This is a genomic window from Alkalihalobacillus pseudalcaliphilus, assembly GCF_028610675.1.
GTDB lineage: Bacteria > Bacillota > Bacilli > Bacillales > Bacillaceae_D > Alkalihalobacillus > Alkalihalobacillus pseudalcaliphilus.
In genome coordinates this window covers 163,835-221,505 of the sequence record NZ_JAQQWS010000002.1, presented here as the reverse complement: position 1 = coordinate 221,505, position 57,671 = coordinate 163,835, and the positions used below count along the sequence as shown (strand labels likewise).

Annotated in this window: 57 protein-coding genes (2 of these 57 running past the window's edge); 41 read left to right on the top strand and 16 right to left on the bottom strand. The window is 38.2% G+C overall.

Features of this window, described 5'->3' with window-relative positions; translation table 11 throughout:
- The 13 genes from PQ479_RS07750 to PQ479_RS07690 form a co-directional block, all read left to right on the top strand.
- Window positions 1–198: the 3' portion of a MurR/RpiR family transcriptional regulator gene (locus tag PQ479_RS07750; protein WP_047986779.1), read on the top strand. 669 nt of this gene lie to the left of the window's left edge; 198 of the gene's 867 nt are visible here — the last part of the coding sequence; its start codon lies off the left edge, out of view; the stop codon is at window positions 196–198.
- Between the two features lie 11 nt (window positions 199–209).
- A complete protein-coding gene (locus PQ479_RS07745) occupies window positions 210–1,784 on the top strand; it encodes an FAD-dependent oxidoreductase (protein WP_047986780.1) in 1,575 nt (524 codons plus the stop codon).
- A 21-nt stretch (window positions 1,785–1,805) separates the two neighbouring features.
- The gene (locus PQ479_RS07740; protein WP_047986781.1) at window positions 1,806–2,771 is read left to right on the top strand and encodes an ABC transporter permease; all 966 of its coding nucleotides are present in this window, start codon (window positions 1,806–1,808) and stop codon (window positions 2,769–2,771) included.
- A gap of 12 nt (window positions 2,772–2,783) precedes the next feature.
- Complete coding sequence (locus tag PQ479_RS07735; RefSeq protein ID WP_047986782.1) at window positions 2,784–3,659, top strand: carbohydrate ABC transporter permease; 876 nt, start codon at window positions 2,784–2,786, stop codon at window positions 3,657–3,659.
- A gap of 92 nt (window positions 3,660–3,751) precedes the next feature.
- Window positions 3,752–5,263 carry an extracellular solute-binding protein gene (locus PQ479_RS07730; RefSeq protein WP_053070255.1) on the top strand — a complete coding sequence of 504 codons (1,512 nt, stop codon included), beginning with the start codon at window positions 3,752–3,754 and terminating at the stop codon, window positions 5,261–5,263.
- Window positions 5,264–5,382: 119 nt separating this feature from the next.
- Complete coding sequence (locus PQ479_RS07725; protein WP_273716898.1) at window positions 5,383–6,501, top strand: alpha amylase family protein; 1,119 nt, start codon at window positions 5,383–5,385, stop codon at window positions 6,499–6,501.
- A 43-nt stretch (window positions 6,502–6,544) separates the two neighbouring features.
- The gene (locus PQ479_RS07720) at window positions 6,545–8,092 is read left to right on the top strand and encodes a DUF4127 family protein (protein WP_273716933.1); all 1,548 of its coding nucleotides are present in this window, start codon (window positions 6,545–6,547) and stop codon (window positions 8,090–8,092) included.
- Window positions 8,093–8,136: 44 nt separating this feature from the next.
- A complete protein-coding gene (gene nagZ / locus PQ479_RS07715) occupies window positions 8,137–9,690 on the top strand; it encodes a beta-N-acetylhexosaminidase (RefSeq protein WP_053070256.1) in 1,554 nt (517 codons plus the stop codon).
- Between the two features lie 43 nt (window positions 9,691–9,733).
- A complete protein-coding gene (locus PQ479_RS07710) occupies window positions 9,734–10,663 on the top strand; it encodes an ROK family protein (RefSeq protein WP_047986786.1) in 930 nt (309 codons plus the stop codon).
- Between the two features lie 616 nt (window positions 10,664–11,279).
- Window positions 11,280–11,990 (top strand): response regulator transcription factor, encoded by a 711-nt coding sequence (locus PQ479_RS07705; RefSeq protein ID WP_047986787.1) that lies wholly within the window; start codon window positions 11,280–11,282, stop codon window positions 11,988–11,990.
- Window positions 11,987–12,988: a sensor histidine kinase gene (locus PQ479_RS07700; protein WP_047986788.1), complete on the top strand. Its 1,002-nt coding sequence runs from the start codon at window positions 11,987–11,989 to the stop codon at window positions 12,986–12,988. The genes PQ479_RS07705 and PQ479_RS07700 overlap by 4 nt, the downstream gene beginning before the upstream one ends.
- 96 nt (window positions 12,989–13,084) lie before the next feature.
- Window positions 13,085–13,849: an ABC transporter ATP-binding protein gene (locus PQ479_RS07695; RefSeq protein ID WP_047986789.1), complete on the top strand. Its 765-nt coding sequence runs from the start codon at window positions 13,085–13,087 to the stop codon at window positions 13,847–13,849.
- Window positions 13,824–15,737, top strand: coding sequence for an ABC transporter permease (locus tag PQ479_RS07690; RefSeq protein WP_047986790.1), 1,914 nt, complete (start codon window positions 13,824–13,826; stop codon window positions 15,735–15,737). Before PQ479_RS07695 ends, PQ479_RS07690 begins: the two co-directional genes overlap by 26 nt.
- Before the next feature lie 626 nt (window positions 15,738–16,363).
- Here PQ479_RS07690 and PQ479_RS07685 read toward each other — a convergent pair.
- Window positions 16,364–17,266, bottom strand: coding sequence for a helix-turn-helix domain-containing protein (locus PQ479_RS07685; protein WP_047986791.1), 903 nt, complete (start codon window positions 17,264–17,266; stop codon window positions 16,364–16,366).
- A gap of 296 nt (window positions 17,267–17,562) precedes the next feature.
- Here PQ479_RS07685 and PQ479_RS07680 point away from each other — a divergent pair, with 296 nt between their 5' ends.
- Window positions 17,563–18,729, top strand: coding sequence for a TraB/GumN family protein (locus PQ479_RS07680; protein WP_047986792.1), 1,167 nt, complete (start codon window positions 17,563–17,565; stop codon window positions 18,727–18,729).
- Between the two features lie 1,418 nt (window positions 18,730–20,147).
- Window positions 20,148–21,227, top strand: coding sequence for a dual-specificity RNA methyltransferase RlmN (gene rlmN / locus PQ479_RS07675; RefSeq protein WP_047986793.1), 1,080 nt, complete (start codon window positions 20,148–20,150; stop codon window positions 21,225–21,227).
- A gap of 45 nt (window positions 21,228–21,272) precedes the next feature.
- Here the strand turns inward: rlmN and PQ479_RS07670 are convergent, their stop codons facing one another.
- Entirely contained in the window at window positions 21,273–21,749 is a 477-nt protein-coding gene (locus tag PQ479_RS07670) for a GyrI-like domain-containing protein (RefSeq protein WP_047986794.1), read from the bottom strand.
- Between the two features lie 141 nt (window positions 21,750–21,890).
- Here PQ479_RS07670 and proC point away from each other — a divergent pair, with 141 nt between their 5' ends.
- On the top strand, window positions 21,891–22,697 hold the full coding sequence (gene proC, locus PQ479_RS07665; RefSeq protein WP_047986795.1) for a pyrroline-5-carboxylate reductase: 807 nt from the start codon (window positions 21,891–21,893) through the stop codon (window positions 22,695–22,697).
- 256 nt (window positions 22,698–22,953) lie between these two features.
- Here the strand turns inward: proC and PQ479_RS07660 are convergent, their stop codons facing one another.
- The 3 genes from PQ479_RS07660 to modA are packed head-to-tail and all read right to left on the bottom strand — an operon-like array spanning window position 22,954 to window position 24,663.
- Window positions 22,954–23,181, bottom strand: coding sequence for a hypothetical protein (locus tag PQ479_RS07660; protein WP_047986796.1), 228 nt, complete (start codon window positions 23,179–23,181; stop codon window positions 22,954–22,956).
- A gap of 23 nt (window positions 23,182–23,204) precedes the next feature.
- Window positions 23,205–23,864 (bottom strand): molybdate ABC transporter permease subunit, encoded by a 660-nt coding sequence (modB, locus tag PQ479_RS07655; RefSeq protein ID WP_047986797.1) that lies wholly within the window; start codon window positions 23,862–23,864, stop codon window positions 23,205–23,207.
- A 1-nt stretch (window position 23,865) separates the two neighbouring features.
- Window positions 23,866–24,663: a molybdate ABC transporter substrate-binding protein gene (gene modA, locus PQ479_RS07650; RefSeq protein WP_047986798.1), complete on the bottom strand. Its 798-nt coding sequence runs from the start codon at window positions 24,661–24,663 to the stop codon at window positions 23,866–23,868.
- 151 nt (window positions 24,664–24,814) lie between these two features.
- Here modA and PQ479_RS07645 point away from each other — a divergent pair, with 151 nt between their 5' ends.
- The 3 genes from PQ479_RS07645 to PQ479_RS07635 all read left to right on the top strand — a co-directional run bounded on the left by PQ479_RS07645 (window position 24,815) and on the right by PQ479_RS07635 (window position 27,199).
- Window positions 24,815–25,753, top strand: coding sequence for a helix-turn-helix transcriptional regulator (locus PQ479_RS07645; RefSeq protein WP_047986799.1), 939 nt, complete (start codon window positions 24,815–24,817; stop codon window positions 25,751–25,753).
- A gap of 105 nt (window positions 25,754–25,858) precedes the next feature.
- Window positions 25,859–26,944, top strand: coding sequence for an ethanolamine utilization protein EutH (gene eutH, locus PQ479_RS07640; RefSeq protein WP_047986800.1), 1,086 nt, complete (start codon window positions 25,859–25,861; stop codon window positions 26,942–26,944).
- A gap of 75 nt (window positions 26,945–27,019) precedes the next feature.
- Complete coding sequence (locus PQ479_RS07635; RefSeq protein ID WP_083991122.1) at window positions 27,020–27,199, top strand: PspC domain-containing protein; 180 nt, start codon at window positions 27,020–27,022, stop codon at window positions 27,197–27,199.
- 154 nt (window positions 27,200–27,353) lie between these two features.
- Here PQ479_RS07635 and PQ479_RS07630 read toward each other — a convergent pair whose 3' ends face one another.
- On the bottom strand, window positions 27,354–27,965 hold the full coding sequence (locus tag PQ479_RS07630) for a DedA family protein (RefSeq protein WP_047986801.1): 612 nt from the start codon (window positions 27,963–27,965) through the stop codon (window positions 27,354–27,356).
- Window positions 27,966–28,313: 348 nt separating this feature from the next.
- Here PQ479_RS07630 and PQ479_RS07625 point away from each other — a divergent pair, with 348 nt between their 5' ends.
- The 4 genes from PQ479_RS07625 to PQ479_RS07610 are packed head-to-tail and all read left to right on the top strand — an operon-like array spanning window position 28,314 to window position 31,362.
- Complete coding sequence (locus PQ479_RS07625; protein ID WP_053070257.1) at window positions 28,314–29,267, top strand: M23 family metallopeptidase; 954 nt, start codon at window positions 28,314–28,316, stop codon at window positions 29,265–29,267.
- Window positions 29,268–29,285: 18 nt separating this feature from the next.
- Window positions 29,286–29,726, top strand: coding sequence for a hypothetical protein (locus PQ479_RS07620; RefSeq protein ID WP_047986802.1), 441 nt, complete (start codon window positions 29,286–29,288; stop codon window positions 29,724–29,726).
- Window positions 29,719–30,606, top strand: coding sequence for an ABC transporter ATP-binding protein (locus PQ479_RS07615; RefSeq protein ID WP_047986803.1), 888 nt, complete (start codon window positions 29,719–29,721; stop codon window positions 30,604–30,606). Before PQ479_RS07620 ends, PQ479_RS07615 begins: the two co-directional genes overlap by 8 nt.
- A 15-nt stretch (window positions 30,607–30,621) precedes the next feature.
- Entirely contained in the window at window positions 30,622–31,362 is a 741-nt protein-coding gene (locus PQ479_RS07610) for an ABC transporter permease (RefSeq protein WP_047986804.1), read from the top strand.
- Between the two features lie 358 nt (window positions 31,363–31,720).
- On the opposite strand, the gene PQ479_RS07605 is transcribed toward PQ479_RS07610, so the two are convergent.
- Both PQ479_RS07605 and PQ479_RS07600 read right to left on the bottom strand, forming a co-directional pair.
- Window positions 31,721–33,115, bottom strand: coding sequence for an alanine/glycine:cation symporter family protein (locus tag PQ479_RS07605; protein WP_047986805.1), 1,395 nt, complete (start codon window positions 33,113–33,115; stop codon window positions 31,721–31,723).
- A gap of 74 nt (window positions 33,116–33,189) precedes the next feature.
- On the bottom strand, window positions 33,190–34,584 hold the full coding sequence (locus PQ479_RS07600; RefSeq protein WP_047986806.1) for an alanine/glycine:cation symporter family protein: 1,395 nt from the start codon (window positions 34,582–34,584) through the stop codon (window positions 33,190–33,192).
- Window positions 34,585–34,743: 159 nt separating this feature from the next.
- On the opposite strand from PQ479_RS07600, the gene PQ479_RS07595 reads away from it, so the two are divergent.
- The 5 genes from PQ479_RS07595 (at window position 34,744) to PQ479_RS07575 (ending at window position 40,203) form a co-directional block, all read left to right on the top strand.
- Window positions 34,744–35,976, top strand: coding sequence for a PucR family transcriptional regulator (locus PQ479_RS07595; RefSeq protein WP_047986807.1), 1,233 nt, complete (start codon window positions 34,744–34,746; stop codon window positions 35,974–35,976).
- Window positions 35,977–36,100: 124 nt separating this feature from the next.
- A complete protein-coding gene (ald, locus tag PQ479_RS07590) occupies window positions 36,101–37,231 on the top strand; it encodes an alanine dehydrogenase (RefSeq protein ID WP_047986808.1) in 1,131 nt (376 codons plus the stop codon).
- A 406-nt stretch (window positions 37,232–37,637) separates the two neighbouring features.
- Window positions 37,638–38,321, top strand: coding sequence for a response regulator transcription factor (locus PQ479_RS07585; RefSeq protein WP_047986809.1), 684 nt, complete (start codon window positions 37,638–37,640; stop codon window positions 38,319–38,321).
- Window positions 38,318–39,691, top strand: coding sequence for a sensor histidine kinase (locus tag PQ479_RS07580; protein WP_047986810.1), 1,374 nt, complete (start codon window positions 38,318–38,320; stop codon window positions 39,689–39,691). The genes PQ479_RS07585 and PQ479_RS07580 overlap by 4 nt, the downstream gene beginning before the upstream one ends.
- 116 nt (window positions 39,692–39,807) lie before the next feature.
- Complete coding sequence (locus tag PQ479_RS07575) at window positions 39,808–40,203, top strand: hypothetical protein (protein WP_047986811.1); 396 nt, start codon at window positions 39,808–39,810, stop codon at window positions 40,201–40,203.
- Window positions 40,204–40,612: 409 nt separating this feature from the next.
- Here PQ479_RS07575 and PQ479_RS07570 read toward each other — a convergent pair whose 3' ends face one another.
- On the bottom strand, window positions 40,613–41,188 hold the full coding sequence (locus tag PQ479_RS07570) for a TetR/AcrR family transcriptional regulator (protein WP_273716932.1): 576 nt from the start codon (window positions 41,186–41,188) through the stop codon (window positions 40,613–40,615).
- A 112-nt stretch (window positions 41,189–41,300) separates the two neighbouring features.
- Here PQ479_RS07570 and PQ479_RS07565 point away from each other — a divergent pair, with 112 nt between their 5' ends.
- Both PQ479_RS07565 and PQ479_RS07560 read left to right on the top strand, forming a co-directional pair.
- Window positions 41,301–42,518, top strand: a complete 1,218-nt coding sequence (locus PQ479_RS07565; RefSeq protein ID WP_047986812.1) for an MFS transporter — start codon at window positions 41,301–41,303, stop codon at window positions 42,516–42,518.
- Window positions 42,519–43,349: 831 nt separating this feature from the next.
- Complete coding sequence (locus PQ479_RS07560; RefSeq protein WP_053070259.1) at window positions 43,350–43,805, top strand: SRPBCC family protein; 456 nt, start codon at window positions 43,350–43,352, stop codon at window positions 43,803–43,805.
- Window positions 43,806–43,825: 20 nt separating this feature from the next.
- On the opposite strand, the gene PQ479_RS07555 is transcribed toward PQ479_RS07560, so the two are convergent.
- Window positions 43,826–44,374 carry a GNAT family N-acetyltransferase gene (locus tag PQ479_RS07555; RefSeq protein ID WP_047986814.1) on the bottom strand — a complete coding sequence of 183 codons (549 nt, stop codon included), beginning with the start codon at window positions 44,372–44,374 and terminating at the stop codon, window positions 43,826–43,828.
- 181 nt (window positions 44,375–44,555) lie between these two features.
- On the opposite strand from PQ479_RS07555, the gene PQ479_RS07550 reads away from it, so the two are divergent.
- The gene (locus PQ479_RS07550) at window positions 44,556–45,584 is read left to right on the top strand and encodes an LLM class flavin-dependent oxidoreductase (RefSeq protein ID WP_053070260.1); all 1,029 of its coding nucleotides are present in this window, start codon (window positions 44,556–44,558) and stop codon (window positions 45,582–45,584) included.
- 15 nt (window positions 45,585–45,599) lie between these two features.
- Complete coding sequence (locus tag PQ479_RS07545) at window positions 45,600–45,884, top strand: DUF3219 family protein (RefSeq protein ID WP_047986815.1); 285 nt, start codon at window positions 45,600–45,602, stop codon at window positions 45,882–45,884.
- A 57-nt stretch (window positions 45,885–45,941) separates the two neighbouring features.
- Here the strand turns inward: PQ479_RS07545 and PQ479_RS07540 are convergent, their stop codons facing one another.
- From PQ479_RS07540 to PQ479_RS07525, 4 genes are all read right to left on the bottom strand, one after another.
- On the bottom strand, window positions 45,942–46,268 hold the full coding sequence (locus tag PQ479_RS07540) for an AzlD domain-containing protein (protein WP_047986816.1): 327 nt from the start codon (window positions 46,266–46,268) through the stop codon (window positions 45,942–45,944).
- Window positions 46,265–46,993, bottom strand: a complete 729-nt coding sequence (locus PQ479_RS07535) for an AzlC family ABC transporter permease (protein WP_047987045.1) — start codon at window positions 46,991–46,993, stop codon at window positions 46,265–46,267. Before PQ479_RS07535 ends, PQ479_RS07540 begins: the two co-directional genes overlap by 4 nt.
- Before the next feature lie 123 nt (window positions 46,994–47,116).
- Complete coding sequence (locus PQ479_RS07530; RefSeq protein ID WP_047986817.1) at window positions 47,117–47,926, bottom strand: TrmB family transcriptional regulator; 810 nt, start codon at window positions 47,924–47,926, stop codon at window positions 47,117–47,119.
- Between the two features lie 289 nt (window positions 47,927–48,215).
- Window positions 48,216–50,258: a HelD family protein gene (locus tag PQ479_RS07525; protein WP_047986818.1), complete on the bottom strand. Its 2,043-nt coding sequence runs from the start codon at window positions 50,256–50,258 to the stop codon at window positions 48,216–48,218.
- Window positions 50,259–50,508: 250 nt separating this feature from the next.
- Here PQ479_RS07525 and PQ479_RS07520 point away from each other — a divergent pair, with 250 nt between their 5' ends.
- The 9 genes from PQ479_RS07520 (at window position 50,509) to PQ479_RS07480 (ending at window position 55,890) form a co-directional block, all read left to right on the top strand.
- Window positions 50,509–50,784 carry a hypothetical protein gene (locus PQ479_RS07520; protein ID WP_053070261.1) on the top strand — a complete coding sequence of 92 codons (276 nt, stop codon included), beginning with the start codon at window positions 50,509–50,511 and terminating at the stop codon, window positions 50,782–50,784.
- A 111-nt stretch (window positions 50,785–50,895) separates the two neighbouring features.
- Entirely contained in the window at window positions 50,896–51,060 is a 165-nt protein-coding gene (locus PQ479_RS07515) for a hypothetical protein (RefSeq protein ID WP_273716895.1), read from the top strand.
- A 288-nt stretch (window positions 51,061–51,348) separates the two neighbouring features.
- Entirely contained in the window at window positions 51,349–51,825 is a 477-nt protein-coding gene (locus PQ479_RS07510) for a GNAT family N-acetyltransferase (RefSeq protein ID WP_047986819.1), read from the top strand.
- 18 nt (window positions 51,826–51,843) lie between these two features.
- Complete coding sequence (locus tag PQ479_RS07505; protein ID WP_047986820.1) at window positions 51,844–52,407, top strand: maltose acetyltransferase domain-containing protein; 564 nt, start codon at window positions 51,844–51,846, stop codon at window positions 52,405–52,407.
- Between the two features lie 71 nt (window positions 52,408–52,478).
- The gene (locus PQ479_RS07500) at window positions 52,479–52,928 is read left to right on the top strand and encodes a DinB family protein (RefSeq protein WP_047986821.1); all 450 of its coding nucleotides are present in this window, start codon (window positions 52,479–52,481) and stop codon (window positions 52,926–52,928) included.
- A gap of 255 nt (window positions 52,929–53,183) precedes the next feature.
- A complete protein-coding gene (locus PQ479_RS07495; protein ID WP_047986822.1) occupies window positions 53,184–53,780 on the top strand; it encodes an undecaprenyl-diphosphatase in 597 nt (198 codons plus the stop codon).
- 129 nt (window positions 53,781–53,909) lie between these two features.
- Entirely contained in the window at window positions 53,910–54,611 is a 702-nt protein-coding gene (locus PQ479_RS07490) for an alpha/beta fold hydrolase (RefSeq protein ID WP_047986823.1), read from the top strand.
- Window positions 54,612–54,625: 14 nt separating this feature from the next.
- Window positions 54,626–55,255, top strand: coding sequence for a lysoplasmalogenase (locus PQ479_RS07485; RefSeq protein ID WP_053070262.1), 630 nt, complete (start codon window positions 54,626–54,628; stop codon window positions 55,253–55,255).
- A 17-nt stretch (window positions 55,256–55,272) separates the two neighbouring features.
- The gene (locus PQ479_RS07480; protein ID WP_047986824.1) at window positions 55,273–55,890 is read left to right on the top strand and encodes an NUDIX hydrolase; all 618 of its coding nucleotides are present in this window, start codon (window positions 55,273–55,275) and stop codon (window positions 55,888–55,890) included.
- Window positions 55,891–56,108: 218 nt separating this feature from the next.
- On the opposite strand, the gene PQ479_RS07475 is transcribed toward PQ479_RS07480, so the two are convergent.
- Both PQ479_RS07475 and PQ479_RS07470 read right to left on the bottom strand, forming a co-directional pair.
- Window positions 56,109–57,227, bottom strand: a complete 1,119-nt coding sequence (locus PQ479_RS07475; RefSeq protein WP_047986825.1) for an NADH-dependent flavin oxidoreductase — start codon at window positions 57,225–57,227, stop codon at window positions 56,109–56,111.
- Window positions 57,228–57,297: 70 nt separating this feature from the next.
- On the bottom strand, window positions 57,298–57,671 hold the final stretch of the coding sequence (locus PQ479_RS07470) for a Cof-type HAD-IIB family hydrolase (protein ID WP_053070263.1). The gene runs 481 nt beyond the window's last position; 374 of the gene's 855 nt are visible here — the last part of the coding sequence; its start codon lies beyond the right edge, outside the window; its stop codon occupies window positions 57,298–57,300.

Sequence of the window (57,671 nt, the reverse complement as noted above, 5' to 3'; positions counted from 1 at the left end):
CCGATTACGAAGTATAGCGATGTTGTTTTATTAACATCTTCTAAAGAGAGTCCGTTACACGGTGGTGCTTTATCATCGCTAATTTCACAGATGCATGTTTTAGATATTTTAACAAGGTATATTGAATTCCAAGACAAAGATCGTTCACAGAAGGCTTTGAAAAATACCGCCAAATCTGTTTCCGACAAGTTATACTAGGGGGTTTGACGATGGATGTAGAATTGAAAGCGGATATTGTTATCATCGGTGGAAGTACAGGAGGGTGTGCAGCTGCATTAGCAGCTGCACGGTCTGGAGCGAAAGTTATTATGACAGAGGAAACGAAGTGGATTGGTGGTCAGTTGACAAGTCAAGCGGTGCCACCAGATGAGCATCGTTGGATTGAAAGCTTTGGCTGTACAAGGAGCTACCGTCATTTTAGGAATAGATTAAGAAGTTATTATCAGGACCATTTTCCACTTACTTCAAAAGCTAGAGAACAAGCACAATTTAATCCAGGAAATGCAATTGTAAGCCGTATTGCATGTGAGCCAAGAACGGCATTAGCTGTATTTGATGAAATGTTAGCTCCATTTATTCACTCGGGTCGAATTACTCTTTTACTCGAATCTAAAGTACATCATGTAGAAACTGACGAAGATGATGTGCGAATGGTTGAGGTTGAACATGTTGTGACGAAAGAAAAGAAGCAACTACTAGCACCCTATTTTATAGATGCAACAGATTGTGGAGATGTACTTCCACTAGCAGGGGCGGAATATGTAACGGGATCAGAGTCACAAAGTGATACAGGGGAGCCGCATGCACTTAGTGGAGAAGCAGACCCCATGGATATGCAAGCATTTACTCAATGCTTTGGCTTAGATTATGTAGAAGGGGAAGATTTTACAATTGAAAAACCTAAAGATTATTCATTTTGGTCTTCCTACCAAGCGGATTTTTGGCCGAACAAGCTTTTAGATTGGACGGCCGTCAATCCGGTTACTTTAGAGGCAAACACGTATGGATTCTTCAAAGGTGAGGCAGCCTTTCCATTATGGGAGTATCGTCGAGTCATTGATAAAGAGAATTTCAGGGCTGGCTTTTTTGAAGGTGATATTTCTTTAATTAATTGGCCACAAAATGATTATTGGTTAGGGCCGATTATTGATGTTGAAGAGGAAGAAAGAGTGAAGCATCTGAATCAAGCTAAGCAGCTCTCACTATCGCTCTTATATTGGTTACAGACAGAAGCACCTAGACCAGATGGCAAGTTTGGTTATCGTGGCTTAAGACTGCGTAAAGATGTGGTTGGTACGGAAGATGGAATGGCTATGTATCCCTACATTCGTGAATCACGAAGAATGAAAACTGAATTTACCGTTTTAGAACAACATATTAGTGCGGATGTTCGTGGTGATTTAGGGGCTGAAAATTTTGAAGATTCTGTCGGCATTGGCAGTTATCGTATTGATCTGCACCCAAGCACAGGGCAGCGCTCATTTATTGATATTTCAAGCTTGCCTTTTCAGGTTCCACTTGGGAGCTTGATTCATGTAAGAATGAATAACCTCTTACCGGCTTCTAAGAATTTAGGGGTAACCCATATCACTAACGGGTGTTACCGCTTACATCCTGTCGAGTGGAATATTGGTGAGGTGAGTGGCTTACTTGCTGCTTACTGTATAAGGAATCAAACAAGCCCAAGGCAGGTTAGAAACACTGCAGCACTTTTACAAGATTTCCAGCAACTCTTACAAGCAGAGGGGATTGAACTAAAATGGCCGACTGTACATGCCGTTTAATTGGCCGAGAAGGAGGGGGAAATGGCAGAACCATCCGTATTAGATGCAAACAAGCCACATAACGCATTACCCAAAAAAGTAACACCAAAGAAAAAGAATGTCTTAATCAAACATTGGGATTTGTATTTAATTATGGTTCCGGGCATTCTATTTTTCCTCATATATAGGTATGTCCCGATGTGGGGAGTGGTCATTGCTTTTCAAGATTATAGTGTATTTGCAGGAATCAGCGGAAGTGAATGGGTAGGCTGGAAACACTTTGAGCGTATGTTTGAAACGGAGGAATTTTATCGAATTTTCTCTAACACATTACTTATTAGCTTATATAAATTATTTTGGGGTTTCCCAGCTCCTATTATTGTTGCTCTTATGTTAAATGAGCTTAGGAACATGTTATATAAACGTACGATTCAAACCGTCATTTATATGCCACATTTCCTATCTTGGGTTATTGTTGGCGGTATTATGATTAACATTCTTGAACCATCTACGGGTATTATTAATCAATTTATTTCGTTCTTAGGGTTTGAACCGATATATTTTATTGCTGATGATAGCTGGTTTAGAACGGTTTTAGTGACGAGTGATCTTTGGAAAAGTGTTGGTTGGGGTACAATTCTCTATTTAGCGGCGTTAGCGGGTATTAACCCTCAATTGTATGAAGCCGCACGAGTAGATGGAGCAAATAAATGGCAACAAACATGGCACATTACATTACCTAGCTTATTACCAACGATTGTTATTCTGTTTATCTTACAAATGGGAAATATATTAGAAGTTGGCTTTGAACAAGTGTTTATCCTGCTAAACCCGCTTGTATATAATGTCGGTGATGTCTTTGAAACCTATGTATACCGAGTCGGGATTACACAAGGACAGTTTAGCTATACAACAGCAGTAGGGCTGTTTAAATCAGTCATTGCCTTAATCCTCGTAGTTGGGGCAAATAAGATAGCGAAAAAGTTAGGCCAAAACGGATTATGGTAAGGAGGGAAAAGCATGTCAGTCCATCAAACAACAGGTGAAAAAGCATTTTCAGTGTTTAACATCATCTTTTTAGGTGCCTTTGCCCTAATTTGCCTTTTCCCTTTTATCCATGTCATTGCACAATCATTGAGTAGCCATCGGGCGATCGTATCTGGTGAAGTTATTTTCTTCCCGATAGATATTACCTTTCATGCTTATAAAGAAGTATTTATGGATGCTCATTTCATTAATTCATTTGTTATGAGTATTCTTAGAACCGTAGTGGGTACGTTTTTTAACGTATTTTTTACATGCTTGATGGCTTACCCGCTCTCGAAAACGTATATCAAAGGTAGGGGACTCATACTATTTCTAGTCGTTTTCACGATGTTATTTAATGGAGGAATGATTCCAACCTATCTCGTCGTGCGAGAAACAGGTTTATTAAACTCATTTTGGGTTTACATTATCCCCTCTTTAATTAGTGCGTTTAATTTAATCATTGTTAAAAATTTCTTTCAAAGTGTACCGCAGGAGTTGGAGGAGTCAGCGAGAATTGATGGTGCCTCTAATATTCGGATATTATTTAGGATCGTCATTCCTCTTTCCATGCCGGTTATTGCAACGATAGGTCTGTTTCATGCTGTATTCCATTGGAATTCATTTTTTGATGCGGTTATCTATATTAGTGATCGAAATCTGTATCCTTTACAAGTTTACTTGAGAGAGTTAATTCAATTTGATCAATCAGAAATCAGTTTAAGAGATAATTTTGAACAGCAGTTGATTGCAACTGAATCATTAAAAGCAGCGGCATTAATTGCGAGTACCGTACCGATCCTTATTGTTTATCCGTTTTTACAGAAGTATTTTGTGAAGGGTGTCATGCTTGGTTCTGTTAAAGGTTAAAACCTAGGAGGTGATGGTCATGGGGGTTAATACATCATAATCATTCTTGATTCATAGCCCAAAAACAATCGAAAAATAAGGGGGAATTAAAGGTGAGAAGAAAAGTGTTTTTTGCCATCTTTGTCTTAATTTCATTACTTGTTATTGCAGCTTGTTCACCAAGTGGTAGTGACGAAACTGGTGGAGATGACCCATCAGATGCAGATAATGAAGATGCGGAAGACGAAGTAGTTCAAGAGTTACGTTCCATTGAAATTGTCGTTAATAACTATGGTCGAAGTTTCCCTAGTGGATTAGACGAGGAAAACAATCCATATTTAGACTTTATTGAAGAGCACACTAACTTAGATATTTCCGTACAAATCCCTCCTGCAGAAGGCTATATGGAGAGATTGAATGTATTAATGGCAGGGAATGATTTACCAGACTTAATTTATAGCCCTGATGCGACATGGTTTGTGAATTATGTGAATCAAAATGCGTTAACAGATTTAACGGAAATCGTTGAGCAACATGGTCAAAACCTGTTAGAGCTTATTCCTGAAGAGGCATGGGAAGCCGTGACGATTGATGGAAGTATTTATGCGATTCCGCATATTCTGCAAGAGCAAGGAACAGAGATTATGTATATTAGGCAGGATTGGTTAAATGAACTAGAGCTTGAGCAACCTGAAACTCTAGATGAATATGTAGATGTCTTACATCAATTTAAAGAACACTATAATAATGTTGGTTATATTATGACGGACCAATTAGGAAGAATTGCACCTATCCTTGGGGCTTTTGGTGTCCAACGGAGTCAATGGGTAGAGCGTGATGGTGAGTTAGTTTATTCCAGTACGACACCTGAAATGAAGGAAGCATTAGCTTTCCTATCTGAGATGTATGCTGACGGTATTTTAGATCGTGAATTCCCTTCCAATAATTTAACGGTCTTAGGTGAAAAAGTATCCAACGATCGTGCTGGGGTATTCTCAGCAGCTTGGTGGGATACGCGTGGACCTATTTTAACGAATACACAAAATAATGAAGAAGCAGAATGGGTTTCAATTCCATACCCAGTTGGTCCAAATGGAGATTCCGGAACGGCGGGTAGCCCTCTAGTGCGTGGTTATAATGCTGTACCAGTAACGAGTGACGAGGCTGAGGCTGTAGTGAGAATGCTAGATTTTATTGTAGCAGACGGATTTAGAGAAATTTTCTTAGGTTTTGAAGGAGATGTTTGGGAGATTACTGACGGAGTGGCAACAACAGACTTTGAAAAGCATAACGAACATTTATATCGCCAAATGTATACAACGGTTGAGCCTTTAGATCCTGAAACAACTAAAATCCGTTTAGATTCATTAGGTTTAGAGTTTAATTTGTTTGATAACGTAACGAAAATTGGTGAGAATGCCATTTTCTCTGAATATAATGGACCGCCGACACGTGCAAGTGGATTATATGGTGGTCAACTAAAAGCCATTGAGGACGAAGTATTTGCTAATATCATCGCAGGTAACAGCTCCATTGATGCATTTGATGATTTTGTTGAGCGTTGGAATCGCGATGGTGGTCAAGAATGGACGGATGAAGTAAACGAATGGTATAGCAACCGTTAATTGAATGATGAGATGGTACCTAGTGAACTTTTGTTAGGTACCATTTCTTCTTAGTGACTTAAAGGCAGGGGATATGAGTGATAGAAGGAGACCAACACAAAGTACTATGGATAGATTTTATGGCAAACAGTACACGACTTATATCTAAGCAGGGTAGAGAGGATTATTTTCAGAGCGCGAAAAAGCAAGGATTTACCCATGTCATTGTCGACGCTAAAATCCCTTATGGTTTTGTGACATATCCGAGTATGCATGCACCACATGTAAGTGAGTGGTCCCGTTTTTCGGCGTGGAAAGGCTTAGATTTTGTTGAGATGATGACATCCTTTGCCCGTAAATATGAGTTGGAAATTGTGATGAAATGTGATGTGTTTACAGCGGGACATATCGATTTTCCTGAAATTCAAATGGAAATAAGTGAGTCTTGTCAGGTTGAGTATTATCATTGGCAAAATAGGCGATCTTCCTTAACAAGGGCCAAAGATTATACAGAGAAGGCAATATTTTTGAATCCAGTACTTCATGAAGTGCAGAACTATCAGTTACGTATTATACAAGAGTTAGTGGAGCGTTATGAAATGGCTGCCTTTATTTTGGACCGATGTCGTTACCCTAATATTTACGCGGATTTTAGTGAAAGGAGTTTGCATGAATTTGAGAAAGCCAGAGGGATTCTTATTAAGAATTGGGAGCAGGATATCTTGGTACCTACTGAAAATGGTTTTACAAAGGGGGAATTATTCCACGAATGGATTAATTGGCGTACTAATGTGATCAAAAGCTTCATCATGAAGGCCCATCATATCATTAAAGAAGTTGCTCCGCATGCTGCTTTTGGTTTATACGTCGGTTCTTGGTATCCCGAGTATTATCATGAAGGTGTTAATTGGGGGAGTCGTTCCTATAAACCTCAACTCGACTGGACGGATGAACATTATCCAGAGTCAGCTTTAGCAGAAGAGCTAGATTTCCTTATGATTGGTTGTTATTATTCAGACATTTATGAAGGCGAAGCAAAATTACATCAGAACGAAGCGTGGAGAAGTATTGAAGGGGCCATCCAACTTGCTCGTAAAGTCACTAACAATAAGGTTCTTATCATTCCTAGTTTATACCTTTTTGACTATTACCAACAGAAAGAACGTTATTTAGAGGCGGTAACATTCGTAAAAGAAAGAAATCAAATGTCATTGATGATATTTGACGCCAGTTATTTAGAATCATATCAATGGTGGTAAATCATGACGATTAATAATGGGAGAGGTGAGTCGATTGTCAAAAGTGCTCTATATACCATTAGATGAAAGACCATGTAACTTGTTGTATCCTCAAGCTTTAGCAAAAATGACGGATGTAACGATGCTTGTACCTGGTCGAGATATTCTTGGTGATATGAAAGCACCAGCTCAGGTTGATCAAGTTATCAATTGGTTAAAGCAGAATGTGGCAGATGCCGATTATGCGATTATTTCTTTAGACATGCTCTTATATGGGGGAATCGTTCCTTCTAGATTACATACAGATTCACAGGAAGATGGTTTAAATCGATTACTTGTTTTAAAAGAATTAAAGAAAAAGAACCCGACTTTAAAATTATTGGTTTATGACTTAATCATGCGTGTACCTGCTTATAGTAGCAGTGAAGAAGAACCTGATTATTATGAAGAGTATGGTGCTCAAATCCATCGGATAGGCTGGTTAACCGATAAACAAGGGCAAAAGCTGAGCTCTGATGAGGAATTGAGAGAACTTCAACATTTACAAAAAGAAATTCCAGAGAGTATTTGGAGTGATTATACGAAACGAAGAAAACAAAATGCATGGATCACAAAGCAAGCACTCCAGTTAGTTGAAGAAGCTTGTATTGATTATATGATTATTCCCTTAGATGATAATGCTGAATATGGGTTTTCCGCTATGGAACAACGTCAACTAGCCTATGAAATTGAAGATAGAAATCTGATGGATCAAGTTGCAGTATACCCTGGGGCAGATGAGATTGCTTGTACGTTATTTGCTCGAGCTTTTTGTGACATAAAAGATTATGTGCCAGAAATTAGCTTACGTTATTCATCGATACACGGTCCGTTTGTGATTCCAAGATATGAGGATCGTAGTTTAGGAGAAAGTATAAAAGCACATATTACCGCAGCCGGAGGGGTCATTGTAGCAGATGAAATGAAGAATGACTTTTTATTAATGGTTCATGCACCAGCTCGTGGTCCGAAAGAAATGGCAGAATCTAGTTTCCCCTATAAGGAACGGAATCGCTCTTATATATCAGAGGTCAACCATCGGGAATTGGTGCAAGCGATGAAGTTTTTTACATCAAAAGGAGTTAAGGTTGCTTTAGCAGATGTTGCGATTTGTAATGGTGCCGATCACTCATTATTAAAGCAACTTCATAAGGTAAATTTGCTTGAAACACTCATTGCTTATGCTGGCTGGAATACGAGTGGTAATACTTTAGGTACTGTTATTTCTCATAGTATCATTCATGCCTATTATCAACGAAATCTGATTGAACAAGTGAAGGGTTTTGAAGAAGAGGAAAGGAAGTTCTATTATTCAAGATTAATAGAAGACTGGGGTTATCAAGCGATCGTGAGAAAGTTTATTTCTTATGAATTTCTGCCGACAATAGGGTTAACAGCACGGAATTTAGGGGGCCAAGTTGAGGAAGTAACAGAACTCATAAAAGAGAAATTAGAAGAGTTTGTCGCAACTTATCTAGAAGACTTACGATATGGGCGTGTGGAACTTGAGCATGTATATTTGCCATGGAGAAGGATGTTTGAGGTAGGGTTGTCAGTTAATTATGAAAAATAACGGTTCATAGATTGGGATTAGCTATCAAGGGAGGAGCCGAAGTCATGGAAAAATGGACGTTAAAAGAGAAGATTGGCCAAATGTTTGTTATTGCTTTTGCTGGAGAAGAGGTAACACCTGAATTACATGAAGCTATTGTGGAATGGAATATCGGTGGTGTTATTTTATTTCAAAGGAATTTGCGAGATGTGAAGAAAGTGATTCGACTAAATCGCGACATACAGGAAGTAGCCAAAAAGCATGGAAGGCCACCGTTATGGATTTCCATTGATCAAGAAGGTGGCGGAATTTCTTATTTGTGGGATGGCATGGTATTGTCACCAGGCAATATGTTAATTGGAGCAACGGGAAATAAAGCGTATGCATATGAAGCAGCAAAGAGTATGGGGGAACAGTTAAGAAACTTGGGGTTTAACATGAATTATGCACCTAATATTGATGTGAATAACAATCCAAACAATCCGGTAATTGGTGCAAGAGCATTTGGTGACCAAGCTGATAAGGTCAGTGCTTTTGGTATAGAAGCAGTCAAAGGTTATCATGAAGCTGGCATACTTGCTGTTGCCAAACATTTCCCAGGACATGGTGATACGGAGGTCGATTCCCATTTAGGGCTACCTATTGTTGATAAATCAATCGAAGAGCTTGAAATAAATGAATTACTTCCTTTTAAAGAAAATATCGACAGTGGATTAGAGGCGATTATGACAGCACATATCGTTTTTCCACAAATTGATCCGGAATACCCGGCTACTCTCAGTAAGCGAATTTTGCATGAGTTACTTAGGGAGAAGTATCAGTTTGATGGATTGATTATAACGGATTCTATGGAAATGCATGCCATATCAAAGTATGTGGGAAGAGAGCTAGGTGCTGTGAAAGCAATTGAGGCAGGGGCAGACATTATTTTAGCGTGTGGTAAAGATTTAGCATCGCAGGTGGCTATGATTGAGAGAGTTATCGATGCCATTGAAGCGGAGGAATTGGAACTATTAATTGTAAATCAAGCATTACAGAGAATTCATTATAGTAAAGAGAAATGGTTATCCAACATATTAGAGCCATCTTTAGAAAAAGTTACATTAAAGCAAACCAACTATCAAGAAACGATGAAAAGGATTGCCGCAGAGGGAATTACTTTACAAAGAAATCCACAGAATTTGATTCCATTTAGTTATAACCAACAAATTAAGATTTTGAGTCAAAGCACGTATAATGATGAGAATTATATGGGTGATAGAAAGAGTCTAGTAAAGGAAATCTTTGCTGGACCACAATATGAGGTGTTTTATCTAGAAGAGGCAAACCCAAGTCAAGTCGAGGTCAAACATTTCTTAAATTCTATTAGTGCTAGTGATGTAGTGGTTCTTTTGATTAACGAAAGAAGGAAGCTCGACCGAGCGTGGATAGAAGCGTATCAATCGATTAAACATGTAACCGCTCAAGTAGTCGTTGTGTCCTTGTGGAATCCATTTATCGACCAAACGTATCGTGATATCATTTTTGACCATTACCTGACGACATATAGTCAAACACCAGAAGTGATGATGACCTTAAAAGAGTTACTAGAAGGGAAGCATGTTTTTGCAGGAAAATAGTCAACCGTTTTAAAGCCTTTAGCTTGTAAGGGGTGTATCAAATATGAATGATTATGCGATAGGAATTGATATCGGTGGGACTAAAATTGCTGCTGGTATTATTGGCAAGGATGGTACTGTGGTTGCGAAAGAGAGAATTCCGACTTCTCAATTGGGATCGTCTCAATTGATTGAGCATGTATTGACGCTAATTCGGTTGTTAAAAGCAAAAGCAGCCGAATTGAATTGTCCTATAAAAGGGATTGGCTTAGGCAGTGCGGGTCAAGTTCATGTGAGAAGAGGTGAAATTCTCTCAGCGACTTCGAATATTAGCGGTTGGTCGGGCGTGACACTAAAAAAGGTCATCGAGGAACATTATCGATTACCTGTCTTTATAGATAACGATGTCCAAGTCATGGCATTGGCCGAGAAGAGATTAGGAGCAGCTGTTGCTTATCAACATTTTATTTGCTTGGCGCTTGGAACAGGTGTAGGTGGAGGGATCTACATGGATAATAAGCGTCTGCAAGGTACTTGGGGAGGAGCGGCAGAGCTAGGTCATACCTCAATTGATTATCAAGGTGACTTATGTAATTGTGGATTAAGAGGTTGTTTAGAAACTTTTGCTTCAGGTACATGGATAGCGAAAAAAATGAATGACCTGCAAAAGCCAGTAGCAGAAAAGCGACCATTAACAAGTGAGCAAGTATTTGACCTCTACCATGAGGGCAACAAAGATGCCAAGCAAGTGGTTAATAGAATGGTTACGGGTCTGTCTTACGGAATCATTAACTTGGTCCATACGTTTAATCCAGAAGCCATTATTTTAGGAGGCGGTGTGATGGATCATAATGACTGGATCGTTTCACTTGTCCAAAAATTTATCTCAGGAAAAGGCCTCATTCGCTTAATGGAGTCAGTGGAAATAAAAAAAGCAGAACTAGGCAGTGAGGCAGGATTAATTGGTGCTGGTTTGCAAGTCTTTTATCCGTAAATATACGAATTCTTTCATAACTAACCTCTCGATTTTAGGGAGGTTTTTTGTATATGAAAGTTACATGGGTGGTGCACATTTCTCGAGATAACTTGACCTTTTTGGTCTTTGTTTTTGGTCCGTTTTTGAAAATCGAAATGACCTCACAGACGAATGAATTTGTCTGAAGGTTCATTTCTATTTTCAAAACTTCACACAGTCGCGTGAAGTAGCCAAGCAAGCCGGCTAACGGTCCAAAAACACTTCGATTTTAGATGCTAATCCTGTTGAGTTACTACTGTCTCTTTTTTGTTTTTGGTGGCTGTTTGTGCGGTGCGTTCAATCTTTTTGGGCAAGCCCTTGCGGGCAACTCCCAAAAAGAGGTGGGGTTACGGCAAAATGTGAGAATTCTCAAAACCGTTATTAAATGAAAAGCCACCAGTAAAGAGAAAACCGCACTTGCATGTTTGTTGGTGGTGAAGTGAATCGGGCTTCGTCATGTGGTTTTTGTATGAACTGATGTATGTAATTAGTCATGAGCTGGATAGCTGAGATTAATCTACATCGTCAACATCTACCCTGCTCTTTGGTTTCTATTCCTAAAATATGCCATAATAAATAGAGGAGGGTGAGGGAGATGGAGCAAAAAATTATGATTGTTGAAGATGACCCTAAGATAGCGGAACATTTGAAACAGGCACTTGAAAAGTATGGATTTGAGGTATCGGTTGTCCTTCAATTTCATAATGTCTTACAAGAGTTTCAAATCATGAATCCGCAGTTAGTGCTATTAGATATTAATTTGCCAAGTTATGATGGGTTTTATTGGTGTAGACAAATTCGTAAGGAATCGGTATGTCCGGTAATTTTTATATCAGCTAGAACAGGGGAAATGGATCAGGTCATGGCTTTGGAGAACGGTGGGGATGATTTTGTAACCAAACCTTTTTCTACAGAAGTTGTTATTGCCAAAGTGAAAAGTCAGTTAAGAAGAGCATACGGTGAATATGCCGCTGTACAATCAGAGAATATTCTAGAGGAGAATGGGTTGAAGCTTTTTCCGGAACGGTTGACGATGCAGTTTGCCACAGAAGAAGTTCAACTCACAAAAAAAGAGACAGATATTTTAGCGTATCTTATGGAGCGCTATCCGAAAGTAGCAGGGCGTGAAGGGTTATTACACAAACTCTGGGATGATGAGGCATTTGTTGATGAGAATACATTAAATGTTAATATTACACGTGTAAGAAAAAAGCTCCAAATTTTTGGCATTGAAGACGCCATTGAAACGGTTCGAGGTGTTGGTTACTTGCTTAAGGTTACATGGGACTCCGGTGATGGACGATGATGTTGTTTCTAAGGGAATATAAGTCATTATTGTTGATGCAGCTCCTTCAATATACGGTTATTTTCTCGATATTTTGGTTGGCGGGTTATCGGGATTGGCTCTTATTATTTTATTCACTATTTCTAGGGTTCGTTATTTTGATCGTCTATATCTTTTATTATTATTTTACGAGAAAGAGCTATTACAAACGCTTACAGACTCCATTCCAATCACTAGATGAATCGTATGCTCACACTAACACAACACCGATTTCGAACGCTTTTGACGAACGCGTCAAGGAGCAATATCAATTTTATCGTGAGAAATTGAAAGAGCTAGAAGGACAGCAAGAGGAACAATTGAAATTTATGAATCAGTGGGTTCATCAAATGAAAACCCCCTTATCTGTCGTTCAGCTTATGTCGGAGGAGATGGATGAGCCTTATGCATCTGATCTACGTGCTGAGACGGATCGAATAAAACAAGGGCTGGATACAGTCTTATATATGTCACGACTAAGTACGATTGAGCAGGATTTCCACGTGGAGGAGATAAAATTAACGTCACTAATCCGAGAAGTAATGAATGAGCATCGACGTTATTTCATTAGGCACCAAGTCTATCCAAAACTACATACTACGAAAGAGCCGATTATCGTTAAAAGTGATGAGAAGTGGTTGTATTTTATTCTCGTTCAGGTCATTTTAAATGCTGTTAAATACTCGGCTGAACAATCATCCAAGCTCGACTTAGCACTTTATGATCGTGATGCTGATTTAGTTTTGGAAGTCTGCGACTATGGAATTGGAATCCCAGCAAGCGATAGAGAAAGAATTTTTGACCCGTTTTTTACAGGGGAAAACGGTCGTAAGTTTCGGGAATCTACAGGAATGGGCTTGTATTTGGTAAAGGAAGTCACAAGTTTTTTAGGCCATCGCCTAGAGGTTGAGACTGAGGTAGGGAAGGGTACAAGCTTTCGCATTATTTTCTCCGAGACTCAATACCTTACATTAATGTAAGGAAACTGAAAGAACAATCGATAGGAGTATTCCCTTTGTATTAAGTACACTATGGATAAAGAAACGACTTATCTATGAAGGGAAAGGGTGGATAATATGCTAACTGTAAAAAATGTCAGCAAAATATATGAAGGTAAAGTGACGTACCAGGCCTTGAATGATATTAATTTGACGGTGAAATCAGGGGAATTTGTCGGCATAATGGGGCCATCAGGTAGTGGAAAGACAACCTTATTAAACTTAATTGCCACGATTGATAAACCGACAACCGGTCAAATCCTCATTAATAACGGGCAGCCACATCTACTTAAACGTAATGACTTAGCCAAATTTCGCCGTAACGAATTAGGGTTTGTTTTTCAGGACTTTAATTTATTACACACCTTAACAGTGGAAGAAAATATCGTTCTACCATTAACGCTTGAAAAGGCGAAGGTGAAGGTAATGAAACAGAAGGCGGCCGATATTGCAGAGAAGCTTGGTATTACATCTATTATGAAAAAGAGAACATATGAAATTTCGGGTGGTCAAGCTCAACGTGTTGCTGTGGCTAGAGCGATGATTCATGAGCCTAAACTTTTACTTGCAGATGAACCGACAGGAAACTTGGATTCAAAATCCTCTAAAGATGTGATGGAGCTATTACAAAGCATTAATCAAAATGAAGAAGCAACTATGATGCTCGTTACCCATGATCCTTTAGCGGCAAGCTATTGTGACCGCGTCATTTTTATCCGGGATGGGAAGCTGTATTCTGAAATGTATCGTGGTGAGAATCGTCAAGCCTTCTTCCAAAAGATTATTGATACACTGTCATTATTAGGAGGGAACGCACATGACCTTTCGTCAGTTCGCCTTTAATAATGTAACAAGAAATAAACGTCTCTATATTGCTTATTTCTTGAGTAGTATGTTTATGGTGATGGTATTTTTTACATTTGCGATTTTTGCCTATCATCCTATGCTTAATTCCCCTGATATGCTAGATGGATTAAATGAACAAGCAAGAGTGGGGATGAATGTCGCACAAGTAATCATTTATTTGTTCTCTATCTTTTTTGTGCTTTATTCTATGAGTTCTTTTTTAAAGTCAAGGAAAAAAGAATTTGGGCTTTTGATCATGCAAGGGATGAGTCCAAGGCAAATGCGTTCTTTAGTTTTTATGGAGAATATGATTATTGGCTTTTTTGCAACGATTGGTGGGGTAGCACTAGGCCTTATTTTCGCTAAGGCGATCATGCTTATTGCTGAAAATGTCCTTGTGCTTCGAGAGAGCTTAGTTTTTTATTTACCTACTCAAGCGATTGTCACAACGGTCATTGCTTTCATTCTATTATTTGTGCTCATCTCTTTCTTTGTTTCTTTTGTACTTAGAAAAGATCCGCTCGTTGATTTAATAAAGGGTGATAAGAAAACGAGGGGCGAACCGAAAGCTTCATTCCTGCTAAGTATTTTAACTTTGTTGTTATTAGGTGTCGGTTACTATCTTGCCATTACCGCACATGGGTCTACGGTCATTTTCGTTATGGTACCCGTTATTATTCTAGTTATTATCGGTACGTACTTTTTATTTACGCAATTAAGTGTTTTTTTGATTAAGTTCTTAAAGAAAAGACCGAACTTTTATTGGAAAGAAACGAATATGTTGTTGTTTTCAGACTTAACCTATCGAATGAAAGATAATGCGAGGACTTTTTTTATGGTCGCGATTATTTCAACGGTGGCATTTAGTGCGATTGGAACGTTGTATGGTGTTCAAACGATGATTACTAGTCAGTTTTATTCTGTTAATCCTACTTTAAGCTATACGGCCAGTTTGGATGATGAACAAGAGGTTGAGGCCATTTCAGGAGATATAGGTGCTATTAATGAGGTTTTCCAAAAATATGACGTAGAAACAGAAAACATCGAAATGATTCGTTCGTTCTATGAAGTCGAAAGTACAATGAATAATCATTTAATGATCGTTACACAAACCGAGTTTAATGATATGGCTCATTTATTAGGTCAAGAAAAGGTTGAACTTGGTGAAGAGGAAATTGTGGTAGCTGCTTTAGCGGATGGGTATATGGGAACAATGGTTGAGGAGCAATTAGAGGTGCCGTTGTCATTCACCGAAGTGGGTGCTATTTTACCAAAGCAAGAGATTTTTTATAATGAAGTATTAGGGAATTTTGTCTACTATATTATTCCTGATGAGCTTCGTGATCAGATTGCACATCAGAAGACGAGTGAGAGTCTATACTATGTATGGCAAGCCGACGATTTAGTGGATAAAGATACGCTTTACCAAATTGGGGATGATGTAGACAATTTGGTTCCTTCTTATAAAACATTTGCGACTGAATACACAACGGTATTATTTAAGCAGAGTTTTGGGCAGTTATTATTTATCGGGTTATTTATAGGGATTGTCTTCTTTGTTTGCTCGGGTAGCTTCTTATATTTCCGTTTATACAGTGATCTTGATGATGATAAGGAAAAATTCAAATCGATTGCTAAAATGGGGTTAACGGATAAAGAGTTGAAGAAAGTGCTGAATAAGCAAATTACTTTATTATTTTTTGCACCTATTATTGTGGCCCTTATTCATGGGTTTGTTGCCCTGAATGCATTGTCTAATGCTTTCCAATACAATTTATTTGCTGAAATTGCGCTTATTCTAGCGGCATTTGCTTTGATTCAAATCGTTTATTATTTTATTGTTCGTTATTTTTACTCTAAACAAATTCGTGAAGCTATTTCGTGAGTTTTGTATGAAAGTGTACTAAAGCTCATGTGCTCTTCTTCGAAGATCGCTGCGGGAATGGGGGCACGCTTTCCGCAGGCGGGCGCTGAGCTAACTTGCTATCGCAAGTGGATCTCAGCCTGCCCTCTCCTCCTGCAGGAGTCGGCCTCCCCATTCCCTCCGCTCGGGTTGGTGCAGGCTTCTTGGTTCATTCACTTCTCATACAAATCAATTGAATAAAAAGTAATAAAAGCTAATAAACCAAGAAGCAAAGGATAATGAACAAAATGCCACCTGTTGAAGGTAAACGCCACTCTCATCTTTGTTGGTGGCGAAGTGCATTGGGCTTAGCCATATCGGTTTTGTATGAAAGTGTACTTAGGGATGATAGTTTGTGCCTTGAAGTTAGCTGGTCATCCATCTTGCGATAAATGACCTTCGCAGGGCACTGCTCCCTTTTTGGTCGTGCAGACTCCTGATGGTGATGGAGTTGTATGGAGTGCCAACTGTTTAAGCTGTCGCCACTACTTTGTTTTTTTGTTGGTGGCTGTTTAGTAAGTTTTTTGTGGTAATGTAAGATTTTAGAGGGAATTTATATAAAAAATGGCACCTATCTTTAGGAGTAGGTGCCATTTTTTGGTTGCAGTTTAAGAAGGTTGGAATTTAGCTTGGAACTTTTTAAGTTGATTTATGCTTGTATCTTTATTAGAAAAGTCATCAATGCAATCAAATAGATTGATGGCTTTTTGGTAGTATTTTTTGATTTCGTCTGTTTTGTTTGGTCCGATTGTCGAGAGGATTTCTGCTTTTAAATAGAAGAGATAGCCTAATAAATAGGAGCTATTTGCACGTAAACAAGATTGAATACCTTCCTCACATAATGACAAAGCCTGGTGAGGATATTCTAAGAGGTTGGCAACCCTCGCCCCATTATAATAAATATTGATGACAGTTGTGGATTTATTTGGTTGTGCAGGTAGTTTTTTCGTGTATTCGATTAGTCGATTGTATAGTTGGTAAGATTCTTGGAGTAGTTCTAACTCACTTAAAATAATCGCCTTACTTGTCAAAATATCGAGGTCGATTAACGAATAATTTTTGTCACTTGTATCGGATAACTTCATAGCTTCGTCCAATAATTCCAATGCCTCTGTTTTGTTATTAAATAAATAATTAATACAGATAGCTTCTCGCCACAAGAGGAGTTGTTTAAGGTCTTGGCGATTTTTAAAATCAGGATTTTTTTTCTCAAACTGTATCATTTCATAAGCTTTTTCATATTTCTTTTCTTGGATTAACTCTGTTAGTTGGTCACAAACTTCTTGAACATAACTTTTATTATAAAGTTCTTCGTCTGAGAAAAAATATTCAATAGATACACCTAGTCTTTTGCTAAGTAGGTACAGAAGATGAGCGGATGGGTAAATCTCCGTATCTTTTTCAATTAAACTAATCATTGATTGTGTACAAATGCCTTTAGCCAAATCTTGCTGTGTCATGTGTAAATAGTTTCTTATGTTTTTCAATTTTTTCCCTATGTGTATCTCCATCTCTCATTGAACCTCCTTATTATAAATATACTTGTACAATAGTAAGAATAATAAAATAAAATGCTTATATTCGTTAGTTAAATAAAGTATACAGCGAAATGGGAACAATGCAAAGGTTTAAATAATTTAATTTACTAGGGGTCAGATGATAAAAGTCGACGGGGAGGCTTCGTTCTCATAAATGTGTGAAATATAGGAATTCAGCTTATCTTCTCTTGATTCGTAGGTTGAGAAGATACAATGGAAATGAAAAGATGTATAATAGAAAGAAATACTCGGAGAAGGCAGGAGAACTAATGTCAGAAGAGAATATAACGAGGCTTGAGGTTGACGGAAAAGAAATTATTTTAATTGGAACAGCTCATGTCTCAAAACGTAGTGCAGTGCAAGTGAAGGAAATCATAGAAGCTGAGCAACCGGATTCAGTTTGTATTGAATTAGATGAACAGCGATATCAGTCCATCCGCGACGGTAATAGGTGGAAGGATATGGACATTTTTAAGGTAATTAAAGAAAAAAAAGCAACTTTATTATTAATGAACCTAGCGATCTCCTCTTTCCAAAATAGAATGGCCGAACAGTTTGGTGTAAAGCCTGGTCAAGAGATGATTCAAGGGATTGAGTCAGCTAAAGAGGTGGGAGCAGATCTAGTTCTGGCAGACCGTAATATTCAAGTTACTTTTGCACGAATTTGGCATCAAATTGGGTTTAGGGGTAAAGCTGATTTACTTTATCAAATTATGGGGTCTATTTTTAGTAAGGAAACGTTGACTGAGGAAGAAATGGAAAAGATGAAGTCTCAAGATATGTTAAATGCGATGCTCCAAGATTTAACAGAAAGTTTTCCTCGTTTAAAAAAGCCATTAATTGATGAACGTGATCAATATTTAGCCGAGCACATCAAGACAGCACCAGGTGAGAAGGTCGTTGCAGTGTTAGGAGCAGCTCATGTGCCTGGGATTACAGAGGAAATACATAAAAAGCAGAACATGAAGGAGCTTAATGAAAGACCTCCGAAGGCAAAATGGCCAAAGGTGGTTGGGTGGCTTATTCCTATTTTAATTATTGGAATCATTGCTTTTACTTTCTTCTCCAATCCGGCTGCTGGTATGCAACAAACGCTAAGCTGGATATTGTGGAATGGCTCGTTTGCAGCGATTGGAACGGCTATAGCATTTGGACACCCGTTAGCTATTTTATCTGCATTTATCGTGGCACCTTTTAGTTCCTTAAATCCATTTATTTCAGCTGGTTTAGTTGCTGGTTTAGTTCAAGCCTATTTTAAACGTCCGAGTGTTAGGGATTTTGAGAACCTTTCAAAAGATGTCCATTCTGCTAAAGGTTTTTGGCGCAATAACGTAACGAGGATCTTGTTAATTGTTGTGTTAGCGAATATTGGTAGTGCTTTAGGTACTTTTGTCGGCGGAGCAGATGTTGTGAGGTTGTTCTTCGATAATCTATAGAAAATAATAAAGCAGCCTTTAGTTTCAGGGGCTGTTTTTTTGTATGAAAGTTCAGTGAGTCATGCTCATTTTCGAGATAACATGACATTTTGCTCTTTGTTTTTGGTCCGTTTTTGAAAATAGAAAGCACCATTCAGATGAATTCATTCATCTGAATGGTGCTTTCTATTTTCAAAACTTCACACAGTGGCGTGAAGTAGCCAAGCGAGCTTGGCTAACGGTCCAAAAACACTTGGATTTTAGATACTAATCCTGATGATGGGTTACTATTTTCTCTTTTTTGTTGGTGGTGGCTGTTTATGCGGTGCGCTGAATCTTTTTGGGTAAGCTCTTGCGAGCAATATCCAAAAAGCGGCGGAGTTACGGAAAAGTGTGAAAATTCTCAAAAACGCTATTGAATGAAGAGCCACCAGTCAAAAAGCAAAGATAGATTAAATGAATAAAGGGAAAAGCAAATTGAACGAAAAATCACTAGTAAGTGCAATCTCACTTTTATCTTTGTTTTTGGTCCCTTGATTGTTGGGGGTTTTGTTTAATTTGCCTATGTTTCTTGCTTTGTTGCCTATTCGTTTACTCTGTTTTTTGTTCTTATCAATCTATTAAATGTTGTAAATCTGTTATTTGTACTTGAGAATGAGCAGTACCTAAGCGGAGCATGATTTTCGGTAGCGGCAAGTAGAATACCGCATTCCAGCGTTAGCAACTTTCATACAAAAAGCCCATGGCGAAGCTTGTTCACTTCGCCATCAACTAACATGAAAGTGGCGTTCGTCTTTAACTGGTGGCATTTTGTTCATATGCCTTTGCTTCTTGGTTAGCTTTTCTTACATTTCATTCAATTGTTTTGTATGAGAAGTGTACGAATAAAGAAGCCTGCACCAACCCGAGCGGAGGGAATGGGGGGCCGACTCCTGCAGGAGGAAAGGGCAGGCTGAGATCCACTTGAGAAAGCAAGTTAGCTCAGCGCCCGCCTGCGGAAAGCGTGCCCCCCATTCCCGTAGCGATATCCGAAGGGATAAACTATCATCGTTAGCGAACTTTCATACATAACACTCCTTTTATCTGCAAGTTGATATGAGCAAGCGAATTTTTGGGGGAACTTTCGAAGTGCTGACACAGTTAAAGGTACGGTTTTACTTTCAATCAATCTGAATTCGAAACACATGGTTGACTTACGTTATTATCGTGATAATATGTATGAGGTAGTAAAAGATCAAGAGATGTATGGATGTTTTGTTCTTATACAATCATGCCAATTTCCTAACGATTTGTTATAACAAGCGTTGGGGCAACTAAATTTGACCATTTATCGAAATGTAGAAAAGTAAATCCTTTGTTCTAGGTTTGAAAGGTTAGATGATTGGCGAGCCTATGACTAGAATGAGGTCCATTTTGAGGTGGTAGCGGAGGGTTTTATTATGGTAAAAGAGTCCATTTATGGATTGACGATTGAACAGTTAACTGAATGGTTATTAGAGCGTGGGCATAAGAAGTTTAGAGCTCAACAAGTGTGGGACTGGCTGTATCGTAAGCGTGTTAGTGATTTTTCGCAAATGACGAATGTGAATAAAGACTGTCTGGATCTTCTAGAAGAGAACTTCTCTTTTGAAACGATGCATGTCCATTTAAAGCAAGAATCGAAGGATGGCACAATAAAATTCCTTTTAAAGCTTGCAGACGGTAACTTAATTGAGACGGTATTAATGAAGCATAAATATGGTTTGTCTGTTTGTGTGACAACACAAGTCGGCTGTAATATCGGTTGCAGCTTCTGTGCGAGTGGTTTGTTGCGCAAAAGTCGCGACTTGTCGAGTGGAGAAGTTGTTGAGCAAATTATGAAGGTTCAATTCCATTTAGATGAACGTGGCCAAGATGAGCGTGTTAGTCACATTGTTGTAATGGGAATTGGGGAGCCATTTGATAACTTTAAAAACATGGTTGACTTCCTCGAGATTGTGAAGGATCAAAAAGGTTTGGCAATTGGTGCGCGCCATATCACAGTTTCTACGAGTGGTATTGTACCAAAGATTTACGAATTTGCTGATTTAAAACTACAGGTAAACTTAGCCATTTCCTTACATGCACCAAACAATGATTTAAGAACACAAATTATGAAGGTAAATAAGGCCTTCCCGTTAGCTAAATTAATGGATGCGGTTGATTATTATTTAGAAAAATCGAATCGCCGTATTACATTCGAATATATTCTATTACAAGGTGTGAACGACCAAAAGGAGCATGCGTTAGAGCTTGCTGAATTGATTGGTAGTTCGCGTCGTAAGTTAACATATGTCAACTTAATTCCTTATAACCCGGTTGACGAACATGGTCAGTATCAACGTAGTACGAATGATGATATTCGTGTATTTTTTGATACGTTGAAGAAAAAAGGGATTAACTGTGGTGTTCGTTTAGAGCATGGTACAGACATTGATGCCGCATGTGGTCAGCTGCGCAGTAAGCAAATTAAAAAGGACAAGCAAAAAGTGAATGCTTAATAAAGAAAAGATGCCAAGGCTTATACCTTGGTATCTTTTCTTTCATTAATCAACAATAGGAATTAAGATTTCTACCATAAATTCCTCTGAATTATCATCTAGATAGTAAAGTTCTACTGGCATTGAGTAGAAAAAGTATTTTTGCTTCATTTCTTTTTCTTCCATCCATTTAAAGATAGTATCATAGCCTTCATCTATGGTTAGGTTTGAGCAACTTACTTTCGCATAACGGGTTTCAGGTAATTCAAAATGAACCATATCCGCAGGAACATCGCTAGCTTCTACGACCTCTAAACAAGCAAAATAGGTGGCGATAATTTCATTACACATATGCGGACTGCATAAAACGTTTCGGTTAATTGGCTTTGAAATTTCATGCATACGCTTTTCAAATTGCTGATGTAGATTAATCGCAGCATCAGGGAACTTACTAGGAAACGGTGCTGTTACATTCATACCAACAAAGTTAAAAGATTTAGATATCACTTCACATTGAAAAGTAGATAAGGACTGTTGCTTCATAATAATGACCCCCTAATCAAATATAGTATATAGTTAATTCTACAGAGTAGACTTAATACCTCCACTTTCTTTAAAGTTAATTGAGCTCTTTAAAGGGGTATATTACAATGAATAGACTGGAACGAAGAAAGGAATGTTAGGATGAATCGTAGAATTGGATTTTTAGGCTGTGGAAAGATGGCAAAGGCAATGATTGGTGGGATGGTAGAATCAAAATTAATTAGTCCTTCCAAAATTTACGCTTCTAATCGTACGATTACAAAGCTTGTTGACGTACACGAAAAGTATGGGATACATATTGCAGAAACGAACATAGAGCTCGTGCAACATTCAGATATCGTCTTTTTAGCGGTTACCCCTGATCAATATCCGCATGTCATAGAGGAAATAAAGGATGAGCTTAATACTGAAACGATCGTTGTGTTAATTGCAGGAGGACAGTCTCTTACTGAAAATATGGAGCGTTTTGGGTATGAAGTGAAAATGGTGAAAGCTATGCCTAATACACCTGTACTTGTCAGAGAAGGAATGTCGACCATCAGTTTTAATTCATATTTAACGGAAGAGGATAAGCGGGATATTATCGCTATTTTTGAAAGCTTTGGCAAAGCAGAAGTCATTGATGAGAGAATCATGGATACAGCAAGTGCAGTAGCAGGCTCTTCACCAGCTTTCGTATATATGTATATTGAAGCCTTAGCAGATGCGGCAGTCATGTACGGAATGACACGTGAAAAGGCATATGCTGTGACGGCGCAGGCCGTATTAGGTGCTGCCAAAATGGTAGTTGAAACAGGAGAGCATCCAGGGAAGTTAAAAGATGATGTATGTTCCCCAGGAGGTACCACGATTCAATCAGTAGGTGCCTTAGAAGAACATGGATTCCGCAACGCTGTTATGCAAGCAGTCCATGCGAATATCAGTAAGCTTCGTGAAGGCAAAAACTAAGCAACAAGATAGCAACTCATCCCAATAAGCATGAAAGAATAATTTTGCCTTTTGATTGGTGGCTCTTCAATCAATGTGGATGTTGTAAGAGTGTTTTAGAGCTTGAGAATGAAGCCGGTAACCAGCGAAGTATGTTTTTCGGTAGCGGTGGATCCGCCCATGAGGTTTAGATAACTTTCATACAAAAACCAACCCCTCTCAATATCTAAAAGGGGTTGGTTCAATTAACCACAGAGTTCTATTAACCTTTAGTTTCTCAAGTCATCCAAATCCTTGCAATATGTAAAGGATTAATTATAGACTTTAATTGTCCATCTGGGTGATATGTCTTGATAGCACTCAATTTCTTAAAATCATAATCAACAGATTCTAAGTCTTCTATTAAGGCCCGAGTCTCACTTTCCGTTAATTTAAAAGAAAGAGACTGTCCAGCTAACAAAATTTCAGCGATTCCATTTACAGTATTGCCTTTCTTTTGAAACATCAACAATTATCTCCTTTTTCTAATTAATATCGTCTCCTCAATAAATTCACCATCATCAACATGCCAAAGGATATCAATAATATGACGATCACCCATTGCCAGGCAAGAGTCATATTGCCGCTGTCCATCGCTACATAAATAGCAGTTGGAATCGTTTGGGTACGTCCAGGAAGATTACCAGCAAACATTAACGTAGCTCCAAACTCACCAAGAGCACGTGCAAAACTTAAGATACCACCAGAAATAATCGCTTTAGCCGCTAATGGCAACGTAATAAACGAAAACACTTTAAATTCATTCGCACCATCGACACGAGCAGCGTTTTCAATATCACGATTAATCGTCTCAAAGCCAGCTACCGCGGATTGATACATGAGTGGAAAAGCAACCACTGTAGCGGCAATAATAGCGGCTGTAGTTGTAAATATGATTGGCTGCCCGCTTATCGTTTCAATCAATTGTCCAACGAATGAATGTCGACCGAACACGATAATGAGCAAGAAGCCAACCACTGAAGGCGGTAATACTAATGGTAGTAAAAGCAATGTGTCAATCAGTGATTTACCTTTAAATGAACGATGAGCCATCCATTTTGCAACCAAAGTACCAACAATAAGGACGATTATGAGAGCTAAGGAGGCAACAGTTAAAGAAAGCTGAACAGGTGTCCAAAAATCCGTCATATTAATTCAGCAGATTCGAAAATCCGTAGCTTTCTAAAATTTCTAGAGCTGCGTCCGTTTGTAAATACTCATAGAAAATAAATGCCTCATCTGAGTTTGTACTTGTATTAATAACCCCTACAGGGTAAATGACGGGTGCATGTGTATCGGAATCAGCTAGCTCTACAATATTTACTTTATCAGAAATAAGAGCATCGGTATGATACACAATCCCAGCCTCTACATTGCCTGTTTCTACATATGTTAACACCTGTCTCACGTCCTTAGCGAAAACGACCTTATCTTTTATAGTAGACCAAATATTGAGATTTTCAAGTGATTCCTTTGCATATTTCCCAGCTGGAACAGACTCTGGTGTACCAATTGAAATGCTTTCCGCTTTTGTTAAATCAGAAAATCCCTCCATTTTATTTGGATATTCAGTCGGTGTGACTAAAACGATGGAATTGCCAACAAGATCAATCCCATTCTCTTCATTAATTAAACCTTCTTCAATTAAATCATGGAATTTATCCTCTGCTGCAGAAAAGAATAAGTCTGCTGGTGCACCTTGTGAGATTTGCTGTTGCAAAGTCCCTGAGCTCCCAAAATTAAATAGTAACTGTATATGTGGATATTCTTCCTCAAAACTCGCTTGAATCTCAGTCAGAGCATCGCTTAAGCTTGCTGCTGCGGAGATTGTTAATTCAACGCCGCTTGAATCAGCGTCTTCTTGTTCAGACGATGTATCTGGTTCTTCTGTTGAACAAGCAAATAGTAATAATGTACATAAATAGATAATAGATAATAACTTTTTCATTTCTTCCTCCTAAATCGAACCACTTATAACTGGATATAACTAATCATAATCTATTATAACTAATTATAATGAAAAAGCTAGAAGCAGTTTAAAATCATAGTTTGCTCTTCTGTCTTTTATGATTAAAATATAGAGAGGAGGATGATTGAAGATGGAACAAGATATTTCTTATACAGTAGAAGAAGTTGCAAATCTTTTAAAGGTATCAAAACTAACGGTATATGACTTACTAAAAAAAGGAACGTTACCATCCTTTAAGGTGGGTAGGCAGATGCGTATCCAAGCAAAAGACTTACAGCTATTTATAAATGGAAAACAGTCGAATAATCATCTACCTCAAAAAGAATCAAATCAACAAATGCATGTACAAAACCAAACTCAAACAAAACGAAGAGTTGTCATCAGTGGACAAGATCTCGTTTTAGATATGTTAGGTAAACAACTCGATAAGCTCGGCTCCTTCGTCTCGTTACGATCAAATGAAGGTAGTCTAAATGGGTTAATTAGTATGTATAAAGATGAATGTGACATCGTTAGCTTACATATGTTTGACGCCGAGACAGGAACGTATAACCTACCTTATGTGAATCGAATTTTAGTAGGGCACTCTTATATGGTGCTCAACCTTTTATCTAGAAATGCAGGTTTGATGGTAAGTAAAAGCAATCCTTTACACCTTCAAAACTGGACAGATTTACAGGGGAATAACATTAGATTTATTAATCGGGAAGTGGGCTCAGGGGCAAGAATTTTACTAGAGGAACAGCTGAAGCTTTATCACATCCAACCTAGTCAAGTACATGGTTACCATCATGTTGAATCTAGTCATTTAGCGGTTGCTTCCGCTATTGCAGCCGGTAAAGCAGATGTTGGGGTCGGCATTGAAAAAGTGGCTAAGCTTGTGGATCTTGAATTTATTCCTTTAATCAAAGAGAGATATGATATCGTCATTAGAAAAACGTTGGAAAATGAAGTACTTCTCCAACAAATTCAGAAAATCGTTACGAACCCCGATTTTATTAAAGAAATTCAATCGTTAGGCAATTATGATACGAGTTTAACGGGCGAAGTGATCTTTGAAACAGAGTAATTCAAGGCAGGGAGTTATAAAAATTAACAAACGTGTTAGTCGATAATTCTGATACAGGAACATCATAACGTATATTTATTTTAGAAAGTTTTTGAGGAATTAATGATGAGTATAAATGAAATGATCATATATGTATTAGCTTTTTTTCTTGTTATAGGTGCTTTGGACCATATTTTGGGTAATAAGTTCGGTTTAGGGGAGAGATTTAGAGATGGATTTGTGGCGATGGGGCCACTAGCGTTAGTGATTGTAGGTATTGTCTCATTAGCCCCTGTCATAGCTAACTTTTTAGTTCCAATTGTAAGTCCATTGTATGTATTTATTGGGGCTGACCCCGCGACTTTTGCCAATACGATATTAGCTCTTGATATGGGGGGATATGCATTAGCTGAGGAGATGGCCAAATCAGAGGATGCCGGATTATTTGCTTGGGTATTTCTTGGCACAATGCTTGGACCTACCATTGCTTTTTCGATTCCGGTAGCATTAGGAATGATCGAGAAGCAAGATTACCAATTTTTTGCAAAGGGAATTCTGATTGGTCTCTGCACAATTCCAATTGGTTCATTTATTGGAGGGATAGTAGCCGGATTTGATTGGAGTATGATGGCAAGAAACTTAGTTATCCCTGTTCTCATTTCGCTGTTCATTATGGCGGGCTTACTCTTTTTTATGAAGCATATGATCAAGCTGTTTCATTATTTTGGCACTGCGATTAAAGTTGTGGCTATTATTGGTTTAGTCGCGATATCTTTTGAAACACTAACTGGATTTGTGATGATTCCCGGTCTAGCACCATTAGAGGCTGGAATTCAAACGGTTGGATTGATTGCTATTGTCTTAGCGGGTGCATTTCCGTTCGTTGCTGTTTTAACAAAAGTATTGGCGAAACCACTCAAGGGAATGGGAGCGATTATTCACTTAAATGATAAATCTACGGCTGGATTAATTGCTTCCTTGGCTCATATCATTCCTATGCTCGTTTTATTAAAAGAAATGGATGAACGAGGTAAGGTTGTGAACATCGCGTTTGCTGTGAGTGGAGCTTTTGTATTTGGTGGTCACTTAGGATTTGTAGCCAGTGTCAATCAGGAAATGGTTATGGCAATGATTATTGGTAAATTAACTGCTGGAGTTTGTGCGGTTTTACTCGCTTTACTTTTCACTAGGAACCGCAATGTTTTAACGTGAAAGTTAAGAAGAACGAGGGTTTTGCTTTTTTAATATTGAATAAAGATTTATGAAAATGAAAGTTAGGGTTATGAATTGGCTAAGAAATTAATAAGGTCTTCTACAGATAGAACGATTGCAGGGGTTTGCGGAGGAATTGCTGAGTTTTTAGGGATATCTTCATTAGGAGTTCGATTGATTTTTATCATTTTGCCAATGAATCTCCTTATCTATGTTATTTTAATCAATACGATACCTGATAGTCTGCCTCTTTAAGTGTGAAGTGAGCAGTAGTGTTCGTAACAACAATAAACTAGCCATCAATAGGCTAGTTTATTATTTTTATTGGTGTGGTGCACAGTTCTTTAGAAAATGATCTATCTTCATAAAAAGCCACAATTAAAGAGTGAAGCTGTACGTTCATTTTAGCTTACTTTCTTCTAAAACGTTTTAAGATAAAGAGAATCACGACAAATATAATAAGCGAGGCAAGCACGATATAAATGACTTTGGCATAGGCATCAAAATAAATGAGGGCAGAGTCCCATGATTCCCCTACCTTGGCCCCGACCATAACAATCAATGTGTTCCAAAGTAATGAACCTACGGTCGATAACACGATGAAAAGTAAAAGGTTCATTTTAGCCATTCCTGCTGGTATCGATATGATACTACGGAGTAAAGGGACTAGTCGACAGAAGAAAACAGCCCAAGGTCCAAAGCGTGTGAACCAATCATTGGCACGATATAAGTCGTTTCTCTTTAAACGAATGAAGTGTCCGTAACGGTCGATGAGTTTTTCTAGTCGTTCCACCCCTAAAAAAGAACCAATCCAGTATAAAATCACGGCGCCAATCAATGAGCCTATTGTGGCAAAAGTGATAACGCCTGTTAGGGTCATGTCTGATTGGGTAGTCATAAAACCACCGAATGATAAGATAATTTCAGACGGTATAGGTGGAAATAGATTTTCGACAGCAATTAAAATGAGAATGCCGATATATCCGAGATCTTCCATGAGTTGAATCATCCAGGTTTCCATTTATGTTCTCCTTTGAACGGATAGTTACTGCTCATACTTACGTTTGGATCATAGATTGTCGCTGCCGAAATCATGAATCGAGTTAATCGCGAAGTGTTAGGTCGATTGGGTTTGGTCTGCCCTGCTATATTGTGTATCTTCGTTCCGAGTTAAGCCCTTCGGATATTCCATTAATGGTTGTCCTTTTCCCTTATGTAAATAGTATACGATGCTTGTAACGTAATCATGAATAATTTGTTAAAAGTGAGTAAATTAAATGTGTAAAAGGTTATGAAATATCCGATTATTGAAACCTCTTTTAAGATAATTCGTACAGTAGTGTAATGCTTAATCGAGAGGAATGATCAGATGAGATGGATAAAGTGGTTCATTGTGTTAGGATTTGTTTTAGTTGCAACAGCGTGTACCGAAAAAACAGATGAAGAAAAGGGGAATGATGAGATGAGTTTTGAAAGTGAGCAGTTTGGTGAACTTTTTTTAAAAGGTGATTTTGAGCGTATTTATGGACAGACGAGTGGAGCGTTCCAAGAAGCTGTTAGCTTTGGAGAATTTGAATCTTTAGGCATTCAATGGAATGAAGGAGTCAATGAATATGAGCAAATTAAGTCTTTATCGTTTCAAGGTTTAGATGAATCATTATGGCTAAGTGATACAAAGGATAAAGGAATTCGTGTTTATTTTGACGAAGAAAGTACGATTCAGGGGCTACAAGTATTACCGATTACAAACGAGATTAGTGATGCAGAGTTTGCGACTAAAAATACATATCAGTATCCAATCAATGAGGAGATGTTTGTATTCTGGGGTGGTCACAACGAGCTGGTTAATTATCATTATGCGTTAGAATCACAGCGTTATGCCTATGATCTTGTCCAAGTGGAGGACCGTTTTACTTACGAGGGATCTGGAACTGAGAATGAGAATTATTTTGTATTTGGAAAGGAAGTTCTGGCTCCTTTAGAAGGAATTGTTGTTTCGATCGAGAATTCCATATATGATAACCAGCCAAATATCGAAATGAATGCAGAACAACCATTAGGTAATTATGTCATCATTAAACACCAACATGATGAATATAGTGTACTTGCTCATTTTAAAGAAGGAAGTATTGTTGTTCAAGAAGGAGATGAGGTTGAGTCAGGACAACTGCTAGGCTTAGTTGGCAACTCCGGCAATTCTAGTGAACCACATATTCATTATCATGTGTCCAATGATGAAAGTGGTCTGGCAGGACAGTCATTAAATATTCAGTTTGTTGCTGAACAACAAGTGGAGCGTGGTGATCAAATAACAGGTTTTTAGATAGAAAGGGGTGATTCATTGACTTTTAAAGCGAACTATCATGGCTGGCCCATATATGTGTTAATCTTTCTTGTTGCTATACAGCTGTTATTGCAAGTCATATCTTTACGGAATGAGTACCCAATGGGTCACCCTATTTTTATTTGGATGTACAGCCTTTTACTCCTTGCCCTCATTAGCTTTTTCTTTGTGAAATTTCAGTTCAATGTGCTAGATAAGAGGCTTGTATTTTTAATTATTTTATGTGGGATGCCCATTTATCATCAAAGGGCTAATCGGCAGGACATCACAGAAATCGACTTCCTTAAAAAAGGCTCAATTCTTATTAAACGTAAAAAAGGGCTTAATTGGAGATTAATGAGGTTATATCCGAATGGTATTCAGAATAATTTGTTAAATTGGGCGATGAGAAATCGAGTAACAGTCAGACATGTAGAGGGGGAGGTACGTAGTGATTGAGATTCAAGGATTGAGTAAATCTTATGGAACGAAAAAAGCATTGGAACAGGTCAGTATAACGATTAAACCAGGTACTTGTTTTGGTTTAGTTGGTCCAAATGGTGCTGGGAAATCTACTTTGATGAAGATATTATCCGGTATTCTTAAAGAGTATGATGGGAAGGTTAGTATGTTTGAGCATGGAGAACCTTCTTTAGGTTATGTGCCACAAGATATTTGCTTAGAGGAAACCGTCTCAGCCCAGTCTAATCTAAGCTTTTTTGGAGAAGTCTATGGGCTAAAAGGCAAAGAATTAGCTGAGAGAATCGATGTCATTCTTGAAGACATTGGCTTGTTAGAAAGAAAAAAGGATAAAGTTCATACGTTTTCTGGAGGAATGAAAAGGAGATTAAACATCGGATGTGCTTTGCTCCATTCACCTGAGGTTATCATCTTAGATGAACCAACAGTTGGCGTTGATCCGCAGTCAAGAAGGCATATCTTTGAATTGATTCATAAGTTGAAAAATGAGGGGAAAACCATTATTTATGCAAGTCATTACATGGAAGAGATTGAGAGTTTATGCGACCAGGTAGCTTTTATTGATCAAGGAAGAGTGGTTGAGCATGGGACGGTCATTGATTTATTAAAAAAATATGCGAAACATGGTGTTTATATAAAAGCAGAATTACCAGAAGGTAGTTTGCCATATGAAAATATGTACAAAAAAGACGGAGGTACTGTCATTCTCACAGAGCAACCGTTAGAAGAGCTAAAGAAAATAGCGGAAAAGTGTCAGGCAATGGAGGTCGTTCCTAGTCACTTATCACTTATGCAACCGCGACTAGAGGATGTCTTTTTTACGTTAACTGGAACGGAACTACGAGATAAATCCGCATAGAACGGAGGGGTTAAGATGTGGGCAGTTGCCAAAATGGAAGCTAAAAAGCAGCTCCAAGATCGATCTTTAATTTTTTGGACTGTGATTTTACCGATTGTGTTTATCGTAGGTTTTATGTTTATCTTTGGTAATGATGTTCCTGATAAGCAAGTGGTTGTTAATCAAATTATTACGGGGTTTAGTGTGTTCTTTTCCGTATTTATTATCATTTCAATTGTGATAAGTTTTGTGAAAGATCGAGAAAAAGGTCTCATTGCAAGGCTCGCCAGTACACCACTATCAATTACACGTTTTTTCTTAGGGAAATTAATGCCCTTTACCGTCATTGTTTTTGTTCAAGTGATTATTCTTACGGTGTTCGGCATATTTGTTTATGGCCTGGAACTCTTGAATCCATTATTATATTTTGGTTTAGCACTATGCTTAGCCATTATGGTGACCAGTTGGGGTGTTGCAATTTCCGTATTTTCTCAGACAGAAAATACAGGTCTCGTTTTTACACAAATTATTGCTTTTGCGGGTGCTATTTTAGGTGGACTTTGGATGCCATTTGAATTTTTACCTGAAGCTGTGCAAAGTGTTGGAAAGTTTTTGCCTCATTATTGGACCCATCAATCTCTTATCTCGGCTGTGTCTGAAGGAGGAAGTGATGTGTCGCTTGGAATGACCTTTATGCTCTTAGGCATTTACACAGCTGTTGGCTTATTATTTGCCTTCATGGGATATCAAAGGTTTCTACGTCAAGCGAAAAGCTAACATGGTATAATTAGCATAAAATAAAGAAGGCTAGGTCCTTCTTTTCAAAAGGAAAGATGTGAGAAATGATGAGGGGAATATTACACAATAAATTTGTAAGTATGACGTTTTATACGTGTGCAACCGTTCTGATTGTCTTTAACTTATTATTTTGGGCCTTTGTTGTGGGGTTGTCTACGCTTTAATACCATAGTCAAAGATTGATCCCTCCTTAAGTTTATCATTCTAACTGGAAATAAGGTAAATCACCATGGATGATTTACCTTATTCTAGTAGGTGAATGCTGTTTTTCTAAAGATAGGATCTAAGCAGAATTTCCCTGACTGAATAGGCTATGTTCTGCCGTACATCCATTGATTTATTTTTTTGCTAGCTTGTAGTGATTCGTAAAGAAATCAATGGTTTCAGAACGAATGACCTTCCAGAGTAACAGAAGTCCTATTAAGTTTGGAATCATCATTAATGCGTTGGCGGCATCTGCAAATGCCCATACAGTACCTAAATTAGCGACAGTTCCAATACCGCAGGCAGCAATATAAATAATTCGATATACGGCAATTCCTCTTGTGCTCACTAAGTATTCAAAACATTTTTCACCGTATACATACCAGCCCACAATCGTGGTTGCACCAAAAAGTATGATGGAAATTGAAACGATATATTCACCAAGTACTCCAAGTACGGAACCGAAAGCAGCCGCTGTTAGAGCCCCGGCCTCAAGGGCAGGATCGTGAGCGACACCAGAAAGAATACCACCTGTTTGATCCCAGTAGCCGGTAATGAGGAGAACAAGTCCGGTAATCGTACAGACAATGATGGTGACAATAAACGTTCCAGTCATGGCTACTAATGCTTGTTTGACTGGATGATCGGCCTTCGCTGCACCTGCAATGAGTGCCGCTGTTCCTAGACCGGCTTCATTTGAGAAAATACCACGTGCGACACCATTCGTGATCGCTTGGGCGACGGTAATACCGGCAAAGCCCCCAACAGCAGCAATAGGAGTAAAAGCATACTCAAATATAAGACCAAAAGACGGTAGTATTAAGGAATAGTTCATAACGATAATAATCAATGCCCCAAACATATAAAATAAAGCCATCATCGGAACAAAGATACTAGAAACTGTGCTGATTCGTTGGATCCCCCCATAGATAATGACACTTACAAAAACAACTAAAACAATGCCTGTTACCCAGTGTGGGACATTGAAGCTTTTAAAAGCCACATCTGCAACTGAATTGGATTGAACACTATTTCCAATTCCTAAAGCGGCAAAAGCTCCAAAAATAGCAAAAGCAACGGCTAACCACTTCCACTTTTGTCCAATCCCTCTTTCAATATAATACATCGGGCCACTTGAAAACTCACCATTACTATTTTTAACTCGATATTTCATGGCAAGTAACGCTTCTGCATACTTAGTGGCCATTCCTAGTAAACCGACAAGCCACATCCAAAATATCGCACCGGGTCCACCGACCGTTACTCCTGTTGCAACACCAGCGATATTCCCAATTCCAATCGTGGCAGTTAGTGTCGTCATTAGTGTTTTGAAGTTACTAATATCGCCCTCACCCGAGTTGGCGTTATTACCTTCTTTACTAAAAGCGAGCTTAAAGGCATAAATAAGGTGGCGAAATTGAAGACCTTTTAATATAAAAGTTAAGAATATGCCTGTACCAAAAAGTAAGATTAAACTAGGTGGTCCCCATAATACAGCATTAACTTGATTTAATATATCTAAAAGCAAAAAAGTCACTCCTCTAACACAATTTTTTCTAGTTTGTGTAGAGGAGTGAAGATTATTCAGTGATATAAAATCGGTTATTTTGCTGCTTTATAATGATTTTGGAAGAAGTCACTTGTTTCCGAACGAATGACTTTCCATAAGAGAAGGATACCGATTAAGTTTGGAATCATCATTAATGCATTAGCCATGTCAGCAAATGCCCAAACCGTTTGTAAGCTTACGACTGTTCCTAGGAAACAAGCAAGAATATAAATAATTCGATAAACGGCAATCCCTTTATTGCCCGTTAAATATTCAATACACTTTTCACCGTAAACATACCATCCGATAATCGTTGTGGAACCGAAAAGAATGATAGAGATCGATACAATGTATTCACCAATAATACCTAGCTGAGAGCCAAAAGCGGCAGCTGTTAGAGCACCAGCTTCTAAGGATGGGTCATGAGTAATCCCAGAAATTAGGCCACCTGTTTGATCCCAAAATCCTGTAATAATTAAGGTTAAACCTGTGAATGTACAAACGACAATAGTTACAATGAAAGTACCTGTCATGGCAACTAGTGCTTGTTTAACAGGGTGGTCAGCCTTAGCATTACCTGCAATTAAAGCAGCTGTACCAAGACCTGCCTCATTGGAGAAGATACCACGAGCAACACCATTACGAATGGCCTCAGCGACAATAATACCCGCAAAACCACCCGTAGCCGCAACAGGGTTAAAAGCATGATAGAAAATCAGCTGAAAAGCCGGAATAATTAAATCATAATTAATAACAATAATGATAAAAGCACCAAACATATAAAAGATAGCCATCATTGGAATGACGACACTAGATACAGAGCTGATTCTTTGAATTCCTCCGTAAATAAGGAAAGTAACAAAAACAACTAAAACCACACCAGTCACCCAAGCTGGCACGCCAAAACTCGCACTTGCAACATCGGCAACTGAATTAGATTGTACACTATTACCAATACCTAAAGCGGCAAACGCACCAAAAAATGCAAAGGCAACAGCTAGCCACTTAAATTTACTTCCAAGGCCACGCTCTATGTAATACATCGGACCAGATGAAAATTCACCATTGCTATTTTTTACGCGGTATTTCATCGCCAATAAGGCTTCGGCATACTTAGTAGCCATACCTAACAAACCAACTACCCACATCCAGAAAATAGCTCCTGGACCACCTAATGTAACAGCGGTTGCAACACCAGCAATGTTTCCGATACCAATTGTACCTGCAAGCGTTGTCATTAGGGCTTTAAAATTACTAATGTCACCATCACCGGAATCGGCACTATTTCCTTCTCTAGAAAACGCCAATTTAAAGGCATATTTTAATCGTCTGAATTGAACTCCTTTTAGAAGGAAGGTTAAGAATAGACCTGTCCCAAATAATAATATAAGGCTAGGAGGTCCCCATAAGACTGCATTAATTGAGTCTAGAATATCTAAGATGTTCATGCAATTTACACTCCTTAATTTCTAAAGCTGTCATTAAAAATTTTAACTGTGCTATAATAACATGCAATATAAGCGTAAATTAATTATCAGAAAAGAATTATTTTGTTCACAATTACAATTTTTTCAAAATAGAGATTTAGGATAAAAGGAGAATAAGAGATGGCCAAATCGAATCAACATACATTTAATCGGCCTTTTGATTCTTTGGAGGATTTTGTTGATGCAGTGAGTGATAGATTTCAATGTCCGGTCACATTAGAGGATTCGAATCACCATTTGCTTGCCTATAGTTCACATGATGATAGAACAGATGAAGCAAGAATTGCCACCATTATTGGAAGAAGAGTTCCAGAGCGTGTCATTAATAAATTTTGGAAGGAAGGCGTTATTCCGAAGTTAAATACGAGTAATGAACCATTAGTTATTCCACAGATTAATGAGATTGGATTAGGTAATCGCATTGCTGTATCGATTCGAAAGGATCAAGAAGTATTAGGATATATATGGATATTAGAATTAGAAAAAAAGTTGAACGAAAATGACTTGGCAGACTTAAAGCTCGCTGCGAGTAAAGCCAAAAATCAGCTTCTGCAACTTAATATACAAAAGAAGCGCAAAGAGAAAAACCATCAAGAGTTATTATGGCAATTAATAACAGGAGAAGCTTTTGAACACAACCAAATAGCGAAACAGCTCATGCCAACCGGGTTTCAATCAACAGGACCTTTAGCCGTTGTTGTCTTTTCATTTCGTGAAATTAACCAAGACCTCTCTAAGAAGTTAGTGTATGTGGCTAAAACAACCCAGAAGATCAATATATTAATTCAAACGATTGATGAGAATCAGTTGATTTTATTAATTTCACCTTCTAATCAAGAGGACCTGGATGATGCGAAAGAGTTTATCGAGACGTTTAAAGTTCAAGTAAAAGAACGGTTTGGGCTAGACGATATTATTTCTGGTTGTGGATATGCCTATCAACAATATGAGTATGTGAAAGCAAGTTATGAAGAAGCGTTAAAGGTCGTTGAACTTAAGCAAGTGTATCAAGATGAATTAGAGGATATGGACTTTTATCATGAGTTAGGTATTTTTAAATATATAGATGTCCTCAAACAACAAAAACATATTAAACGAATGCAATTAAATCCGGTAATCGAGCGATTGCAGCTTTATGATAAAGCCAATAAGACTAATTTACTGGAGTCATTAGAAGTGACGTTAGATAAGGATAGTAATGTCAATGATGCTGCGAAGGAATTACACTGTCACGTTAATACATTAAATTATAGGTTGAAGCGAATACAGGAAATAACGTCAATTAATTTAAAGGACCCTGTACAAAAGCTAGGGCTTTATTTGGATTTAAAATTAAAAAGACAGCAAAAATAATGCTTTTGTGAAATTTCACAAATAAACGCTTACAATTTTAAACGTAATCACAATGCGGAAATGAGATCGGCCATCTTATACTAGGTGTATAGATTAATTATTACCTTTTAGGAGGATGGCATATATGATTATTGGTATTCCAAAGGAAATTAAAAATAATGAAAACCGTGTGGCAATTACGCCAGCAGGTGTTGTTTCATTAAAGAATTCAGGACATGAAGTACTTGTTGAGCAAAACGCTGGTTTAGGAAGTGGCTTTGAGGATGTGGCATACGCTGAAGCTGGTGCGACAATTATCCCTGCAGCAGCAGATGTTTGGGCAAAGTCTGACATGATTATGAAAGTAAAAGAGCCATTAAGCTCAGAGTATGGTTATTTCCGTAAAGGATTAATTTTATTCACTTACTTACACTTAGCTGCTGAGCCTGAGCTTGCAAAAGCTTTAGTTGAGAGCGGTGTTATTGCGATTGCTTATGAAACTGTAGAAGTGAATCGTACACTTCCATTATTAACGCCAATGAGTGAGGTTGCAGGTCGTATGGCATCTCAAGTTGGTGCTCAATTCCTAGAGAAACCAAAAGGCGGAAAAGGAATCCTTCTTTCTGGTATCCCGGGAGTAAAGCGTGGTAAAGTAACGATTATCGGTGGTGGAGTAGTTGGAACAAACGCAGCGAAAATTGCTGTAGGTCTTGGTGCGGACGTAACGATGATCGACTTAAGTGCAGATCGTCTTCGTCAATTAGACGACATCTTTGGAAATAGCATTACGACGTTAATGTCTAACCCAATGAATATTGCTCAAGCAGTTCAAGAGTCTGATTTAGTTATCGGTGCTGTATTAATCCCAGGAGCAAAAGCACCTAAGCTTGTTACAGAAGAAATGATTAAATCAATGGCACCTGGTTCTGTCGTTGTTGACGTTGCTGTTGACCAAGGTGGTATCATTGAAACGGCTGATGCGATTACTACTCATGATAACCCAACATATGTGAAGCACGGTGTTGTTCACTATGCGGTTGCGAATATGCCTGGTGCGGTAGCGCGTACTTCTACATTAGGTTTAACAAATGTAACAATTCCTTATGCTCTTCAGATTGCTAATAAAGGTGTGGAGAAAGCAGTAACTGAAAATGCGGCATTAGCATTAGGTCTTAATGTTGCGAATGGTGCTGTGACATATCCAGCCGTTGCCCGTGACTTAGGTTATGAGTTAGTAACAGTTGAAGAAGCTTTAAACAAAGTAGCAGTCATTTAATAGTGACTATATTAAGGAAAGAACTCTCTTTAATTAGAGGGTTCTTTTTTGCGTGGAAGTCTGGTGGGTGTGAGCTAGTGCGGGGATTGACTTGCTGGTATTGAAGTGAGAGCTTTGCGTTTAACTCGATAGAGTCGTGATTTTTTGGCTAGATTTTTCTGTAAGTGCGGTTTTATCGGGAATTACTGCCGCATGGGGGCTGAGTAACTGACATGAAAGAGCGTTTTCGTGTAGATACTACGGTGCTATGGGTGAGTAAGTGACATGAAAGAGGTTTATCGTGTAGTTACTGCCTCACAATGGTTGAGTAACTGTCAGGTTTCTCGTGTATGGGGTTTTAAGGGTTTGTTTCTCTTTAGAAGCTCGGCTACAATGAGTTTATGGATTTTGTGTAGGGGGGATGTTCATGCAGTCAATTTTAGTTGTGGATGATGATCAACATTTGCGAGAGTTAGTGACTCGTTTTTTGGCCGAACATCATTATCAAGTTTATCAAGCTCATCATGGAGCTGATGCGATTACGCAGCTAGAGAAATATGACGTTCAAGCGATTATTATTGATATCATGATGCCTGAGCTGGATGGATATCAGTTGATACGCGAAATACGTGAGCAACAGAAACGCGACGTGCCTGTGATTATGTTGACGGCGAAAGGACAGCTTGAGGATAAAGAAAAAGGCTTTGCATTAGGAGCGGACGATTATATGGTCAAGCCGTTTGAGTTAAAGGAGCTACTTTTTCGATTAAAAGCTTTATTACGACGTGCTGGTTCCTACTCAGAGCGTATCATTGAGCTTGGCCCGCTGCAAATTAATAAAGAGAGCTATGAAGTAAAAGTCGGTAATAAAATACTTATGCTGCCATTAAAGGAATTTGAGTTACTGTATGTGTTAGCTGCTAATTATGAAAAGGTTTTAACGAGGGATCAGCTTATTGAAAAAGTTTGGGGCATAGAGTACAACGGCAATGAAAGGACGATTGATGTACATATTAAAAGGCTCAGAGAAAGGTTTTCAAAAATAACCGATCAGTTTCGTCTGAAAACGATTAGAGGTGTGGGTTACTCGCTTGAGGTGAAGCAAAAATGAAATCTTTATATGCTTCATTTGTTGTCTTCACCCTTAGCATTATGGTGATAAGTGGTTTATTAGCTTTTTTCTTATCCAATGTGTACTATCAACATTTTTTAAAAGAGGAAAATAACAATAAATATACAGAGATTGCAAGAGGTGTTGCAAAACATGTGAGTCAACAAGAGGACCTTCAACAGTCATTATCTTATTTAGCGCAGACAGGATACCAACTTAGGTTAGTAGCAGAAAATGGTGATAGTTGGCATTTTGGCGAAGCATTTCGTGATGATGCGATCGAGCGTTCCACCATACAATATGTGCTAGACGGTCATGTTTTTCATGGAATGGCGGAGTTTCCGAGCGAAACGTTTGTTACTGGTTTTTTTGCTAATGAATTAATAAATAGTATTGGGGTTCCTATTCAACATAATGGGATGACCTATGCGTTTTTCTTGCGGCCAGATATCAAGCTTCATTTTAATGAGATGCATTATTTATTTGCCTGGTTACTTGGATTTACGATTGTGTTTAGTTTGATCCTTGAGCTTATTTTGGCTCGTTACTTAATTCGACCTCTTTCTAGCTTAAATGATGCAACCAAACGAATTCAGAGAGGACATTTTGATGTAGAACTTGATTGGAAAAGAAATGATGAAATCGGTGAGCTTGCGACAAGCTTTGAAACGATGACCCAAAAACTCAGTCAAGCGGAGACGATGCGCAATGAGTTTATTTCTTCGATTTCTCATGATATTCAGTCACCACTTTCGAATATGAAGGGGTATTTAACTTTACTTGAAAACGACAACCTTGCCCATGAGGAAAAACAACACTATATGGAAGTCATCAAACAAGAAACGGAGCGCCTTTCTAGTATGTCTTCACAGCTGCTTGTGTTAAGTACGCTGCATGATTTGGATAAACCGCGTTCGCGTGAGGAGTTTTCATTAAAAGAACAAATATTAGTCGTGTTAAAAGGTTATCAATGGAAGCTTTCGGAAAGAGGTATTTTTGCACATTATGAAATAGAAGATATTGATTATGTTGGCGATAGGCCAATGCTTATGAGTGTTTGGGATAACTTGGTTTCCAATGCAATTAAATATAATCAAGATGCAGGAGAGGTGGTTATTTCACTTACACAAAAAGAAGATTGGGTTGTTTTTGAAATATTTGATACAGGTATTGGTTTAACAGAAATAGAAAAAGCACGCATGTTTGAACGCTTTTATCGAGCTGATCCGTCTAGAACGAAGGAAATAGAAGGATCTGGATTAGGTTTAGCGATTGTAAAAAAGGTAGTGGGTTTACATGAAGGTTCTTTGGAGGTCATTTCGGAAAAAGGGGTAGGTACAACCATCCGCGTTTTACTACCCATGACTTAATGCCCTCAAAATATTGTCACCCTTTGTTCATGCTCCGTTCATAAACAGTGTGTAAACTGGCTTTGAATAGGGATGATGACACATTATAAAAAATTTTTTAATAGGAGGAAATAGATATGAATCATGCAAAAATATTACTCATCTTTTCGGCGATATTTGGAATTATTGGTGTTGGTTTAGGGGCACATATGTCAGGGGCAGGCTCTTACGCCTTTCGACCAATTCATGCTCATGTTTCGTTAGTAGGTTGGTTAACCTTGTTTGCGTGGAGTATGTATTATAAAGTGTATCAGCCTAAAAGAAAGACTTTATCGAACTGGCAAACGATTACGGGTGTAGTGGGTGCGATTGGTTTGACGATGGGTATGTGGTTCTATAATATGAACCCGTTTGGATTACCTGATGGTGTTACGTTGGCGTTTTATATTGCTGGTGGGATGGCATTAGTTGTAGCCTTTTTATTATTCCTTTTACTAGTTATTCTAGAGGATGGGAAAAAGTCGAAAGCTTAAATAGGGTATGGTAGAGTCGGAAAGTATTTACTTTTTCGGTTATAGGAGTCGGTGACGCTGAACTTGAGTTGAGTGTTGCTGGCTTTTGTTGTTTGAAGGTGGACTGATTGCGACTCCTGATGGTGATGGGGTTGTACACGTACCAGATGTTTAATAAGTAGCCACTACTTTTATCTTTGTTGGTGGCAAAGTGAATCAGGATTCACCATGTTCGTTTGGTATGAAATTTGAAGCTAATGCTCACAAAAGTTGACTCCTTGGCTTTTGTTTTTGTACCTTTAGCCAAGCGATCTTGGCTAAGGTACAAGAACACTTGGATTTTGGATACTAATGTAGATGAGTAATGACTCTCTCTTTTTTGTTCGTACTGGCTGTTTGTACGGTGTGCTGAATCTTTTTGGAATGGATCTTACTTGTCTAGGGTATTGCAGCCTTTGATAAATAGATGAATATAACGCTCCAACAAAAATTTCCGTTTTTGTTGATCGGTGTGGTGTCCAAATATATCGAGCCCAAGAAAGGTAGCTGAGGCAATTTCACTGATGGTTTCGATATCTTCGATTAACCATTCTTGTTCCTCGTTACCTGCTTGTAAGATTTCTTTATACGTTTTGACATAACGTAAATCGATTTCCCTCATTTTTGCATTGATTAACTCGGTTTCGTGCTCAATTAAATAAAACTCTGATACTGCTAAACGCAGAGGGTATGGAAATTCGTCGAGTGATGCCAATTCAGCAAATCTTTGAAATCTCTCGTAGTTAGTCGTGCATTTTTCCCGCTCTTTTTCCCAAAAGGAAAATAACTGATTTTCTTCTTCGTTTAAAATCTCTAAGAATAGAGCCTCTTTATTCGTGAAATGATAATAAAGTGTTCCTTTACTACTATTTGATTGTTTGACTACTTCTCCCATAGATGTAGCATTATAACCTTTTTGAATAAATAAATCTCTTGCTACTTCCATAATAATGTCCTTCATCATCATATCTTTCAATGCTTTTCACCCTTTCGGAAGCTTTCCATTGACATGATTATAATACATATTATAAAGTATACAATAGACTGACGGGTCGGTCTATAAAAAAGAGGTGATAAAAATGAATAATCAACCATCATATAAATTAAGAAAGAGTCGTATTTTTATTTTGCTACTAGTGGCGGGTATTTTTGCTGTTGTTGGATTTAGTATGTTCTTAACAACCGTTTCTTGGTATGCCATTAGTGAGATTGGTTCACCGAGTGCGGTGGGAATTATATTAATGACAGCGACCATTCCAAGACTTTTAGCGATGGTATTTGGTGGTATAGTTGCTGATAAATATAAGAAAACAACGATCATGTTTGTCACAAACTTTGTCCAAGGGTTATTATTGTTAGTCTTATTTTTACTTGTCTTTAACAACCAGTTGGAATTTTATATGTTACTTATTATTGCTGGCTTATTCGGTGTACTAGATGCATTTTTTGGTCCGACAAGCTCTGCTTTGATTCCTAAAATTGTTCCAAAAGAGTTCTTACAAAAAGCAAATGCGATTTTCCAAGGTGCTGATCAGATATCTTTTGTAATTGGACCCATCTTAGCTGGCTTAATGATGGAGTTCTTTTCTATAGCGGGAAGCTTTTTGGTAGCGACGATTTTAGTGTTCATATCGGCTATCTTTGTTTTCCCGCCATTTATTAAGGAAGAGGATGACGAAGAGAAAATGAAGCAGACTCCGTGGACAGATCTAAAAGAGGGGATTGCTTATGTCAAGAATTCGAGATTTCTTTTAGTAGGAATTTTAGTATTAATTACATTAAACTTTTTCGTTTTTGGTGCATTGCATATCGCCATTCCACTATTAGTGGATGTTTTTGGGGGCACACCATTAAACCTCAGTTATATGGAAGCGAGTTTAGGAATTGGTATGCTTTCGGGTAGTTTATTACTTAGTGTGTATACATTAAAGTCTCACCGCGGTAGAACGGCTTTATATGGATTGTTCGCTGCTTTACTTTTGTTCCTATTATTTAGTGTGACAGGGCATTTGGGTTGGCTAACAGTCTTACTCTTCTTTATTGGTTTTTCAATGGTGTTTGTATATGTTCCGTTTTTTACGGTTGCTCAAGAACAAACAGAAGCCCGTATAATGGGGCGTGTAATGAGTTTAATTTTCCTAGCGATGAATGGCTTTGACCCGATGTCATATGGGATAGTCACTGGATTAGTCTCATTTGGTATTAGTATTCAACACGTGTTATTCAGTTTCGGGCTCGTCGGTTTTATGCTTGCCATGGTGATTTACTGGAGGTCCAAGGAATTTAAAGCTGTTTAGGAATGGATTAAGGGAATAGTTTTTGTATGAAAGTTGGCTAAAGCTCAAGTGCTCTCCTTCGAAAATCGCTCCGGGAATGGGGGGCACGCTTTCCGCAGGCGGGCGCTGAGCTAACTTGCTATCGCAAGTGGATCTCAGCCTGCCCTCTCCTCCTGCAGGAGTCGGCCTCCCCATTCCCTCCGCTCGGGTTTGTTCAGGCTTCTTGGTTCGTGAGTTTCTCATACAAAATAATTGAATGAAAAGTAACAAAAGCCAAGTGAATAAAATTCCACCAGTCAAAGAACTAACACTACTTTCATCTTTGTTGGTGGTGGCTGTTTGTGTGGTGCGCTGAATCTTTTTGGGAAATCCCGTGTGGGCAACACCCAAAAAGTGGCAGGGCTACGGAAAAGTGTGAGAATCGTCAAACGGTTATTGAATGAAAAGCCACCAATTAAAGGGAAAAAACCAACTTCCATGATGAGTTGCTGCGGCAAGTCATCATGGAAGTTTTGTATTAAAGTTACTCTAAGGTGTACGTTCTTTCTTTCGAAGATCGCTCTTAGAATGGTGGGCGTTAAGCTAACCGGATTCGCCGGAGGAGCACAGCCACCCTTTCTTCTTCTGTTCGCTTTGGTTCTTGCATACTTCTTGATCATGCACTTCTAATACAGTATCGAATTTGATTGAAGTGCCATTACAATTATATAAAAAAGTACCTATCAGCTCATAAACTCTACAAATTGTATCCGAAAAAGCAACGACATGAGAATCCTCTACAGTAGTTACTAGAAAATTCTGTCACTATTCGTTATGATAGAAGAAAATAGTCATGATGAGAGGGGTAAATGTATGAAAGTTGTGAAAGAATCAGCACATGTGCAAAATTCGTTAGAAGGTGCTTGGAAAGTGATTTCTGATAGTCGTAACTGGGCAGAGGCAATGCCTGGTTTTATAGCATTTGAGCAAGTAGATGAACTCGTATCGTTATGGACGATTAAGGTAGAGGCAGGAATGTTTTCAAGAGAGGTTGAATTTGAGGTTACTCAAACTGAATGCATCGAGCCTTCAGCGATGCATTTCTCCTTAAAAGCTAAAAAGGAAGGAATAGTTGGAAATGCGACTTATCATGGAACACAGGTAAATGAGGAGCAGGGAGAGCTTAACTTCCAACTAGAAATGATGGGTAAAGGGATGATGGCTGGTATGATAGATAGCCTTCTTGAGAAAACATTACCTGAACAATGTCAGATTTTAAAAGAAAATTTAGTGAAGCAGTTAGAGGCAAGTGATGAAGTGAAAAATTAGTCAAAAAACGGTCGTGGCAATTAGTCCATGACCGTTTTATGTGCGTGTTGCTTAAGAAACTGTTCTGTACTATCCCATCCGTAGAAGATATCTTCATACGTCACACCGTTAATGTCAAATGTACTTCTTTTAATCTCATGACCACCTAAATAGTCATAAAAGCTTTGGGCAGGCTTATTATCCTTTATAAATAATAGAGAAAAAGACTGATAGCCGTAATCTTTTAATTGTTGGACACCCGTCATAAAAAGACTCTTTCCAATGCCTTTACCCTGATATTCTTCTAATAAATATAAAGCATAAATTTCTCCAGAAAAATCAACATCGTATCTTTGTGGACCTATAATAACAAAACCGATCATCGCCTTTGTTTCCTTTTCTGCTACAAATATATCAACGTTGTCTTCTTCTAATTTCTGTATGAACCTAGCTTTAGCAGAATCATAGGTAAGAATATGAGCAAATTGCTGATCGGTTAGTCCTGTATATGTACTGTGCCAACTCTTGACATGAACGTCAGCTAATTGCTCGATGTCAGCCATAGTTGCTAAACGAATTATCATGTTCATTTTCTCATTCCTTCTAATCGTAAATGTATAGAGCTATTCCACTAGTATACATAATTATTAGAATATTGAACATGTCGCATATACATGAGCACCTGCTTTGCTTTTTGTTGATAAGAATCGATAAAATGAACGTATAACATTGAAAACGTTTTATCTGATTATGTGAGAAAGGAAGAGAAGTGTGAATAAGGAACCAATGAAGCTTTCTATATTAGATTTAGTCACGATGTATAACGGTGAAACACCGGCACAAGCTTTACAACATTCAACAGAGCTTGTACAATTAGCCGATCGTTTAGGGTATGAGCGGTACTGGTTTGCGGAGCATCATAATACAAAATACCAAATGAGTACATCGCCAGAATTGTTAAGTGCGCATGCTGCAGCATTGACTAGTAGAATTAACATAGGTTCAGGAGGAGTGATGTTACCTAATCATAGTCCATTAAAAGTGGCCGAGCATTTTTCGATATTAGAGGGGTTACATCCGGGGAGAATTGATTTAGGGATTGGTCGTGCACCAGGTACTGATGGATTAACTGCATTAGCTTTAAGACGTTCACGTGAAGCTGTAACGACTTATGATTTCCCTGAAAACCTTGATGAGTTATTAAATTATTTCAGTGGTGATTTTTCAGAACAAAATCCCTTCAAAGATATTACAGCATCACCTGATCGTTCTTTTTCTCCAACTATCTATATGCTTGGTTCAAGTAATGGAGGGTTGCAGTTTGCTGCTGAAAAAGGGCTCGGTTTTGCTTTTGCTGCCCACATCTCTTCCCATTTGGCTGTCCCAATGTTACGCATGTACAGAGAAACATTCCAACCTTCGAGCTTTATGAAGGAACCAAAAAGTATCTTAGCGTTAATGGTAATTACGGCTGATACAGATGAAGAGGCCCAATATCTAGCGGCACCTGCTGAATTACAATGGGTCCGTTGGGGAACGGGGCAATTTGTATTACCACCACCATCTTTAGAGGAAGCCAATGCCCATGTTTATTCAGACGTAGAGGCAGCGGTGAGACAAGACAATAAAGGGAAATTTGTCATAGGTTCGATTGAAAAAGTAGAAAAGGAACTCAGAGAGCTGGCAGAGGCGGCTTTGGTTGATGAGGTCATGATTTTAAATGTATTAACCGAGAAGCAATCGAGACATCGTGCATACGAATTACTTGCCCAAGCCTTTGATTTACCAGCGGAAAAATAGGAGAGGAGGAAGTCGATGCTTGTTAAACTTAATGATTATGAGTTAGTTATTTCCTCTTATCAGTTAGGGCTTGATAAAGGTTTAAAAGTTGTGATTCTTGATTTTAATGTGACACATGAGGATTATCATAGCGTGACCACCTTGCTTTATCAGAATCAATTTGAATTAGTTATACCTGATGAGAGCTTGCATATGAAAGTGAGCATTCATAATTATTCCACCTCGTTCACTAACCTGTACAAAGAGGGTGAAGTCGGGCAATTTCATTTAGAATTAAAGGAAATAGATCGTTCAATATAAATAGATAGCGACCGACTTTACGTAAAAAATCACCACACGAAAAAGTGCGGTGATTTTTTACGAGAAAAACATCCGAGTGACAGCCATTAACGCAACTCCGGTAATGACCGTTATCGACAAACTTTTAGAGAATATCGCAACGGCTATAGTTGGGATGAGTACGATCATGACAGTTTGGTCCATCACAAAGCCCGTGTCATCGACATGAATAACACTTTGAATAACGAGTGCTGTTAAAATACAGACAGGGATAAACGATAACCATTTAAGAAAAGGCTCTGGCAGCTGTAATTTTTTTATGAAAATAAAAGGTAAAATTCTTGGGATTAACGTAACGAGTGCACAGCCAATGATTAGTAAAAGAATCGATGTACTTAGCGTCATTTTTCTGTCACCACCCCTATCGTTGCCACGATAATTGTTGCAACAATTAATGCGATATGTGAAGGCATCATCGTCATCAAGATGAGCATCGCAATAATCATATAAATAACTAGTGAGAGATGATGCTTTAATTTGTCAGATGCAACCGATTGAAGCTGTAAGATAAGTAAAGCGATAAACATCGCTGTTAAAGCGTAATCAAGTCCTAGTGCTTCTGGGTTGGCAATCCACTTGGCTAAGACAGAACCTGTGAGACATGCTAAAACCCAAGTTGCATAAGCACTGAAATTCAGCCCGTACATCCAGTTTGGTGTGAGTTTATAACCTCTTGCCCGTTGATTAGCGGCTACTCCAAAGCTTTCATCTGTAACAAAGGCACCGATAAGGATGTTTTTTTTCATAGAAAAATCTTTGAAGTGTGGTGCCAATGATAAGCAAAGCAAAAAGTGACGTAGATTTACGATAAAGGTCGTAAACACAATCGCAGCAAGTGGAGTTGCTGCTGCCAACAAGCCATAAATAATGAATTGCGATGCACCACCATACATAAATATCGCAAACAGTGTAATCTCTAAGGGACTTAAGTTAGAAGCGACGCCAACGAGTCCGGCTGCAATACCAACGCTTGTATAACCCATTACAGTTGGGATACTAGCCTTTGCACCATTCAAGGCATTCATTTCAATATCGTTATTTATTATTTCCTTGATGTGTGCATTAGCCATCCCCATGATTCATTCCCCTTTACGTCTTAATCTGTTTTAGTACATAATTATACATGCTTCACTGTATTAAAGTAGTTAGTCTTATAACGTCTAAGTTTTTTTGTAAGAAAATACGGTTCATCCTTACATGAACCGTTTACCGGTAACAACACGATAAAGATCTTTGTTCTCTTTCCAAAGGGAAGCGGCTCTTTCAGGGCCAACTTCTTGGGTTAATTTCGAGTACATCATATCATGTCGAATATATTCTAATGCCACTAAGATCAGGGCTGGGTCCGTTGATTTAATTGCCCAAGCGCTTGTATCTGGTACAAAGTTAGCAATGACAACCTCTTTTTGATCGCGTACAACAATGGTTAAATGTCCACTTACTCGTTCTTCGGCAATTTCAGGCTCCATATAATCATGGTGAATCGTTACACCTAATTCAGTTTGAGGTGCACCGAAAATGAGTGAATACACATCCAACCCATCATTAAGACGTCTCTCAACATCTTCAAGGATTGGCGTTACTTGAGGACTCCATAGGGATAACCATAATTCATCCTCTGCTTTGTTGATTAAATCAATCATCTCCGCTAAGACATTATCATCTGAGCTAATACGATGAATGACATCAACCTCTTGTTCAATTTCCAGTGAACCAAGCTGTTGTTCTAGGTAATCAAAAGACTCTTGAAAATTTACACGCATCCTAGTAAGTAATTCTTTGGCAGGTAATGGTGCGTATGTAACAGGATCCGATGGAACCGTATAAACAGCCCCTTTATCTACGAGCTTACCAACGACCTCGTAAATCATCGAACGAGGAACACCTGAACGTTTACTTATTTCGTAACCCGTAACAGGAGAATGACGTAACAAGCTTATGTAGGCCTTACATTCATACTTTGAAAAGCCAAGTTTTTGCAGTTCTTTATAGACGTCCTCCATTTTAACCTCCACCATTAGTCGTTAGCTCTATCATTACTATAAGGAAAGTGGCTAATATTTGTCAATTACGTAAATGAAGTTGGAAAAATCAGATTTTAATAATTTTTGATAATGAGAAGAAGATTCAATGCGGAGCAAATGGAAATACGCAGCAATGGGTCTATAAAAAGAGCAATCAATGCTGTGTAAATATAAATACTCCGCATTGAAAACAATAAAGAGGTATTCACGTATCTATGATAAAAAACGAACAAACCAGCTACCTAGAGTGGGGTAGCTGGTTTGGATATTAATTTGATAAAAGTGGTGTAACGGTTTGCTTGTAAAATAAACGAAGATGATGTAAAGCACGCGTACAAGCTACATATAAAAGTTTTGTCGCTAAAGTTTCGTGTGGGTAGTTCTCTTCATCTGCACCTAAAATTAATACGGCGTCGAACTCTAATCCTTTTGCAACATATACAGGGAGGATGGAGATACCGCCATGATATGTTTGATCTTCATAGGAAACAAGTGATAAATCAGGGATCGTTTGGTTAAGTTTCTCATAATAAAATTTCGTATCGGCTTCGTTTCTCGTAATGAGTGTGATCGTATTCATCTCTTTTGTTTGCATCGTTTGAATCCAGTCGATAATTTGAATGAGTTCCTCTGACTCGTTCACTTTTTGTATATGCACGTCTTCACCACTACGAAAAACAGGCTTGGCTAATAGAGCAGGCTTTTCTAGGCTTTTAAGAATTTTATTGGAGAATTCAATGATTTCATAAGTGGAACGGTAGCTTTTTTCCATCTCAAAATAAGCTGTTTTTTGTGAGTCTAATATATCAACAAATGTTTGCCAATCTGAAATCCCTTCTTGGCTATGAATCCCTTGGGAAAGATCGCCTAAGATTGTAAAGCTCTGTCCTCTTGTCCGTTCTTTTAAAACAGAAAGCTGGTATGGTGAGAAATCCTGAGCTTCGTCAATAACAACGTGGTCGAAACGTTTATCTTTTTCAAGTCCATACCAAAGCTGTTGAATGTGAAGTAAGGGTGCTAAGTCCTCGAATTCAAGTGTGAAAGGATGGTTTGTATCTGCAACGGCAACATGCGTGTCTTTTAAAATTTGGATATACAGATCGTACGGTTTTCTGTTTTTCCATTTACGTAAATAATGACGAAGGAGTGTGTTCGCTTGTTTCTTTGCTGTTTGTTGTTCTTTTTTATCATCAAAACGTTTTACTTCTATTTCGATCCACCTTTTCAAACGAGCTCTTGTCCGCTCGTACTTTGTCATAGCAGGGCTATCTTTAAAGTCATGTTCAAACCATTGTAATAACGTTTGATGAGAAAATATAACACCCGGCCAAGGTTCAAAGTCTTCTTCTGGAATCCAATCCATGGCGAATTGCTGGACTTTTGCTTCAACCTTCTTTTTAAAATCTAAATCAATTTTGCTTGAACGATGATTTTGTTGCTTGGTCGTTCCCTCAAAATAATCACGCCGTCGTTTGTTCATAGATTGCAATTTTAATCTGTCATCGTCTAAGGTATTTAACGCCCATGTCGAAAAAGTAGTTTGTTGAATGTCACCAACACCGAGCTCAGGAAGTACACTTGAGATGTAGTCTAGGAAAACCGTATTTGGGGCAAAGATGATCATTTTCTCGGCACGAATCTTTTCGCGATATTCATAAAGTAAATAAGCAAGGCGATGAAGAGCTACTGTTGTTTTTCCACTTCCGGCAACTCCTTGAATGATAACAGCATCACTTTGACGATGACGAATGATTTCGTTTTGTTCTCCTTGAATAGTTGAAACAATGTCACGTAAACGATTATCTTTTTGCTCCCCAAGTTTATGGAGTAGAAACGCATCTCCTCCACTAATTTCCGCTTGCCCTTTCAAATAGTTATCTACGACACGTTGCACCTTTTGATTACGAACGACGATATTACGCTTTAAATGAATCTCGCCATCAATAAAACCATCTGGAGAATCATAATAGACATCATCCTCACTTCCGGAAAAAGCGTAAAATAAACTAGATACAGGGGCACGCCAGTCAATAATCACAAGTTGACTATTTTCTTCATTTGTTACTCCTGTTTTGCCAATATAATAAGATTTCAGTTGCTCTTCATCAAATGCTTTAAAGTCTAAACGTCCAAAGTAAGGATCATTGTAAGCACGCTTGATTGCCTCAAGCTGCCTTTCTCTACTTGCATCAATAACCTGTAAACTAAAATCATCTCCATGGTAAGGCTCTATCTGACAAAGTTCGTCATACTGCTTTCTAATGATACGTAGTTTTTGTTCTAATATTTGTTCCTCGGTTCTTAATTCCATCTCAAATCCTCCTTTTTTAGCTCTCTCTATTGTCTACAATATGTCAAAAAAAATATAGACTTATATTTAAAAATTTGTTAAGCTATTTAATGTACAAGTGCCTAAAACAAATTACATAATTTGGAAAATAGACAACCCGCTTTGAATAGCCTTTTGTGCTATATAGCGGTTTTTTTGTGTTAGAAAAGAGTATTGTTTTAGTGAATTAGCTCATAAGTATCTAGAAACAAGATATGAAGAGGGTGAGTGAATGAAACAGTATCGAACCGATAATAGACAGGTTATGGCTCCTTATACACCCGTACAATCGGTGAATTGGTTTTCGCCCAATCATTTTCAGAATACAGTCGAGGCTCAAAGAACATTATCTGCCGTTTATCCTGCTATTTTATATGGTTTTGAAGATGTTCAGGTCGTAGGTTATGAGCATGCATTAACAGAAGCGGTTGCTATCGGTTATTTATTAGGGCAGGGATATTCCTTTCAACAAGCGATAGAGATCGTCCAATCATGGTGGCGACCATAAAATTCTCTAACAGCTCTAAGAAGTGCTTCATTATTTTCTCATCTATGTTTAAAAGAAGTAAGGATGGGGGATGCTTTTTAATGTAAGCATGCAAGTTAAGGAGAGTTGAATATGCTAGGTCATGAGGAAGTATTTCTTCTTGTAAGGGATAAGCTCATGTTAGAAAGAATGGTTCAGCAAACAGCTGACGAGGGATTAATTTCCTCCTTAATGGATGAGATAGCATTAATAGAACAAGCATTAAATAGTGACCAAATAGATAAAAACCTTATCTGAATAAACCTAATTATACCAATGTATACAAAAACAATCACAATTAATTCCATTATGAATCAAAAACCACACCAACCGCGGTGTGGTTTTTGATTCGAGTTAGTTGTGTTCTTTAAAGAAGCCATACTTGAGCCTATTTTGACGTATTAAAAGATATGGAAGCGGTCTAAACCATGAAGAGGTGGCTAATCGACTTTCATTAAGAACATCAAAATTCTCCAACCCAAAATGAGATATAATCAGATATTTCAGATATAATGAACTAGAGTCATTTATCTTAGGAGGCCATGAATGTTAACAACGAGAGAAGCCGTGTTTGAGGAATTGACAACTTTGAGTGATTTTTGGTTGGATATGATTATTGAAATGAATAGAGCTGCGAATAGAGATGATCCAGACGAATCACGCAAACAAGCTGTTTATGAACGTTTTGTTGAATTATATCGTTCAGAGCAGTTACTATTTCGAGTCGCCTTAAATGAGTATGGAGAGATCGTTGCCTGTGCAGGGGGTGTCCTTTGGAGTGAGTATCTGTACCCCTTGGCATCCAAGCCATCGCTAGCAGGTTGGGTTGTCAGCGTCTATACAAAACCTGACTATCGGGGAAGAGGGCTAGCGAGACAATTAGTTAAAGAAGTGTTAGAGTGGCATCAAGCAAATGGTTGTCAAAGCTCTAGGCTTTGGTCGAGTGAATCAGCAGAACCTATTTATCAAGGGTTGGGTTTTAAACAATTACCAATCTATTCGAAAAGGTTAGATGAAAGTTAATAAAAAGGTGATGAGATGATGAAAACAGAAAAGGAAAAAATGATTGCTGGAGAGTTGTATAATGCCTTGGATCAAGAATTAACACATGAGCGTTTAAAAGCACGTAAATTAGCTAGGTATTATAATGATACGAGAGAAACAGAAGAACAGGAACGTCGAGACATTTTACATACACTGTTAGGTTCTTTTAAAAACCAAATTAATATTGAGCCAAACCTTCGCGTTGATTATGGATTTAATCTACATGTTGGTGAAAACTTTTATGCCAACTTTGAATGTGTATTCCTTGATGTTTGTGAAATTGTTATCGGCGATGATTGCCTACTTGGGCCTGGTGTTCACATTTACACCGCCACGCATCCGTTAGATCCGATTGAGCGGGCATCCGGACTTGAATTTGGGAAGCCTGTGAAAATAGGCAATAAAGTGTGGATTGGTGGTCATGCAACGATTAATCCAGGCGTTACAATTGGCGATCATGTTGTTGTTGCTTCAGGAGCTGTTGTAACCAAGGATGTACCAGATCATGTAGTAGTAGCGGGAAATCCTGCAAAGGTAGTCAAGGACATAAAACAACAATAGGAACATTTGTTCTTGTATTTGTTGTGGGTAGAATGGTAAGATAATAGTAAATGACTAAAGAGGAGAAATGTATGAATAAGACGTTCAAACACTTTAAAGAAATGATAACAGAAGTGCTCCCTCTTAAAGAAGAACAAGCCGAAAGATTAGAGGCACCTATTAAAGAAGGGAAATGGTCAATTCGAGAAATTGTCGCCCACCTTTATGGCTGGGATCAGTTCAATTTAGATACTATGGTTCCCAACATGGAAAACCAAGCGAGCTTATCAGTGTTTCCGGACCACGATTCATTTAATGAAAAAACATTACGATCCGTAGAAAATAAATCTAGTTACGAATTAATTGAAATGTTTATGGCAACGAGAGAAGAGCTTGTCAACGCTTTAACTAAAATAGAACCGTCCGCTCGCTTTCACATAGGAGAAGGTAAACGTGCCTTTTCAGCCGAAAGCTTCACAAAGATATTCGTCAAACATGACGCCCACCACATTAAACAAATCAAAGACAAATTATCCCAATAGTTTCGAAAGCTTGAGGTCCGCTGGCAGCCCAGATTAGCTCAGCACCACCCCGCAGGACGCGGAACGAGCATGTCTGTAGCGACGAGCAACGCTCTATGTTCGCCCTAACTTTAAAATATAAAACAATATGCCAGCTCAACTTCTTTTTGAGAAAGCATGTAAAAGTTAAGGAATTGTTAAATCCATGTAAAGCCTATGTTAAAATAAACTCACTTGCCCAAAGAGTTTCATAACATAGGAATTGGAGATTTATATATGAGAGACATCAATGAAAGCTTGTTTAGGGGAATCAATGATCTTGGTTTTGATTACCCGTTTTTAAATATGCCATTTATCATTATTGCTGAGTATACTGTTATCTTCTTAGCATTAATGGTTTTATTTTTCTGGTTTACTAGAAACAAACAAAATCGTTATAAAGTATTAGCCGGTGGATTTGCTTTTATTTTAGCCTGGATTAGCGGGAATTTAATAGGATTATTGCATCATAACTATCAACCCTTTTACGAGCTAGAGCATGTTAACCAACTTGTCTTTAAAAATATTGATAACTCGTTTCCGAGTGACCATACCATTCTATTTTTTGCATTCTGCGTTACCTTCTGGCTCTTTAATAAAAGAAATATTGCTTGGCTTATATTAGCGATATTAGTTGGGTTATCTCGTATGGCAGTTGGTGTTCATTATCCATTTGATATTTTGGTCGGTGCAGCCGTAGCGATTATTTTTGCTTATGTGATGTATAAGTGGGTTCCGCGCTCGAAATTAGTGAATACATGTCTAGAATTTTATGAACATATCGAGGTTAAAGTTTGGCCAAAAAAAGATAAACAAAATCAGTATTATAGCTAATAAAAAGCCGTTAACTCGGCTTTTTTGCATGAGTGAAGACACTATTCACAAATAGTAGTCGTACTCGTTAATTAATGGTACGATTTGAGTATAAAAGATTGAATATTCTTTAAAAGGGAGGGTGTGCGGATGTTATTACATGTTCAAACATTTGGAACAGGCGAGCCTCTATTATTTTTACATGATGGTGGTGAGACGGGGCAATCGGACTTTTTACAACAAAAAGAATTTTTCACAAATTTTTTTCAAGTCATTATGACCGATTTACCAGGAAATGGAGAGTCCGAACGTGATTATGATTCTATCCATGAATTAATACAGCTAGCGATGGAAGACTTATTGGAGACTTTGAAACATTATCATTGGAAAAAAGTGAATCTAGTTGCTAGTTCTGCAGGGGCGTTCTTAGCCATTCAGTTCGTCAAAACTTATCCACAATTTGTTAAGACTTTGTGTATAAGTGGCATTCATCCAGTCAAGTCCGAAGAATGGGAAAAGAATGAACAAGCTGTTAGGAAACAAAGAGAAGCCTTATTAGGTCACGCAGGTATGGATCAATTTTTTCAAAAAATAGCACCTAAATTTATGACTTTATCATTAGAAGAGGATGGGTATCCTTTTGAAATAACAGCTGACTTATCCTTTGCCAAGCACATACCAACGTTAGTTATAGCAGGTGCCAAACAACTCTCAGAACTACAGGGACTCGTCCATTATAGAGAAAAATACCCTGAAGTAGAAGTAGCTGCACTCCCATTTGCTGGTCATCTTGCTTATGTGGATGAGCCAAAGTTATTTAATGAAGTTCTTTTAAGATTTTTGAACCGTTAGTGGGGAGGTTAATTATGAAAGCGTTTACAACATTACTGATACTTGTTTCATCAATCTATTATATTTTTTATTTTGACGCTGGCCAATCACTTGCAACGGTCATTTTTAAGCTTACACCGATGCTACTAATTATTTTCTATAGCTTGTTTTATTACCGCAAAGTCAGGAAGTATTTGGCGATTGTTCTTGGTTTGATCGTCTGTATGATTGCAGATGGTGTTATTGTTTACTCCTTTTTAGGGGGACTTATTGTCTTTTTAACAGGACATATCTTTTATCTGTATGCATTTTTAAAAATAAGTGTGAACAAGAGAAAAAGTGGGATCGTCAGCTTTCCATTTCTTATTTATATGACAATCATGGGTTATTTACTTATTTCGGCGATGGTTGATTCGGGGGAAACAGCTCTGGTTATTCCTGTTATCTTGTATATTCTCGTAATAGGATTTATGGGGATTACGGCTGTGTGGACGAACGATAAATATGCAATGATAGGTGCAATTTTATTTATTATCTCCGATAGTTTTCTAGCTTGGAATATGTTTGTGGAGTCCATTTCCTATTCCCATGTTTGGATTATGACGACCTATTATGGTGCCCAATTCTTTATTGCAACAAGCATTGGATATTTTAATAAGAGATAGAAGGAATGTGATCAATTTTGGATGTGAAGTGGTTAGAGTGGGCAAGGCGAATTCAAGCCTTGTCCAAAAGTGGGTTAACTTTTTCAAAGGATGCCTTTGATATAGAAAGATATAAGGAGCTTGAACAAATTAGTGCAGAGATTATCGCTTCTTATAGCGATTTAGATGTCAACGAAACGATCGCATTATTTTCGAAGGAAAAAGGTTATCAAACACCCAAAGTCGATGTGAGAGGAGCTGTATTTCAGGATCAGCAAATATTGTTGGTTCAGGAAAAGTCTGATGGAAACTGGTCCCTTCCTGGTGGCTTTTGTGATGTGGGACTTTCAGCGGCTGAAAATATTGTGAAGGAAATTGAGGAGGAGGCCGGGTATAAGACCGAGGCACGTAATTTAATGGCCTTAATTGATATGAATAAGCATGCCCACCCACCCCAACCTTTTCATTATTATAAAGTGTTCATTCAATGTGAAGTGATAGAGAAAGTAGAGGCGGATCGTTTAGAAACGACACAAGCTCAATTTTTTCCAAAGGATCGTCTACCTCGTTTATCAACCAATAGAAATACGGAAGAACAAATAGCGTCATTATTTGCTTTTTACCATTCAGAAGATAAAAGGGCGATATTTGATTAACGGTTTGTGCTCATGTAAGGTCGTTTGATGGCGTCAGGGTTATTGTTGTATGAACCTGCCCCAATAACGATTTTAAGTGGGTCTATATGGTCCACGGTCATTCCTCCTTAGCTGTTTTTACCGTATACATAGTGAATCAGTTACAAGCATAAAAAAAGAAACGTGATGGTCTATGTTGAACCGCCACGTTTCTTTTATTAATAGCGATGGATAGGTGTTTATTTCTCGACAGGTACCCAGCCTTCTCGTTTCATGATGATATTCCAGAGATTGTTTGGTAACAGATACTTATCTTTTTCAGCTACTTTTAAAGCATATTCAATCGAATCAGACTGGCCATTTTGAACTTTATCAGCCCATCTTGGTTCAATAAGTAGTTCGCGTCCTAATGCTAAAAGAGGCATTCCCTGCTCACGTACTTTGATTGCTTGATCTGGGGTATTAATTTGACCGACTACCATAAAAGGGACTCTTCCATTAATATGCTCATTGATTAGTTCAATTCGTGTTTTTGTTGTATCCGCATCGCGATGTGGATAGGATTGAACATCACCTAAAGATACGTGTAAATAATCGAGACCACACTCAGCTAATACATCCACGAGGTAGAATGTATCAGCCATTGTTAACCCTGGAGTGGAGGGTTCTTCTGGAGAGAAGCGATAACCTAAGATAAATGGGCGATTCGCATATTTTTTGATGGCCTCTTGACACGCTTTTAATACAGCAAGTGGAAATCTCATCCTGTTTTCACGTGAGCCTCCCCATTTGTCTGTTCGGCTATTTGTAAAAGGAGAGTAAAATTGTTGGATGAGATACGTATTCGCCCCGTGGATTTCTATGCCATCAAAACCAGCTTCGATCGCACGTCTTGTAGCTTCCCCGAATGCAGTAATAATCTCATCTATTTCAATACTCGTTAATTCACGAGCGATTTTAGTTCCATTCTCATAAAAATCGGATGCACAGAGCACGTCGCCATTCGGTACTAATTCGGGAGGGCATTGTCTGCCACCATGATGAATTTGTACAATGGCTTTCGCGCCTTCTGCTTGAATCGTTTTTGCCCATTTCGTTAAACCCGGTAATAAGTCATCACTGAAAATCCCAGGTTGCCCAACAAAAGCTTTACCATTAGGTATGACATTTGCACAAGCTGTGATGACTATACTGAGGTCTTTGGATCGTTCTTTTATATAAACCAATTCTTCGTCTGAAATAGTTCCATCATCATTGGAAGAGTAATGGGTCATAGGTGCTAAGGCAAGCCGATTTTTCAATTCAACTCCATTTGGTAATGTATAAGGTTCAAATAAAGACTCATAAGCTGTACTCATAAAAGATCACCCTTCTCACTTTTTTTTACTTTAGCAAAGGACAAAAAAGGTCGCAAATGTTTTGCTTCTTTTAAATCAGACCGTGTTTTTGGAAGCTAAGGTAAACACCATCTTCATCAATTGCTGCCGTTACTTCATCAGCAACCGCTTTTAGTTCTTCTTTGGCATTTCCCATAGCAATACCTATCTCGCAAAACTGGAGCATTTCCAAATCGTTGATTCCATCACCAATGGCAAGCGTTTGTTCTCGCGGTAATTGAAGATGCTTGAGCACAGCTTCAATTCCTGCTGCTTTGTGAATGCCAATTCCCGAAATTTCACCTCCCTCAGCCCCAAATTTATGAAAGCTAGTTGGAACTACGGTTAATTTTTTCTCAAATAAAGGGGCAATCTCTTTGTAAGGAATTGTCGGATGCCCCATAAAACAAATTTTATTAATATCAT

Coding starts and splice junctions, on each gene's coding strand:
- PQ479_RS07565 (WP_047986812.1), top strand. CDS start 41,301: ATGAATAATCAACCATCATATAAATTAAGAAAGAGTCGTATTTTTATT.
- PQ479_RS07580 (WP_047986810.1), top strand. CDS start 38,318: ATGAAATCTTTATATGCTTCATTTGTTGTCTTCACCCTTAGCATTATG.
- PQ479_RS07535 (WP_047987045.1), bottom strand. CDS start 46,993: ATGGCTAATGCACACATCAAGGAAATAATAAATAACGATATTGAAATG.
- PQ479_RS07585 (WP_047986809.1), top strand. CDS start 37,638: ATGCAGTCAATTTTAGTTGTGGATGATGATCAACATTTGCGAGAGTTA.
- PQ479_RS07705 (WP_047986787.1), top strand. CDS start 11,280: ATGGAGCAAAAAATTATGATTGTTGAAGATGACCCTAAGATAGCGGAA.
- modB (WP_047986797.1), bottom strand. CDS start 23,864: ATGACGGATTTTTGGACACCTGTTCAGCTTTCTTTAACTGTTGCCTCC.
- PQ479_RS07490 (WP_047986823.1), top strand. CDS start 53,910: ATGTTATTACATGTTCAAACATTTGGAACAGGCGAGCCTCTATTATTT.
- PQ479_RS07745 (WP_047986780.1), top strand. CDS start 210: ATGGATGTAGAATTGAAAGCGGATATTGTTATCATCGGTGGAAGTACA.
- PQ479_RS07610 (WP_047986804.1), top strand. CDS start 30,622: ATGTGGGCAGTTGCCAAAATGGAAGCTAAAAAGCAGCTCCAAGATCGA.
- PQ479_RS07500 (WP_047986821.1), top strand. CDS start 52,479: ATGAATAAGACGTTCAAACACTTTAAAGAAATGATAACAGAAGTGCTC.
- modA (WP_047986798.1), bottom strand. CDS start 24,663: ATGAAAAAGTTATTATCTATTATCTATTTATGTACATTATTACTATTT.
- eutH (WP_047986800.1), top strand. CDS start 25,859: ATGAGTATAAATGAAATGATCATATATGTATTAGCTTTTTTTCTTGTT.
- PQ479_RS07515 (WP_273716895.1), top strand. CDS start 50,896: ATGCTAGGTCATGAGGAAGTATTTCTTCTTGTAAGGGATAAGCTCATG.
- PQ479_RS07645 (WP_047986799.1), top strand. CDS start 24,815: ATGGAACAAGATATTTCTTATACAGTAGAAGAAGTTGCAAATCTTTTA.
- PQ479_RS07575 (WP_047986811.1), top strand. CDS start 39,808: ATGAATCATGCAAAAATATTACTCATCTTTTCGGCGATATTTGGAATT.
- PQ479_RS07530 (WP_047986817.1), bottom strand. CDS start 47,926: ATGGAGGACGTCTATAAAGAACTGCAAAAACTTGGCTTTTCAAAGTAT.
- PQ479_RS07710 (WP_047986786.1), top strand. CDS start 9,734: ATGAATGATTATGCGATAGGAATTGATATCGGTGGGACTAAAATTGCT.
- PQ479_RS07560 (WP_053070259.1), top strand. CDS start 43,350: ATGAAAGTTGTGAAAGAATCAGCACATGTGCAAAATTCGTTAGAAGGT.
- PQ479_RS07495 (WP_047986822.1), top strand. CDS start 53,184: ATGAGAGACATCAATGAAAGCTTGTTTAGGGGAATCAATGATCTTGGT.
- PQ479_RS07545 (WP_047986815.1), top strand. CDS start 45,600: ATGCTTGTTAAACTTAATGATTATGAGTTAGTTATTTCCTCTTATCAG.
- PQ479_RS07700 (WP_047986788.1), top strand. CDS start 11,987: ATGATGTTGTTTCTAAGGGAATATAAGTCATTATTGTTGATGCAGCTC.
- PQ479_RS07740 (WP_047986781.1), top strand. CDS start 1,806: ATGGCAGAACCATCCGTATTAGATGCAAACAAGCCACATAACGCATTA.
- PQ479_RS07525 (WP_047986818.1), bottom strand. CDS start 50,258: ATGGAATTAAGAACCGAGGAACAAATATTAGAACAAAAACTACGTATC.
- PQ479_RS07485 (WP_053070262.1), top strand. CDS start 54,626: ATGAAAGCGTTTACAACATTACTGATACTTGTTTCATCAATCTATTAT.
- PQ479_RS07520 (WP_053070261.1), top strand. CDS start 50,509: ATGAAACAGTATCGAACCGATAATAGACAGGTTATGGCTCCTTATACA.
- PQ479_RS07505 (WP_047986820.1), top strand. CDS start 51,844: ATGAAAACAGAAAAGGAAAAAATGATTGCTGGAGAGTTGTATAATGCC.
- PQ479_RS07670 (WP_047986794.1), bottom strand. CDS start 21,749: ATGAAGCAACAGTCCTTATCTACTTTTCAATGTGAAGTGATATCTAAA.
- PQ479_RS07510 (WP_047986819.1), top strand. CDS start 51,349: ATGTTAACAACGAGAGAAGCCGTGTTTGAGGAATTGACAACTTTGAGT.
- PQ479_RS07685 (WP_047986791.1), bottom strand. CDS start 17,266: ATGGAGATACACATAGGGAAAAAATTGAAAAACATAAGAAACTATTTA.
- PQ479_RS07555 (WP_047986814.1), bottom strand. CDS start 44,374: ATGAACATGATAATTCGTTTAGCAACTATGGCTGACATCGAGCAATTA.
- proC (WP_047986795.1), top strand. CDS start 21,891: ATGAATCGTAGAATTGGATTTTTAGGCTGTGGAAAGATGGCAAAGGCA.
- PQ479_RS07660 (WP_047986796.1), bottom strand. CDS start 23,181: ATGTTTCAAAAGAAAGGCAATACTGTAAATGGAATCGCTGAAATTTTG.
- PQ479_RS07600 (WP_047986806.1), bottom strand. CDS start 34,584: ATGAACATCTTAGATATTCTAGACTCAATTAATGCAGTCTTATGGGGA.
- PQ479_RS07735 (WP_047986782.1), top strand. CDS start 2,784: ATGTCAGTCCATCAAACAACAGGTGAAAAAGCATTTTCAGTGTTTAAC.
- ald (WP_047986808.1), top strand. CDS start 36,101: ATGATTATTGGTATTCCAAAGGAAATTAAAAATAATGAAAACCGTGTG.
- PQ479_RS07475 (WP_047986825.1), bottom strand. CDS start 57,227: ATGAGTACAGCTTATGAGTCTTTATTTGAACCTTATACATTACCAAAT.
- nagZ (WP_053070256.1), top strand. CDS start 8,137: ATGGAAAAATGGACGTTAAAAGAGAAGATTGGCCAAATGTTTGTTATT.
- PQ479_RS07725 (WP_273716898.1), top strand. CDS start 5,383: ATGGCAAACAGTACACGACTTATATCTAAGCAGGGTAGAGAGGATTAT.
- PQ479_RS07690 (WP_047986790.1), top strand. CDS start 13,824: ATGACCTTTCGTCAGTTCGCCTTTAATAATGTAACAAGAAATAAACGT.
- PQ479_RS07570 (WP_273716932.1), bottom strand. CDS start 41,188: ATGATGATGAAGGACATTATTATGGAAGTAGCAAGAGATTTATTTATT.
- PQ479_RS07680 (WP_047986792.1), top strand. CDS start 17,563: ATGTCAGAAGAGAATATAACGAGGCTTGAGGTTGACGGAAAAGAAATT.
- PQ479_RS07695 (WP_047986789.1), top strand. CDS start 13,085: ATGCTAACTGTAAAAAATGTCAGCAAAATATATGAAGGTAAAGTGACG.
- PQ479_RS07625 (WP_053070257.1), top strand. CDS start 28,314: ATGAGATGGATAAAGTGGTTCATTGTGTTAGGATTTGTTTTAGTTGCA.
- rlmN (WP_047986793.1), top strand. CDS start 20,148: ATGGTAAAAGAGTCCATTTATGGATTGACGATTGAACAGTTAACTGAA.
- PQ479_RS07630 (WP_047986801.1), bottom strand. CDS start 27,965: ATGGAAACCTGGATGATTCAACTCATGGAAGATCTCGGATATATCGGC.
- PQ479_RS07540 (WP_047986816.1), bottom strand. CDS start 46,268: ATGACGCTAAGTACATCGATTCTTTTACTAATCATTGGCTGTGCACTC.
- PQ479_RS07595 (WP_047986807.1), top strand. CDS start 34,744: ATGGCCAAATCGAATCAACATACATTTAATCGGCCTTTTGATTCTTTG.